We start from the raw sequence: 57,671 nt of genomic DNA on the forward strand, positions 1-57,671 counted from the left end.
ATCGTTCCGGGTGGTGAGCATGCGCCTTCGGTCGTGCAGACACGTAACGGACTACCGCAGGCCGATATCAATCGACCGTCTGGCGCTGGCGTGTCGATGAATACCTACAGCCAGTTCGATGTGCAGAAGCCTGGCGTCATTCTGAATAACTCGCCGGCGATCGTGCAGACGCAGCAGGCGGGGATGGTCAACGGGAATCCCAATCTTGCCGCCGGCCAGTCGGCGCGAGTGATCGTTAATCAGGTGAACAGCGCCGCGGCGAGTCAGATTAAAGGTCGTGTCGAAGTCGCGGGGCAACGTGCCGAGGTCGTCATTGCGAACGGCTCGGGTATCAGCGTGAATGGCGGCGGTTTCATCAACACGTCGCGCGCGATTCTGACCACGGGTACGCCGAATCTCGCCGCCGATGGTTCTTTGGCCGGCTTCAACGTCAAGGGCGGGCTCATCACCATCGAAGGCTCGGGGCTCGATGTTCGCGATGTCGATCAGGTCGACCTGCTTTCACGCGCGATCAAGGCGAATGCGGCCATTTTTTTGGGGAAAATGACCCGCAGAATCGAGGCGCCCATTTTAACGATCCAGCGGGAAACCACTATGACTACTGAGATAACTGTTGGCGTGGCCGAAGATGCATTCGCAAAAAATAATCTCGTCAGACTGGAACGTTCAACATACGAGCAGACGGCCGCATTATCAGCCGCCGATTGGATCGCAAGGAGACGGCCGCACGATGCGGCGCTCATCGAGATTCTGCATTTTGTATATAGCGCGATATGCGACCGTATGAGCGGATATCACCTTTGGCTCCTACTCGGGGATACGCGTTGGCAGGATGACACGCGTATCATACGGCACAAGAAACTCTTTAAATCTTTAAAGGTTCCGGGTATAGATTTCGATGCTTTGCAAGATAGAAGAGAATTCATAGTTGAGCAAAGCGGAAAGCTGAAGTTATTTGGTGCCGTTCGCCTTGAAGAGGATACCTTGGTATCTATTCCGGAGACAATGCAGCCGGGATCGTGTACTTACCTACTTGCTCTACCCGGCATCGCGCCGGCTTTGTCAGAGTCTAGCGGATGGTCGGGGCGGTTGTGCGAGGATTTCCAATTAATCCAGTCTAACGTTAATAACGACGGCATCATTTTTCAACGTGTTGGCTATTTTGATGATCTTGAAGTCGGCTTGGTTGCGCTCGGCAAACCGGACGTCGTTGCAAGGCTCATTGGAGGTAACCAATGAGAATCAACTCTGCAATGAGAGGTCTGCACTTGATCCGACGATAAAACTGGGAGCGTTGGTAACGCCGGTTGGCGCCCCACGCCTGATCGAGCAGATTTTCACGCCGGTTGGGGGCGCGGTGAAGGCACTGGTCGATCATGTCGTCACAGTGGTGGGGCAGCTATGTATGGGGCCGGTAATGCAACATTCAACAGCGGTAGCGACCAACAATCCGCGAGGATGTTAGGCGAGAACGACCGTCAGATTGCAAGCAAGACTATTTGGAAGGGAGACAGCAGCGAACGCATTGATGTAGAAAATCCGAACCCAAGTCAACGTCCGGGGCAGATCCACTATCAGGATAATCGAGGAAACAAATACTCGTATGATCCAACCACCAACTCGTTTTCAGATGCGCCAAATTCGGTGAACAAGTTGTTGAACGATCCGAGTTTTTGATGCGGCGATCCAGAAGGACTCAACAAGTACCTCGGAGGTCAATGATGAAGGCGAATACAGCAATGGTCACGTTATTGAAGTCTGTCGATCTCAAAGCTCATCTCACTCCAACGCTGATGGAAATCGCGCAAAAGGGATTTGAATTTCGGGACGAGTGTTACGTACTTCGCGCTTTCGTCGCCAAAAGTCTTAACATATTGAGATCGAGCTTTCCTGATCGCACAGGTTACGAGTGTTTCGTGAACTCGCTGCATATTGAGGACTATGCCGCTAAGACGCCTTTGGCTCAGGCCATACTGCTGCTAAGGGGTTTATTTGATACTTGGCGGACAATTATGCCTACCGATGTATTGGTGGGTATTGTTAGTGCAGACGAGTTTAGTGTGGTCGTAAAGGTTCATCTTCGCCGTCCGGCGGAAGCATGGCTTGGCGCGAACTTGGACGCTTATGAAAATGCGATTATGAGTTTCGAATCGTCAGATGACGTTTTCTGCGAGATTGCCGGAAATCTTGCTGCTTCTTGAAATCGAGCAATTCGGGGTATTTGCCGGGTAATGCGAAGCTGAACAGCGGGAATGGTGATGGCCGGCCATCCGCGAACAACGGCAACGTTAGCGATCTTGAAGGCTCGACAAAACAACCATTCAAAGACGGGCAAGCGAAAAACACCAACCGGTCAACGTTATACCGGAGACGACTGGAAAATCAGAACAAGAGAAGTCCAAAAAACAAAGGTAGCTTTCATCAGCAAAACCCAACGCGACCCATCATCCACCGCCCCACCCCAACGCCACCCCCCTCCCACCTATGCAATAATCCCGCAGTTTGCCCAAACCGCAGCTCAAGAGGTTGTTCGCACGGGCGTCCCAGGGCCCCAAAACACGTGGCCTGCATCCTTTCTGCGATCTTTCTTCAAAGCTACAGCCACCACCATGCCCACATACCGTTCCAAAACCTCCACCGCCGGCCGCAACATGGCGGGGGCGCGCTCCCTGTGGCGCGCCACCGGCATGAAAGACGAAGACTTCTCGAAGCCCATCATCGCGGTGGTCAACTCGTTCACGCAGTTCGTGCCCGGGCACGTGCACCTGAAAGACCTCGGCCAGCTCGTCGCGCGTGAAATCGAAGCCGCCGGCGGTGTCGCCAAGGAATTCAACACGATCGCCGTGGACGACGGCATCGCCATGGGCCACGACGGCATGCTGTACTCGCTGCCCAGCCGCGACATCATCGCGGACTCGGTCGAGTACATGGTCAATGCCCACTGCGCCGACGCCATGGTGTGCATCTCCAATTGCGACAAGATCACCCCCGGCATGCTGATGGCAGCCATGCGCCTGAACATCCCCGTCATCTTCGTCTCCGGCGGTCCGATGGAAGCGGGCAAGACGCGCCTCGCGAACCCCGTCACGAAGACCATGGAGTTCAAGAAGCTCGACCTGGTCGACGCCATGGTGATCGCTGCCGACGAGTCCTACTCCGACGCCGACGTCGCCGAAGTGGAACGCTCCGCGTGCCCGACCTGCGGTTCGTGCTCGGGCATGTTCACGGCCAACTCGATGAACTGCCTGACCGAAGCGCTCGGTCTCTCGTTGCCCGGCAACGGTACGGTCGTGGCCACTCACGCGGACCGCGAACAGCTCTTCAAGCGCGCCGGCCGTCGCGTCGTGGAACTGGCCCGCCAGTACTACGAGCAGGACGACGAACGCGTGCTGCCGCGCTCGGTAGGCTTCAAGGCTTTCGAAAACGCGATGACGCTCGACATCGCAATGGGCGGCTCGACCAACACGATCCTGCACTTGCTGGCCATCGCCCGCGAAGCGGAAATCGACTTCACGATGACGGACATCGACCGTCTGTCGCGCAGCGTGCCGCAGTTGTGCAAGGTCGCGCCGAACACGAACAAGTATCACATCGAAGACGTGCATCGCGCGGGCGGCATCATGGCGATCCTCGGCGAACTGGACCGCGCGGGCAAACTGCATACCGAACTGCCCACCGTGCACTCGGCGACGCTGAAAGAAGCGCTGGATCAATGGGACATCGTTCGCACCCAGGACGAAGCGGTCCGTCATTTCTATATGGCCGGTCCCGCGGGCATTCCGACGCAGGTGGCGTTCAGCCAGAACTCGCGCTGGCCGAGTCTCGATCTCGACCGCGCCGAAGGCTGCATCCGCTCGTATGAACACGCGTTCTCGAAGGAAGGCGGCCTCGCGGTGCTGACGGGCAATATCGCGCTCGACGGTTGCGTGGTGAAGACCGCGGGCGTCGACGAAAGCATTCTGGTGTTCGAAGGCTCCGCTCACGTCACCGAGTCGCAGGACGAAGCGGTCGAAAATATTCTGGCGGGCAAGGTCAAGGCGGGCGACGTGGTGATCGTGCGCTACGAAGGCCCGAAGGGCGGCCCCGGCATGCAGGAAATGCTGTACCCGACGAGCTATATCAAGTCGAAAGGTCTGGGCAAAGCCTGCGCGTTGTTGACCGATGGCCGCTTCTCGGGTGGCACGTCGGGTCTGTCGATTGGCCACTGCTCGCCGGAAGCGGCAGCGGGCGGCGCGATCGGACTCGTGCGCGACGGCGACAAGATCCGCATCGACATTCCGAACCGGACCATCGACGTGCTGCTCTCCGACGAGGAACTGGCACGCCGTCGCGAAGAACAGAATGCGAAGGGTTGGAAGCCGGCCAAGCCGCGTCCGCGCAAGGTGTCGGCTGCGCTCAAGGCATATGCGAAGCTGGTGATGTCGGCCGACAAGGGCGCAGTGCGCGACCTGTCGTTGCTCGACGACTAGTACGGCAGAAGCCCTGCAGAAGCCGCAAAAACCGCTCCACGGAGCGGTTTTTTTACGCCCGCCCGGCGCCGAGACCCGCCCATCGCCGATAAGCATCCTCCCGGTTCAACCCTAACTGATCCAGCACCCGCTGCACCGTGTAATCGACCATCGCCTCGATACTCTCGGGCTTCGCATAGAACGCGGGCAACGGCGGCATCACCACCGCGCCCATCTCCGTCACCAGCGTCATATTGCGCAGATGCGCGAGCGTCAACGGCGTCTCGCGCGCGAGCATGACGAGCTTGCGGCGCTCCTTCAATGTGACATCGGCGGCGCGCGAAATCAGGTTGTCGTCCAGACCGTGCGCGACGGCGGCCAGTGTCTTCATCGAACACGGGGCGATCACCATGCCGTCGTGCCGGAACGAGCCGCTCGCGATACTCGCGCCGACTTCGTTCTGATCGTGATACACGTCCGCTGCATCGCGCAGCGCGGCGCGGTCCATGCCCATCTCGTCGTGCAAGGTCAGCCAGCCGGCGCGCGAGACCACGAGGTGGGTGCGTGCGCCGCCGGCCCGCAGCGCGGCCAGCAAACGCACGCCGTAGATCGCACCGGTCGCGCCGGTAATGGCAACGACGATGGACGGCCCTCGCGTGCTGTCGGCGTTCATCATGACAAGGCCGGCTTGTTGAATTGCGGCAGATAATCGCCGAGCACGATGCTGTCCACGCCCGGAATCTTCTTGCGTTCGAACTCGGCTTCGCGACCCCAGGGCTTGGTCGCGTCGATCGCGAGACGGCCCCAATGGTCCTTGTGCGCGTCGCGGTAGAAGCCGGGAACGTCGTGCAGCACCATCGTGCGGGTATCGGCGCGGCCTCGGGTCAGGAACGCCCAGATCACTTCGTCGAGGTTGTAGATGTCGACGTCCTTGTCGACCACGATGACCAGCTTGTTGTAGTCCAGATGCGATCCAAGCGCGGCGAGCAACGCGTGCTGCGCATGACCGTCGTACTGCTTGTCGATCTTGATGATGGTGTTCATCACGGTCGGCTGGCAGCTCACGTCGAGCACGCCGCGCACCTGGCTCGAAATGGCCTTGTAGATGCGCGCCGCGGTCGCGGCTTCCAGCGGGCGCAGATCTTCGTCGGATCCGCAAATCAGGCCCTGAAACACGGCGCCTTCGCGCCAGCCGACATGCGTGACCTCGAACACGTGGTTGTCGCCCACTTCGACGTAGTAACCCATGAACTCGCCGAACGGACCTTCGGGGCGGCGCACGTTCGGCAAAATGCGGCCTTCGATCACGATCTCCGCGGACACCGGCACGTCGAGATCGACGGTCAGCGCACGGCGCATCGCAATCGGACCGCCGCGCATGGTGGCGGCGAGCGACATCTCGTCGCCGTCCGGCGGCAGCGACACGCACGCGCTCATGAAAATCTCCGGCGCCGCACCAATCAGAATGACGGCTTCGAGCGCCTCGCCACGCGCTTCGGCGCGCGCCTGGAACTGCGCGAGATCGTGACTGCTGCCCAGGCGAATGCGCAGTTCGTCGTCGGAGACGAACATCGAGCGATGAAACGACAGGTTGTTGCGCCCGCTATCCGGATCCTTCGCGAGAAATACGCCGGCGGTGATATACGGTGCGCCATCGCGCTCGTGATAGGTGGGAATCGGCAGATCCGACAGCTTGCCGGTCATCCAGTCGGCCGGCAGCGCGACGTTTTCGGTCGGCGTATCGAGCGTCGTCGCCAGCGAGATTTCGCGGTCGAGGCGCGCGCAGAAGGTTTCGTCCGCGTTGCAGCGAATGATCTCGCGCAGGCGGTCGTGGTCGGTGTAGACGTTCAGCAGAACCGGCATGGTGCTCCCGCGAACGTTTTCGAACAGCACGGGTTTGGTGGTTTCCTGCTGCAGGCGTCGTGCGACCGCGGCCAGTTCATGGCGCGGATCGACTTCACGCGTGACGCTCAGTAGTTCACCGCGTGCGCGCAGCCGGGAAAGGTAATGTCTCATCGTGCAAGGTCTCGTGTGCAGAAGTCGGGTTCCCGGCATTTATAACCGGCCGATTCTTCCACCGGTTTCGGCGATCGGTGCGCCGTTCTAGGCAAAACGGTTTTTATGCCGCGCGCGCCGATTCGTATCGATTCCACCACGGGCCAGCTTTTTGACCGGCCGATAATGCGTCTTTGGCGTGCATCTGCGCCGCGCATCTGGAGCGTTAGACATGACTAGTCCCGCCGGCCTCTTCCGTACCTCGCTTGCGGGCCCGCAAGCCCGCCTGACCGAAGCCTTCGACCAGTTGCGCACGCGGCCCGACTGCGTGAGCCTGCCCGAGTTCGGTCTGTACGGCGCGGTCGTGCCGGTGCCGGGCGATGCGGAAGAAGGCTCGTGGAAAATGGCGAGCATTCGCGACGAGATCTTCCTCGTGGTGTCCGACTGCAACTACGCGCATAGCCGTTCCGAGAGCGTATTGCCCGAAGCGCTGGTCGAATTCCACTTCTCGCTGTCGGGACCGGCGAGTGTCGATTTTTCCGATACCGGGCATCTGCATGTGAATGCGCCCAATCTGCTGGTGTGCAGTCAGGGCAGCGACGTGCGCTATCAGGTGACGTGCGGGCCCGGCCCGTGGCAGTCGGTCGGGATGTACGTCACGCAGCGCTATTTCGACCGGCTGGTGCGCTCGCTGGGCGGCGAGGCGGACCGGATTCGCGCCGAACTGGCCGCGGTCGAGCACGACCAGATCTATAACCGGCAGATGCCGTTCAGCGTGGAAGCGCTGCAGATTGCCGAACAGTTGCTGGCTTCGCCCTATAAAGGCGCGCGGCAGATGCTGTATCTGGAAGGCAAGTGCACGGAGATTCTGTGCGCGTGCATCGAGATGTGGCTCGCGCATCTGAACGTGGATAAGCCGAACGAGACGCTGTCCGCCCGCGACCTGCGTCTGATCGAAGCGGCGCGCGAAATGATCGTCTCCGACCTGCGGCTCGCGCCGACCATTCCGGAACTGGCGCGCGCGGTCGGCACGAATGCGTCGAAGCTCAAGCGCGGCTTCAAATTCCTCTATGGGATGACGATCTTCGAATATGGGCACCGCTGCCGGATGAATCACGCGTTGCATCTGCTGGTCGACGAACGTTTGCCGGTCGGGCAGGTTGCGCTTGCCGCGGGCTATCAGCATCAAACCAGTTTTACCGCTGCGTTCAGGGAGTATTTCGGATTCGCGCCGAAAGACGCGCGTCGTCTGGCGAGTCCCGTCACGCAACTTCCCGGCAATGCACCGACCAGTGTCGCGCCTTCGGGCGTGCCGAAGCGCGCAGCGATCCAGGACGAAAACCCTGCTTCGACGGACGCGGCAGCCGCCGACAAAGCCAGGGCATTGGAGCGACGCTCTTTGATTTAGGAAATCGGCAGCATTGCCTATAGGTGCATGTCATTCGCTTTTTTCCGTTGTTAGCATCGTTGCATCGTCGGATGAATTGCTGGCTACGCCGCGTTCACGATGCATGACACGGCCCGTCGACGCACGGGCGACTAACACGGAAAAGGAAATACGATGACGTCGATCGCAGTACGCAACCCTCGCACCGGCGAGACCGATTATCAGATCGAATCCGCCGACGCCGCGCAGATCGGCGCGGTCATCGCCGAGGCGCGCGTCGCGCAGCGCGCGTGGGCCGCAGGTGGCCTGGAACACCGCAACGCCGCGCTGTCGGCGTGGGCCGGGCAACTCGAAGTATTCGGCGAGGAGATCGTCGCGGCGCTGTCGGTCGACACCGCGCGCCATCGCATCTCCGCCGAAGAACTCGGCGCGGTGATCCACTTCATTCACGGCTTCTGCGAAGCGGCGCCCGAAGTGCTGGCCACGCCGTTCCGCAAACTCGATGCGCATCCGGACATCGTCTTCAAGGTCACGTACTCGCCGTATCCGGTCGTCGGCGTGATCAGCCCGTGGAATTTCCCGCTGGTGCTGTCGTTCATCGACGCGATTCCCGCGCTGGTCGCGGGCGCGGCCGTCGTCATCAAACCGAGCGAAGTCACGCCGCGTTTCGTCGAGCCGCTGCGTCGCTCGATCGAAGCCGTGCCGGCGCTGAAGGGCATCATCAATCTGGTGACGGGTGGCGCGGAAACCGGCGCGGCGATCGTCACGCAGTCCGATGCGGTGGTGTTCACCGGCAGCGTGCCGACCGGCCAGAAAATTGCCACAGCTGCTGCGCAGGCGTTCGTGCCGGCGTTTCTGGAACTGGGCGGCAAGGATGCGGCGGTGGTGCTCGCAGGCTCGGACGTCGAGCGCGCGGCCACCAGTATTCTGCGCAGTGCGCTGTATAACTCGGGGCAGGTCTGCTATGCGATCGAGCGCGTGTATGCGCACGAGTCGCTGTACGACGCACTGGTCGCGGAACTGTCGCGTCAGGCGGCCGGCATGCGCCGCAGTCATGCGGCCGGCGACGGCGGCCACTACGGTCCGATGATTTTCGGGCGGCAGGCAGCGATCATCGACGCGCAACTGGAAGACGCCGTGTCGAAGGGCGCGAAGATCGTGATGGGCGGTCACAGCAAGTCCGTCGACGGCGCGGTGTGGGTCGATCCGACCATCGTCACCGATGTCGATCACACGATGACCGTCATGACCGAAGAAACGTTCGGCCCGGTGGTGCCGGTCATGCGCTTCACCGACGAAGCACAAGCCGAATTCCTGATGAACGATTCGATCTTCGGTTTGAGCGGCGCGGTGTTCGGTCCGGACACGCACACGGCCGGCGACTTCGCGACGAAGATGGAAGCGGGCGGGGTGAGCATCAACGACACGGAACTGCCGCGCGTGATGATGTTCGTGGGCGAGAAGACCGCCTTCAAGAAGTCGGGGATGGGCGGTTCGCGTTACGGCGCGACCAGCATCATGCGCTACGTCAGAAAGCGTGCGCTGCTGGCGAACGAAGGCGCGGTGCCGTCGCTGGACAAGCTGGCGGAATCGGCGGGCTGATCGAATCTGGTTGGAACTGCGCGCCGCGATCGTCGCGGCGCGCAGGACGTTTTACTTCGGCTGCACTACGGCTGCTTCACTCGCGGTATTCACCGCAGCGCTCAGCGGATGCCGCGCATCGTGCAGATCGTTGGCACTCCATCCACCGCCCAGATCGCCGTACAGATTCGCGGCATCCACGAGACGGTTTTCCTGCACCGTCAATGCCGTCTGCTGGCTGCTCAGCGCCGTCGCCTGAGCGGTCGCCACCGTGGTGTAGTCGACGGTACCCGCCTGATATTCGTTGAACGCGATCTCCGCACCCTGCTTGGCATCGGCCACTGCCGAGTCCAGCACGACCGACTGCTCCGCGAGAATGCGCAAGCCGGAGAGGTCGTCTTCGATATCCTTGAAGGCGGTCAGCACCGTCCCGCGATAATTCGCCAGCGCGGCATCGTAAGCGGCCTTTGCCGCATCGACATCGGCACTACGCAAGCCGCCGTCGAACAGCGTTTCCGTCGCGCTGCCGCCGAGCGACCACACGTAGTTCGCAATGTGCAGCAGGCCGGACACCGGCGACTGTGTAAAGCCGTCCAGCGCCGATAGCGACACATCCGGGTAATAAGCGGACACGGCCACGCCGATCGCGGCGTTCTGCGCCGCCATATCGCGTTCCGCCACGGCGATATCGGGGCGCCGCTCAAGCAAGGTCGACGGCACGCCGACAGGAATGCCCGGCAGCGTCGGCATCGAGGTGCTCGGCGGAATCGTCAATTCTTCGGGGTTCTTGCCGACCAGCACGGCGATCGCATGCGTGTATTCGGCGCGCGACACACCGAGCGCGATCAGACTGGACTGCGCGTTTTCCAGCTGCGTGCGCGCGGTAATCAGATCGGACGGCGCGATCGTGCCCGCCTGCGACTGCTGGGAGATCACGTCCAGATAACGCTGATACGCCGCCACCGTTTGCCGCAGCAGGTCGGCATTCGCATCGCTCACCCGCAAGTCGATAATCGCGGTGGCGAGCGCCACCTGCTCGGAGAGCGTGGCGTTGGCGAGCGTTGCCTCGCTGGCTTGCGCGGTCGCCGCATTCTGCTCGATCGTGCGGCGCACCTGGCCCCACAGATCGGGCGCCCAGCTCACGTTGCCTTCCAGCGATCCGGAGTTGACCACGCGCGCGGTCGTGCCGCTCGCGGCGCGCTGGCGCGTCGTCGAACCGGTTGCGCCGACGGTCGGGAACAGACCCGCGCGCGCGACCCGCACGTCGGCCAGTGCTTCCTGATAGTTCGCGTAGTCCTGACGCACCGTCTGATTGGAGACGGACACCAGCGGCTCCAGCTCGTTCATCAACGGGTCGTCGAACGCGGTCCACCAGTCGCCTTTGGGCGCAGCGGCGTTCGGTTCGGCCTGAGTCCAGCCCGGCAGCTCGGAGTAGGTCGCCGGCACGTTGACCTGCGGACGATGGTAGTCGGGGCCGACCATGCAGCCGCTCATCAGCAGGGCGAGCGTGAGGGCGGCTAGCGGACGCAAAGGCGAGGCCAGACGCATGAGCGAATCGGATTGCTTCGGCGTGCCGGACGGCCTCGCGCGGGCGGGGAAAGTTTTCATCGTCATGCCTTCGTTTCCGGTTGTCCGGGTTCTGCCGAGTCCCGATTCCACGGGAGGCCTGCGGACCACTTGACCAGCTTGAAGCGCAAGCGGTCGAGGTAGAGATAGATCACGGGCGTGGTGTAGAGCGTGAAGACCTGGCTTAGAATCAGCCCGCCCATCACGGTGATACCGAGCGGCTGACGCAGCGACGCGCCCTGGCCGATGCCGATGGCGAGCGGCACCGCGCCGAGCACGGCGGCGAACGTGGTCATCATGATGGGTCGCAAGCGGACCACGGCGGCGGCGTGAATCGCCTCCTTGGCGGGCATGTTCTCGCTGCGCTGCAAGTGGATCGCCACGTCGACCATCATGATGCCGTTCTTCTTCACGATACCGATCAGCAGGATCATGCCGATCAGCGCGATCACCGAGAACGGCGTGCCGAAAATCAGCAGCGCCAGCGTCGCGCCGATGCCCGCGGAGGGCAGCGTCGACAGAATCGTCAACGGGTGGATCGAGCTTTCGTACAACACGCCGAGCACGATATACACGACGGCCAGCGCGGCGAAGATCAATAGCGGAATCGTGCTGGTCGATTGCGAGAAGGCCGCCGCCGCGCCGGCAAACGAACCGTGCACGCTCGCCGGCATGCCGATCTCGCGGATCGTGTCCTGTATGGTGCCGCCCACTTCGCTGAGCGAGCCGCCGGCCGGCAGATTGAACGAGATCGTCGCAGCCACGAGACCGCTCTGGTGGTTCACCTGAGTGGCCGTATGGCTGTTCGCGAACGTAGCCATGGCCGAGAGCGGCACCATCGTCTCGGCCGAGGTGCTGTCCGCGCTGCCGGTCGAACTGCCGCCCTTGCTGTTGGAGATGCTGTTGGTAGTCGCGTTCGCCTGCGCGTCCGAATTCAGCGAACTGGTGGACGAGGTGCTCGTCGTGGAGGTGGTAGTCGACGTCGTGGTCGGGGCCGACACCGTGTTGCCCGGCATTTGCGTCCCCGCCGTGCCGGTTGCATTGCCGGCCGCCGTGCTCAGGTAAATCTGGTTGAGCATCTGCGGATACTGCCAGTAGTCCGGCGCCACTTCCATCACCACGAAATACTGGTTGAGCGCGTTGTAGATGGTCGACACGCTGCGCTGACCGAACGCGTCGTACAGCACGCTGTCGATCTGGTTCGGCGCGAAACCATAGCGCGCGGCCGTCGCGCGATTCACGGTCACGTAGGTCTGCAAGCCGTTCTGCTGCAGGTCGGAGTTCACGTCGGTCAACTGGCCGCGCTTCTTGTTGAGCGCGGCGACCAGCAAGGGCGTCCACTTGAACAGCGCGGCGGAGTCGTCGCTGGTGAGCGTGTACTGGTACTCGGCGGCCGACTGCCGCCCGCCGATGCGCAAATCCTGCTGTGCCTGCAGGAACAGTCGCGCGCCCGCGACCTGATCGAGCTTGGGCCGCAAACGGTCGACCACCTGCGTGGCGGTGACGTGGCGCTGCGCGAGCGGCTTCAATTCGATGAACACGTTAGCCGTATTCAACGCCCGGCCGCCCGTGAAGCCTGCCACCGATTGCACCGCCGGGTCCTTCTGCACGATCTCCTGAAGCTGCTCCAGCTTCTTCTGCATCGAGGGGAAGGAGATACTCTGGTCGGCGATGATCTGGCCCATCAGGATGCCGGTGTCCTGCTCCGGAAAGAACGTGGCCGGCAGTGCCTTGAGCAGAAAGACGTTGCCCACCAGCAGGCCGATCAGCAGCAGAATGACCAGCAGCGAATGGTCGAGCACGGCGGTCAGCGTGTTCGAATAGCCTTCCTTGAAGCGCTCGAACTGCCGCTCGACCCATTGCGCCCAGCGCGCTTTCGACTGGCTCGCGTTGTCGCGGCTCAGCACGTACGCGCACATGGCCGGCGTCACCGTGAGCGAGATCAGCAGCGAGATCATGATGGCGATCGACAGCGTGACCGCGAATTCATGGAATAGCAGGCCGACCACGCCCGGCATCAGCATGATGGGCAGGAACACGGCGACCAGCGAGATGCTCATCGAGATCACGGTGAAGCCGACCTCGCCGCTGCCCTTGATGGCGGCTTCTTTCGGACTGAGCCCTTCCTCCATGTGGCGCACGATGTTCTCCAGCACCACTACCGCGTCGTCCACCACGAAGCCAGTGCCGATGGTCAGCGCCATCAGCGAGAGATTGTCGATGCTATAGCCGAGCAGATACATCGGCGCAAACGTGCCGACGATCGACAGCGGCAACGCCACCGCCGGCACCAGCGTGGCGCGCGGCGATTGCAGGAAGATGAACACCACGCCCACCACCAGCAGCACCGCGATGAACAGCGTGCGTTCGGTGTCGGAGACGGACGAGCGCACCGACTCCGAGCGGTCCACCGCGACGTTCACATGGACGTTGCTCGGCAGGGTCGCTTCGATGGACGGCAGCACGTTCCTGATCTGCGCGACGGTGCTCACGATATTGCTGCCGGGCGTCGGATAGACGATCACCAGCACGGCCGATTTGCCGTTGTAGAGACCCGCGTTGCGGATGTTCTCGTTGGAGTCGCGCACCTGGGCGACGTCGCGCAGGAAGACCGGCGCATTGTTGCGGTACGCCACGATCAGATCGCGGTAGGGCGCAGCCGACGTGATCTGGTCGTTGGACGTGACGACGTAGCGTTGCTTGCCTTCGTCGAGATGCCCCTTCGCGCTGTCGGCGTTGGCCGCGGCAATCGACGCGCGCACGTCTTCGAGGCCGAGACCGTAGCTGTTCAGCTTGCCGGGCTGCAGTTCGACCCGCACCGACGGCAAGGCGCCGCCGCCGAGCGTGATCTGCCCGACGCCTTTGATCTGCGAAAGCTGCTGCTGGATGACGGAGTCGGCGGAGTCGTACAACTGCGCCTTGGTGAGCGTGTCCGAGGTCAGCGCGAGCACCATGATCGGCGAATCCGCCGGGTTGTACTGGCGGTAGGTCGGGTTGCTGCGCAGGGTGGTCGGCAGGTCGGCGCGCGCGGCCTGAATGGCCGCTTCGACATCGCGCGCCGCGCCGTTGATGTCGCGCGTCAGGCCGAACTCGACCACGATCATCGAGGTACCCACCGAGTTCATCGAGGTCAGCTCCTGCACGTCGGCGATCGTGCCGAGCCGTCGTTCGAGCGGCTCGGCCACGGTGGACGCCATGATGTCCGGGCTCGCGCCGGCCATGGTCGCCTGCACCACGATCACCGGGAAGGCGATGTTGGGCAGCGGCGCGACCGGCAAGCGGAAATAGGCGAGGGCGCCGGCAATCAGGATCGCGACCGCCAGAAGCGTGGTCGCGACCGGGCGCCGGATGAAGAGCGCCGAAATGTTCACGGCGTGTCCTCCGCGGCTTCGCCCGGCGTCGCCGTGCGGTCATGACGATGGCGCCAGCGGTTCACGCGTTCGGCGGTGCGGTCGAAGAACAGATAGATGACCGGCGTCGTGAACAGCGTCAGCAACTGGCTGAGGGTCAGCCCACCGATGATCGCGAGCCCGAGCGGACGGCGCAGTTCCGAACCGGTGCCGGTGCCGAGCAGCATCGGCAGCGCGCCGAGCATGGCGGCGAGCGTGGTCATCAGGATCGGGCGGAAACGCAGCAGCGACGCCTGGAAAATCGCCTCGCGCGACGGCTTGCCGTGATTGCGCTCGGCGTCGAGGGCGAAGTCCACGATCATGATCGCGTTCTTCTTGACGATGCCGATCAGCAGCACGATGCCGATAATGCCGATCACGTCGAGATCGCTGCCGGCGATCATCAGCGCGAGCAGTGCGCCGATGCCGGCCGAGGGCAGGGTGGAGAGAATCGTCACCGGATGGATGAAGCTCTCGTACAGCACGCCGAGCACGATATACACGGCCACCAGCGCTGCGATCAGCAGATAGACCTCGCTGGAGAGCGAATCCTCGAACGCCTGCGCCGCGCCTTGCAGCGACGAGGTGATCGACGGTGGCAGGTTCACGGCCTGTTCGGCTGCGTGCACGTCCTTCACCGCGGTGCTGAGCGACGCGCCTTGCGCCAGGTTGAACGAAATCGTCACCGACGGGAATTGCGCCAGGTGGCTGATGGTCAGCGGCGACTTCGTGATCTCGATCTTCGCGATGGCCGACAGCGGCACCTGGCCGGTGCTGCTGGTCTGGCTCGGCAAATACAGATCGCCGAGCGACTGCACGGTCGGAATCGACTCCGGCTTGGCCACCAGAATCACGCGGTATTGCGCGGACTGTTCGAAGATGGTCGAGACGATCCGTTGGCCGAGCGCGTCGTACAACGCGTTGTCGATGGTCGCGGGCGTGATGCCGAAGCGTGCGGCCAGTTGCCGGTTCACCTGCACGTTCACGCTCAGACCGTCGCTATTCATGTTGCTCTGCACGTCGGTCAGCGACGGAATTTTCTTCATCCGCGCGACGAGGTCGGGCACGTACTTCTGGAACGCCTGCTGGTTCGGGCCGCGCAGCACGAAGCTGTACTGGTTCGGCGACACGGTCGTATCGAGCGTCAGATCCTGCACCGGTTGCATATACAGCCTGACGCCGGGCACGTCCGCCACTTCCTGCTGAAGACGCCGCGCGATTTCGGCGGCGGTGTCGGAGCGCTTGCCATGCTCGCGCAGGTTGATCAGGAAGCGGCCGTTGTTCAGCGTCGGATTCGTGCCGTCGATGCCGACATACGACGTGAGCGACGTCACGTCGGGGTCTTTGAGAATCGCTTCGGCGAGCGCGCTCTGCCGGTCCACCATCGCCGTGTACGAGACGGAGTTGTCGGCGACGCTGATGCCCTGGATTACGCCGACGTCCTGCGTCGGAAAGAGTCCCTTCGGAATCACGACGTACAGCAAGCCGGTGAGTACCACGGTGCCGATCGCCACTACCAGCGTCAGCACCTGGTGATCGAGCACCCAGGTCAAGCCGCGTTCGTAGGCCGCGAGCGTCTTGTCGAACAGACCTTCGCTGATGCGCTCGAAACGGCTCGGCTTGCGGTTCACCTGAGCGCGCAGCATCCGCGCGCAGAGCATCGGCACGACGGTGAGCGAGACCACCGCGGAGATCACGATGGTCACCGCCAGCGTCACCGCGAATTCGCTGAAGAGCCGGCCGATCACGCCGCCCATGAACAGCAGCGGAATCAGCACCGCGATCAGCGAAATGGTCAGCGAAAGAATCGTGAAGCCGATCTGCCCCGCGCCTTCGAGCGCGGCCTCGAGCGGCGTCTTGCCCTCCTCCAGATAGCGCACGATGTTCTCGATCATCACGATCGAGTCGTCCACCACGAAGCCGGTGGCGATGATGAGCGCCATCAGCGAGAGATTGTCGATCGAATAGCCGAGCTGATACATCACGGCCAGCGTGCCGATGAGCGAGACCGGCACCGAGACGCTTGGAATCAGCGTGGCCGGCACGTTACGCAGGAACACGAAAATCACCATCACGACCAGCGCGATGGCCAGCACCAGTTCGAGCGCGGCGTCGTCCACCGACGAACGGATCACGCCAGTGCTGTCCGAGACCACCGTGACTTTCATGCCGGCCGGCAGCGTCGATTCGAGCTGCGGCAACTGTTTCATGATCTGGTTGACGGTGGCGATCACGTTTGCGCCCGGCTGACGCTGCACGTTCAGCACGATGGCGGGCGCGCCGTTGTACCACGCGCCGCGCTCGACGTCCTGAGCGGCCGAGGTCACCCGCGCGACATCGGAGAGCAGAACCGGCGCGCCGTTCTGATAGGCGATGACCGTGCTCAGATAATCTTTCGGATCGCTGATCTGGTCGTTGCCGTTGATCGTGTAGTCGAGCTTCGGGCCGTCGAAGTTGCCCTTCGGCTGACTCACGTTGACATAGCTGAGCAGCGTGCGCAGATCGTCGATATTCAGGCCGTAGGCGGCCAGTTTGTGCGGGTCGGCTTCCACACGCACGGCGGGCACGTTGCCGCCGCTGGTGGTCACCACGCCCACGCCCGAGACTTCGGAAATCTTGGTGCCGAGGCGGTTGTTGGCGGCGTCCTCGAGTTGCGTGAGCGACATCGACTTCGAGGTGACCGCGAGCGTCAGGATCGGCTGGTCGGCCGGGTTCACCTTCGCGTAGGTCGGCGGTCCGGGCAGGCCGGTCGGCAGATAGCTGTTGGCCGCGTTGATCGCCTGCTGCACGTTCTGCTGCGCGATGTCGAGGTTCAGAGACAGGTCGAACTGCAGCGTGATGACCGACGCGCCGTCCGAGCTGTACGAGGTCATCTGCTGCAAACCGGGAATCTCGCCGAGTTGCACTTCGAGCGGTGCGGTGACGGTGGTCGCCATCACGTCCGGGCTCGCGCCGGGATAGAAGGTCTGCACCTGGATGGTCGGATAGTCGACCGTGGGCAGGGACGAGACCGGCAACATGCGCATGGCGACGAGGCCCACCATCACGAGGGCGATCATCAGCAGCAGCGTCGCCACCGGTCGAAGAATGAACAGACGGGAAATATTCATCGGCGCGTGGGTCCGCTACTACGAAGCCGCAACGGCAGAGGCGGCGCTCGACGCCGCCGACGCGGGTGCCGCAGCTGACGCGCCCGAGGCACCCGATGCGGTCGCTGGCGCTGCCGGCGCCGATGCGCCACTGGCTGGCGTGGCTGGCGTGGCTGGTGCGGCGGCTTCCGTGCGCGGTTTGATCTTCGCGCCGTCGTTCAGCCGGTCGGTGCCGTCGGTCACCACCACGTTGCCGGCCGCGAGACCGGACGTGATGACCGTGTTCTTGCCGTCGCTCGGTCCCAGCGTGACCTTGTGCACGGAGACCGCATTGTTCGCGTCGACCAGATACACGTAGTTGCCCGGCGCGCCGGTTTGCACGGCGGGGGTCGGCACGAGCACGACGTTCTGCAGCGTATCCACCAGCAGCTTCACGTTGACGAATTCGTTGGGGAATAGCGCTTCGTCGTCGTTGGGGAACGAGGCGCGCAGGCTGACGGTGCCGGTGGCGGTGGCCATCTGGTTGCTCACGGCGTACAGCTTGCCGGTCGCGATTTCATGCGAGTTGTCGCTGCTATAGGCGGTGACGGTAAGCGCCGCACCGGTATTGAGTCGTTGCACGACGCTCGCGAGCGAGTCCTGCGGCACGGTGAATTGCACGGTAGTCGGCTTCACCGTAGTGATGACGACGATACCCGTGCTGGACGAGGCCGTGACGTAATTGCCCGGATCAACCAGACGCAGCCCGACCTTGCCGGACACCGGCGCGGTGATGCGGCAATAGGCCAGATCGAGGTCGTATTGCGCGATGTTCGCGAGGTCCACCTTGACCGCGGCTTCGTCCTGCTGCACGAGGAACTGCTGATCCGCGAAGGTCTGTTCGGCGATCGACTTGTGTTCGTTCAACTGGGTGTAGCGGGCGAGATCGGCGCGGGCCTGGGCCAGCGCGGCGCGGTCTTTGGCGAGCGTCGCCTCGGCTTGCTGCTTGTCGATCTCGTACTGACGCGGATCGATCTGCGCGAGGAACTGGCCTTTCTTGACCTCTTCGCCTTCGTGATAGCCGACCTGCGTGAGGTAGCCGCTCAACTGCGGCAGCACGGTGACCGTGGCGGTCGGCGTGACCGTGCCCAGTTCGCTGAGGGTGACCGGCATCGAGCCGAGCGTCGCGCTCGCCACGGTCACTACGGTAGGTGCGGCGGCACGCACCGGCTTCCTGCGCGTCAGCAGATGGAAGGCGACAAACGCGATCAGCGCCAGCACGATGACAATCAGCAGAATGAGCCCGCGTCGGGGGCGTTTCGGTTGCCTGGACACGGCTTCGCTCATAGAGGTCTCCAAAAACAGGTACTGGCGGTGATGGTTGAAATGGGATTGATTTTCTTTGAACCCGGAGAAACGCTTTGTTACGTTTCTATCGGGTCTTTATGAAAGTTATCTGTAATCCGGGTAACTCGAATCCTGTGTTGCGTCGGAATTAATTGTTCTTTGAAGCCATTGCACAATAGCGTCGCCGATTGCCCGGGCGCGGCCGGAAAGGCGCGTCCATCAGGGTGAAGAGCGGGATTTGCACCGCACACGCAGCGCCGCGGCTTAACGAAAAAGCCGGTCGATCGACTATACCGAGGTATCCCCGCATTAGATATTTTCGATTATTACTGTTCGTGAGCAAGCCGGTCGCAACAGCAATGCGTATGCCTGGATTTCTTTCGTTATGAAAGATATCCGCTTTAACGCGTTTTAATTCGGGGTGTGCGAGGGAGAGGACCGGACGCTATCCGGTCGCTCGAATAGCGGGCAGTTACTTCGCCGCTGAATGGGTGTTCGCGATGTCCACGACCGCCTGCTTCACGTCGATGGCGTGCGGAATCAGCTTGCTGTGGAACGCGAGATCGGCGGAATGCTGTTGGGCCTCGACGACTTTGGCATTGATCGGATAAGTGACACCCCATTCGAGCCGCGGCAAGGCCGTTTGCCATACCTCGTGCGGAACGCCGGTGTTCTTGCTGAGCAGATCGATCGTCTCTTCGGGATGGGCGAGGCTGTACTTCGTTTGCTGCGCGAGTTGATCGAAGAGCAGTCGCAATGCCGCCGGGTAAGTCGTGGCGAAACTGCGCGTCGAAATGTAGAAGCCATACTGCGGTTGCGACAGGTCGCCAATCTTGACGATCGTGCGCGCACCCGTGGCGCGTTCGGTGTCCGCGTAGCGCGGGTCCGGTACGGCCCACGCATCGATGTCGCCGCGCTCGAAGGCGGCGCGCGCGTCGCTATAGGCGAGATACGTGAAGTGCGTGGAGGCGGGATCGATACCGGCGTCGGCAAGTGCCTGCAACACGAACAGATGCCCTTGCGAGCCCTTCGCAAAGGCGATCTTTTTTCCCACCAGATCGCGCACGTTTCTAATCGGCGAATTCTTCGCGACGATGATGCCGTAACTCGTGCGCATGACCGGCAGATTGGCCACGTACACCAATGCTGGCGCGCTGCCGGCCTGCGCGAGAATGGGCGGCGTGGAACCCACGGTGCCGACGTCGACATCGCCGCTATTGATTGCTTCGATTAAAGGCGCGCCATAGACGAATTCAATCCACTTCACTTTCACGTGATAAGGCGCGAAGGCTTTCTCCAGATTGCCCGACAGACGGAGCGCGACGAGTCCGTCGCCCTTCTGGATACCGATGCGGATTTCCTGCGGGTACGCATCGGCCGGGTAAGCCGGAGTCGTGGCATCGAAGCTGAACAGCAGTGCGGCGAGTGGGGCGATGAGGCGCCTCAGGGAGATTCTTGCGGTGGCATTCAAGAGGGAAGTCCCGTGCGGTAGGTCAGGAAGGAAAATAGCGATTGGCGGGACGCGGCAAACCGTAATGGCCGCGCAGCGTGTCGGCTTCGTATTCGCGACGGAATAGCCCGCGCTTCTGCAAGAGCGGCACGACCTGATCGACGAACACGTCGAGTTGCGCGGGCAGAACCGGCGGCATCACATTGAAGCCGTCGGCCGCGCCGTTCTCCGTCCATTCGGCGATGACGTCCGCGATATGCTCCGGCGTGCCCGCCAGCGCAAAGTGTCCGCGTGCGCCCGCGAGCCGGTGCAACAGACCGCGCAACGTCAGCCGTTCGCGTGCGACGAGGTTCGTGATGACGGCGGCGCGGCTTTGCGCGGCCTGCACGGTGGACGGGTCGGGAAAGTCGTCGACGGACAGCGGGTGGTCGAGTCGCAGCGACGAAAAATCGTAGCCGCCGAAACGGTCCGAGAGACGCGCGAGTCCCACGCTGACCTCGGTGAGCGCGTTCAACTCTTCGTGCAAGGCCTGCGCTTGTGCTTCAGTCGCGCCGATGGTCGCGCTCAAGCCCGGCAGTATCACGATGTGGTCCGCCGCGCGTCCGCGTGCGAGCGCGGCCGCTTTCAGATCGCGATAGAAGTCGATGGCCGATGCCTGAGTCAGATGTGCGGTGAAGACCGCTTCCGCGTATTGCGCGGCGAACTGCTTGCCCGCCGTGGACGAGCCGGCCTGCACGAGCACCGGCCAGCCTTGCGGCGGCCGCGGCAGATTCAACGGGCCGGCGACCTGGTAGAACCTGCCCTTGTGCTCGATCGGCCGCACGCGCGACGGGTCCACATAACGGCCAGCGGCGATGTCGTCGAGCACGGCGTCGTCGGCCCAACTGTCCCACAGCCCGGTGACGACTTCGAGAAACTCATGCGCTCGTGCATAACGCTCGGCGTGTTCTATCTGCTGCTCGTAGCCGAAGTTCGGCCCTGCACCCCCGACCCAGGAAGTCACGATGTTCCAGCCGACCCGTCCACGCGTGATGTGATCGAGCGAAGCAAACTGACGCGCCAGATTGAACGGTTCGGTGTACGTGGTGGAGGCGGTGGCGATCAGTCCGATGCGCTGCGTGACGTGCGCGAGCGCCGCAAGCAGGGTGAGGGGTTCGAGCCCGCCGGTGGCGACGAACTGCGCGCCATCGTTGAGCGCTAACGCATCCGCGAAAAAGATCGAATCGAAGCGGCCCTTCTCGGCCTGGGTGGCGAGTCCCGCGTAATAGTCGATGTCGGTAAGCGCGTGCCGCGATGCGCCGGGGTGACGCCAGCCGGCCTCATGGTGGCCGCGGCCGTGAACGAACAGATTGAGATGGATTTGTCTGGGCATGACGTGAGCACCACGCTGACCGGCACCAGGCCATCCTGGCGCAACGCGCGAACGATTTTAGGTGCCCGTCGCGCTCGCGCTAACCATCAACGTGTCATATCGATATGGCTTAAGACGGGAAGCAATGTGCGGCGCGCAGCGTGTGTTCAAGGTTTCCTCATATCAATCGAAGCATGGTTTTTTGCGCGGGAATGTCGGGAAATTTTTCCTTCGATCGACCTGCTCGCCAAGGCGTCGTGCGCGTGATCGGGAAGATTGTCGAAATTATTCCTTATCGACCGCGCTTCAATTTCGGTGCACGAACGAAGCGTTTATACTTCGCTTTCCAAAAAGTTCAATGCTTTAAAAGCCTTGGCCAATTCAAAGCGTCTGCTTCGTCAGCTACGAACGTGAATTCGACGTTCACCGGTTTTCCCTCGCTATACATAACGCTAGAAAGCGGGACGTCGTCGTGCGATCTCGCCGCATCCTCGGGGATAACCTGCTCCTGGCAACACATCCGCACATGACGCGAAATCTGAAATTAGTGGGCGTTGCTGCGGCAACGATATTGGCATGGTCTGGCGCAGATAACGCGCAAGCGCAAGCGAGCACGGTCACCGTTTCGGGCGTGCAATACCGATTGTGCGGACAGGAAAACGGCAACTGTTCATTCCTGGGCACGGGCGCGGTGGTGTTCGGCGCCGTGCCGCCCGATGCACCGTCGGTCATGTTGAGCGCGCCGCGCACCTTCAGCAATGGCGTCGGTTGTTATGTCGGCGCGGTCGCGCAGAGCGATCCTGCGTTTGGATATGGCAAGGCTTGCTGGGTCAGCGCCGTGGCGGCGAATGTGGTGTCGGCTACGCCTGCGCCGACTCCGGCACCCATACCAACGCCGACGCCGACGCCGACGCCGACGCCGACGCCGACGCCCACACCGACTCCTACGCCCGCACCGGCTCCTACACCCGCACCGAGTCCTACACCGACTCCCACCGCCACGCCGGCTTCCTCTTCCACGTCGACGCCCACGCCGTTCAACGCGTCGATGTCATGCGGCGCGCCGTCACAAACCGCGGGCGGCACGCCCAACGGTTCGATCAGCGCCGACACGCCGACCACCGACGGTCTGCGCATCTTCCAGAACAACGCAGCGTTCACGCTGTCCATCGCGACGAACACCTCGCGCGCCGACACGGTGATCTGGTCCGTCGCGGATTCGACGGGCATCATCCGCAATCAGGGCAGCTTCGCGGTGAGTTCGGGCGTGCAGACCAGCAAGATTACCTGCAAGTCCACCTGGTCCGGCTATGCCGCCTTGACCGCGACGCTGCGCTCGAGCGGCGGCACCTTGCCGCAAAGCGGCACACGTCCGGTCGGTATCGCCACCTTCGGCATTCTGCCGAATCTCAGTTCGGTGATCGGCACCGTCACCTACGCGCACCAGGACCAGCATCGCTTCGGCATGCAGGGCTTCAACGGCAATATCGCGGCGCTGCATGCGCTCGGCGTTTCATGGACGATCGACGACCGTCAGCAATCCGCGATGGAACCCAACGGTCCCGACACGTACACGCCGAGCGTGAGCGACCTCGATCCGTTCTATAAGGCCAATCCCGACCAGATGCGTATCGTGCGTCTCGACGGACTGCCCGCGTGGGACTCGAAGACGGGGCAATTCAACGACAGCTATTACGCGCCGTCGAATCTCGCCGAATACCAGCGCTTCATGAGCAAGGTCGGCACGGATACGAGCCTGATCCGCGCGGCGAATTACCCGAACCAGCAGAGCAACTACTATCAGGTGACATGGGAGCCGAGCCTCGGCTGGGCCGATAGCGACGCGAACTTCGTCGCGCTGTACAAGGCTGCCTACCAGGGCATCCACTCGACCGATCCGAATGCGGTCGTGATGGGCACCGGCAACCCGTTCCCCGCGAATTGCGATACCTGTACCACGGGTTATCTGCAGAAGTACGGCGCGCTCGGCCTGTGGAATTACATCGACGCCGTGGCGACGCATGGCTACTGGAATGCGGGCACGTACCCGTCGCATCCGCCGGAATTGCAGGACTCGGATCCGAGCGCGGCGAACCAGGCCAATGCACTCGACAATCAGATGACGCAACTGCGTTCGGTCATGCAGGCCGGCAAGCCCAACATGAAGCTGTTCTTCACCGAAGCAGGCGTGAGCTACGACCCGGGGCTGAATTACGGGCCGACCGTGCCGTCGCAGAACCAGTTGTTCGCTCACGCGGCGGTCGGTGTGCGCGCGCATATCATCGTGCTGGGCGGCGGCGCGCAGACCACCACGTTCTTCTACGGGCCGGATTATCCGGGCGAAGTCGGATACGGTGCGTTCTTCGACCTGAACGATGCGCAAGGCGCGTACGGCGCGACCAACCTGTCGCCGAAACCGGAGGCCATGGCCTTTGCCGCGATGACGCGTGTACTGGACGGCACGAATACATTGGGACGCGTCAACGGCGCGCCGGCCGGCAGCTATGTCTACGCGTTCCAGCAACTCGGCAACGGCAAGGTAATTACGGCTGCGTGGACCCACAGCAATGCGCAATGGCCGACGAGTAGCGGCACCTACAGCCCGACGTATTCGACGGCTTACTCGCTGCAGGTCGACAACGCGGGCACCTCCGGTACGGTCACGAGAATCGACGGCGACGGCAACGCCAGCACGCTGCCTTATAGCAATGGCAAGGTCGCGTTGACCCTGACCGAAGTGCCGCAATACATCGTGTCGACCAACGCGACGGTGGCGAGGAGTAATGCGACCGTGCCGCTGGGTTACACGGGGCAATAAGCAGTTAGATCAACGACCGTGCATCGACTCTATCCCGCGAAGAATCAGATCGATTCCCGCGAGAAAGTCGGCACGGTCGTCATGCGCGCTCAACTTCGCGGCGATGCTGCGCGTGAAGGGATAGTCGTTCGCATCGAGTTGCGACCATGCCGTCGCCACGTCTTCCAGAAAATCGGTTCGATCCGTGCCCTGTGTGAGGGCGATATGCGTGTTCGCGGCGTTCTGCCCGCCCACGCCGAGGATGTAATGCAGTAATGCCGATACCGTGGCCCACTGCGCCTTCGCAGGCACGCGAAGCGCGCGGACCTGCTGGCCAAGGCATTCGAGTACGCGCACCATCGGCAATTCCCACGGCGCACGGGTCAGCGCCGCGCCGACCCAGGGATGCGCATCGATAGCGTCGAACATGCCGAGCGCGAATGTGCGGATCGTGGCTGCCGGTTTGGCGCCAGCCGGCGGCAGGCTCACCGTCCCGGCGATGATGGTGTCGCACGCGGCGGTAAGCAGGGCGCTGCGATTGTCGATGTGCCAGTAAATGGCGCCCGGACCCGTCTCGAGACGCTGCGATAGTGCGCGAAAAGTCAGACCGCTCTCGCCGCTTTCATCGAGGATTTCGATCGACACTTCGATAATCCGCTCGCGAGAGAGCGAATCTTTTTGCCGTTGCGTGCCGTGTGTTTTCTTGACCATGGGCGCCATCTTGACACAAATGGAATGCTGTTCCAAGATCCCGCTGGAATGACGTTCCATTAACCACGGTGGCCGCATGGCGGCCTTCGGTTCGAGAGGCAATCGCATGACACATCCGGTCGCAGTCATCGGCGCGGGGCTCGGCGGTCTGACGCTCGCTCGCGTGCTGCACGTTCACGGCATCGCGGCGACGGTCTATGAAGCGGAGCCATCGGCAGACGCCCGCGCGCAGGGCGGCATGCTGGACATTCACGAGCACAACGGGCAGCTTGCGCTGAAAGACGCGGGGTTATTCGACGCGTTCGTGCAACTCATTCACGCCGGAGGACAGGCGTCGCGAATCATGGATCGAGCGGGCAACGTGCTGCTGGACGAGCCGGACGAAGGCACGCTTCATCGTCCCGAAGTCAGCCGTGGTGCGCTGCGGCGCATGCTTCTCGATTCGTTGCCTGAGGGCACGGTTCGCTGGGGACATAAGCTGGCGAGCGCAGCGCCGCTCGGCGCTGGGCACTACGGGTTGACCTTCACGAACGGCTCGACTGCGACCACGGGTCTTCTGGTGGGTGCGGACGGTGCGTGGTCGAAGGTTCGTCCGTTGCTGTCCAGTGCGAAGCCGGTTTATGTCGGCACGTCGTACGTCGAGACCTATCTATACGACAGCGATCGCCGTCATGCCGCGAGCGCACAGGCCGTCGGCGGCGGCGCGCTGTTCGCGCTTGCGCCGGCAAAGGGTATTCAGGCGCATCGTGAGCCGGACGGCGTTTTGCACACCTATGTCGCGTTGAGCAAGCCCGAGGCTTGGTTTGCCGATATCGACTTCGCCGATCCCGCAACTGCACGCGCGCGTATTGCTGCGGAATTTACCGGTTGGGCGCCCGCGCTCACTGCGCTCATCACCGATGGCGAGACCGCTCCCGTGCTTCGCTCGCTACACACGCTTCCTGCCGATCACCGGTGGGAGCGCGTGCCCGGTGTCACCTTGCTGGGCGATGCGGCGCATTTGATGGTGCCGTCAGGCGAGGGCGCGAATCTCGCGATGTTCGACGGCGCGGAACTCGGCAAGGCCATTGCAGCGAACCCTGCCGATATTGAAGCCGCGTTGAGCGCGTATGAGAAAGACCTCTTTCCGCGCAGTGCAGCCGAAGCAGCGGACGCGCTGGAACTCCTCACGGTGTGCTTCGGTGAAGCCGCGCCGAAGAGTCTCGTCGAATTCTTCATGCACGCGGCCAGGTAATCGTCAGCGTTTTTCGACCATCACGAACTGGCCTGACCGTGCTGGCGCGGGCAAAGCCAGCGCCGCAGCACTGGTGTTTCCGGTGCGCTTTCCGGCACCTCGCGCCACCATTTCTCGCCGCGATGCGGCGCGCTCAGGTCGAGCCGTTCGCCCATACGCGGCGTCGAGATCGGAATGCCGCGCACCGCCGCGAGGCCAATGGCGCGTTCATATGGTTCCTGCCAGCGATGCATGGCGAGATCGAACGTGCCGTTATGCACCGGCACGAGCCAGCGGCCACCCAGATCGACATGGGCTTGCACGGTCTCTTCGGGCTGCATGTGAACGTAGGGCCATTGCGCGTCGTAAGCGCCGGTTTCGAGCAGCGTCACGTCGAACGGACCCAGGCGTTCGCCGATCGTCCTGAAGCCGTCGAAATAACCCGTATCGCCGCTGAAGAACACGCGCAACGTGTCGTCGACGATCACCCACGAAGCCCACAAGGTACTGTTGCCATCGAACAGACTGCGCCCGGAAAAATGCTGCGCCGGCGTAGCAGTGAACGAGAGCCCGTCGATCTCGATGTTTTCCCACCAGTCGAACTGCCGAACCTTGGCCGCATCGACTCCCCATTCGATCAGGCGGTCGCCGACCCCGAGCGGCGTGAGAAACACCTGCGTGGTGGCCGCCAGCGCAAGCACGGTCTCGCGGTCCAGATGATCGTAATGATCGTGCGACAGAATCACGCCGCGCAGCGCAGGAAGATCGGCGAGTGCAATAGGAGGCGCGTGAAAACGTTTCGGTCCCATGCGTTTGAATGGCGAGGCGCGCTCGCCGAAAACCGGATCGGTCAACCAGAGTTGCCCGCGCAACTTGAGCAGCATCGTGGAATGGCCGAGGCGATACAGACTGCGATCGGGCGCGGCGTGAATCTGCGCGGCGCTGAGCGAGGCAATGGGTAAGGGCTGCGCCGGCACTGTACCGCCTGGTTTCCTGAACAGCAGGTTCCACATGATGCTCAGCATCTTGCCCAAGCCTTCGACGGGACGCGGTGCGACATTGCGGAAACGCTCGCCGTCGTGCTGAGCCGACGTGTCGAACGAGTCGCGGCCACGCTGCGCTGCCGTGAAGCCCAGCGTGCGGCGAATAGAGCCGAGGGAAAAAGTCATGTCGGACGTCCCGAGCGAAAAGTAGACTGGCCAGTGTAATTTATTTTCGAGAAAAGTAAACTGCCCAGTGTAAAATTCGGCCGATGAACAGCACTGCTCCTTCTCTCCGTCTGACCGACCGCAAGCGGGCCGCCGTGATCGCCGCGGCCATCGAAGAATTTCTTGCGGCAGGTTTCGAGGCGACCAGCATGGACCGCGTTGCGGCGCGCGCGAGCGTGTCGAAGCGCACGGTCTATAACCATTTCCCGAGCAAGGAAGCGTTATTCGCAGCGATTCTGCGGCAGTTGTGGGATTCGAGCGATGCCGCGGCGGCGCCTGCTTACTGCTCGACGCAACCGTTGCGCGCGCAATTACTCCACATGCTGGTGAAGAAACTGGCTTTGCTGAACGACGAGGCGTTTGTGTCGCTAGCGCGAGTGGCCATTGCAGCGGGGATTCATTCGCCCGAACGCGCGCGCGACATGGTGGCGCGCATGGGCGAGCGCGAGGAAGACCTGACTGTGTGGATTCGGGCGGCAGCGGCCGATGGACGACTCAGGACCGCGGACCCGGTGTTCGCCTCGCTGCAATTGCAGGGACTGGTGAAAGCATTCGCCTTCTGGCCGCAGGTAACGATGGGCCAGGCGCCGCTCGACGCGCAGGAACAGCAGCGGGTTGCGGAGTCGGCTGCCGATATGTTCCTGGCGCGTTATGCGTGAAGCGGCTTGAGAAAGTTCTAACCGGTTGCGTTATCGGCAGTGGTTAGAACAGCAGATTCAACGTGCCGACGGCGGACCCGAATAACGCCATTTGCTGGCATTGGAATCGATGCGTGAGTCTTCGATTCGGCGCTGTTCGGCGCGTGCGTTATCGGCTTGTTGAAGGGCGAGTGCCTGTGCCTGACGTGACAGAGCGTATTCGCTCACGGTGCTGGAAGTACGCGGTGCTGCTGCTTTGACTGGCGTTGCCATGATCATCCCGAAACGAGGGACGCCGGATGCGCCCGTGCACCGACTGTATACCCATCGATCACTATAAGCACGCTTTCATTTGCCGAAGTACTGCCGTGCCCGACGTTATTTCAAGTTGTTGAGCTCGGCACGCGCCAATGTCTCGACTGATTCCCACGCAGCGGCTTCGCACTCGAACAGCGTATCGAGGCCAACGCCTTCGCCGTTCTTCGGCGTGCCTTTCGGTACCACGCATACACTCGCCATCCAGCCATCGGCCACGTGATCGCTGACGGTCATATACGCGTCGTAGGACGCGCTCGAGATCATTCTGTCGGTCATGGCATACCCGTGCGGTTGAACGACGGCTGGACAGGCCGGAAAGCCGTCGTCGTGGCGATGCTCAAGCATCCGGATCGAGATCGAAACCGGTCGATTTCAGCTTTCTGTTGTCGAGACGGAAAAAGCCCATCGGATAGCGCTTTCTGAACGACTTGCCAATGGCGAAATCCTTCAGGACGTCGAATAGCAAAGGCAGATGCACCCCCGGTTTCAGACCCGAGCGCCGGTAGAAGTCGCTATACGTGAGCGAGTTGGTGTCGGCAATATTGAAGGCCTCGACGCCTTTTCGATAAGCATTATCCGATGAGGTGCGCAGCAGATGCGCAATCGCGCGCGCGGCATTGCCGGTCGAAATATAGTGGCTGTTACGATAAAGCACGAAGAAGCGCTTCTTGCGACTCCAGCTTAGCGATTGTTCCAGATAACCCGACTTCTGCGCGAGAGCGATCCGGTACAGGTCGATATGCATCCGGTCGGCGTATTTCGTCAGAATGGTTTCGCCCTGCCGTTTGCTGTGCGCGTAATCGCGCATCGGCGAGGCGGCGAAGTACTGTCTTTCCAGCGGCAGATTGACATCGATCAGCGGCGTACTTTCACCTACGAGTCGCGAAGCCGGCGAGCCATACACGACCATCGAACTTGCCTGGCCAAAGTATTTCACACCGTTGCGCACGCAGGCTTGTGCGAGCCGTTCCAGCGTCACCACGTTGGTGATGTGCATGTTCGGCATGCCCGGCAGGCTCGCCGCCAGATGAACGACCGCGGTCACACCGGTGACCAGCTGGTCCAGCACGGATTCGGGCAGGTGTTCGTCGGCGAAGTCGGCGCTGACCCACTCGACACGCGCATCGCCTGGAATCTTGCGGTGAAAATGCCCGCGTACCCGATAGCCGCGCGCCAGCAAAGTCTCGACGATCTCCGTACCGAGGTTGCCGGTGGCGCCGGTCACGAGTACCAGCGGACTGTCCGCGTTCTGCGGGACGGGCTTCGGCAATGCGGCCAGACGCCTCGCCATCAGACGCGCTTTCAGGTGGTCGCCCAGACGCATGGCGAGCGCCATGATCACCATGGTCGGATTAGCATGACCGGCCGTTGGAAACACCGACGCGCCCGCCACGTAAAGCCCGGTAACGCCATGCACCTGGCAGGTTTCATCCACCACGCTGGTCGCCGGATCGGTGCCCATACGTGTGGTGCCGGCCGTGTGCGCCATGTCGTACAGCACGATCTTCGACGTGTCGCCGGCGGCGACTTCCGGCCATAGCTGAAAGCCGTCGATGCCCGCCGTACGCAGATCGTCGTCGAGCATATGCGACAGCGTCACGACATCGCGGCGCAAGCCTTCGCCCGCATTCCAGTCGACGTGCGCCAGCGGCAGTCCGAGGCGGTCGCGGCGATCCGAAAGCGTCACGCGATTTTCCGGCAGAGGCGGTTGTTCGCACATCACGTTCAGCGTGACCTGAGAAATCTTCCGGCCTTTGCCTTTCGATGCATAATCGCGCGCCACGAAGTTGGCGCTGAACAGTACCGTGACATCGGCGATCAGACGGCGCACCCGCTGCGGCAATTTCTGCGAGCCCAATACCTTGCGTCCCGCGGCGCTCACCACCAGACCGAGGCTCTTCACCACGCGGACGATATCCGCCGCGCGTTGCGTGCTCTCCCCCGACGTCAACCGCTTGAACGCCAGCAGCGGATCGTCCTGCGCGAAGTGAATGTTCGTGTAGAACGACATGTTGGGGAGCGACTTGTCTTTCTGTACTTCAGGCCGCAAGGCGAGTCCATGCGAATACATGAAGACACGATAGTTCTCCTGCAGCGCGAAAAAGCCCAGCAACGCAGCGGCGCGTCCCTGCGTTGCGGCGCTGAACGTGCCCACCGACATGCTCGGGTGATCCATCAGATAACGGCCGACCACATCGTGACGATTGCCCAGCGCCTGACCGGTCTCGTCTTTCGACATCAGCAGCAGCCGCGCATTCTCAATCGCGCCGGCAGCCAGAACGACATGCGCGGATTTGATGCGATAGCGGTGTCTTCCGGATAGCGTCGAAACGAGTTCGACGCCGGTCGTCTTGCCGCCTTCGGTTTTCACTGCGCTGACGGTCGCGTTGAGCAAGACCGTCACTCCTTCGAAATCGTCTTTCGTGAAATCTGGTCCGAAGCGCATGACGTCCGTCATATCGTGACGCGAACGCGCGAATTGCCAGAAAAACGACGACAGGTACTTCATCCGCGTGAATTCGGGCGGCTCCTTCTCTTTAGCCGCGGCCCAGAAGCGATTGTCATTAATAAGCGGACCGAGATCGAGCCGGCGTGCGGCTCGCTCGATGAAAGGCGCCAGCGTGACGGAATCGATTGGCCAACCGGAGCCCGGCATCCAGTCGCGTGCTGCGAAGTCGATCGTGTCGAACGGCGCCACCTTGCCTGCCCACGCATTCGTCGAACCGCCGAGCACGCGGCAGCGAACGCCGAATTTCTGGGTCTGCGATCCCCAGAATTTCAATTGATAAGCGTGGGCATTCTGTCGTGCGTCCTGCAAGCCGTCACCAACCGGGGCATCGGGCGTTTCTACGGTATTCAGGGCTTCGTGATCGGCCGTTTCTTCCAGTGCGCCGCTTTCCAGCAGCGCGATCTGCAGGCCCTGGCCGGACAACTCACGAACCAGCGTCAGGCCGGCTGCGCCGCCGCCCACGATCACGAGGTCGAAAGAATCGTCGCCGAAAGAGTCATGAGACGTGGAGGCTTCGAGGTCGATATATCGTGTCATTGCTCAAGCGCCTGTCTGGGATGAAATGAATGGGGCAGGGCCCACGCGGCGCGTTTGCGTCATGTTCATGACTGAGCGTGATCGGCAGCCCAAAGGCAGGCGGCCGCGCGATCGGGCTGCGTGGTATGACTGGTGCAGGTCTGAATTGATGTGCCAGGCGTCGAAGCCGGCTGACCGGTTGCCCGCGATGCGACGACAGAAAGGGAAGCAACCGCGTCGGCACGCCGGCTACGGAGCACGACTTGCGTGCACCGTTATGGTGTTGCGTGTAAGGATAGCCGCCGGAAGGTCGACGACATCATGCGCGGCACAAATTCGTGAGGTATTGGCGCGATAGACGGTGGCGGCCCAAGCCTGGCAGCCGGCGGCGCGATGCAGCAAAAGGCCGCCCCATGGGCGACGCGCGTGCTCACGCGCATTACGCTCGTTTACAACGAGCTTGCCATCGAGGACGAACTGTCGATACAGCGAAATGCGGTTGCGACGATCTGATCGACCTCGTCGTCCGCTTTCAGTTGTGTGGGCATCAACAGGCGTTTGCGAAAAAATCCGCTGAGCGCGGCGTGAATAAAATTCGCGGCCTGACGCGTGTCGAGGTGTGCGGAGAGTTGTCCGCGCGACACGGCGCATTGCAACGCCGCTTCGATTTGCGCTTCCGCGCGCAGCCCGGCCATCTGGATGCGCTCGCAGAAATGCGCCATTTCCGGTGCGCTTTCGCATTTGGTGAAGGCAATGCTATAGAGCCGCCGCGCCCGCGTGCTCTGCAAACCGTCGCGCAGGCGCCGGTGCAGATCGGCGCGCAAGCGGCTCAACGGGTCGTCGTCGCTGCTGCACGGCGCGACCGCGAACGGATCGAGCGGCAGATCGGAGCACTCGAACATCGCGTGAAAGACGGCCTCCTTGTTCTTGAAGTGACCGTACACCGCACCGCGCGTCACCCCCGCTTCTTTCGCGATGTCGTCGAGCGACGTGCGGGTTGCGCCGCGCAGAAAAAACGCACGCTCGGCAGCGTCGATAATTTTTGCGCGCGTATCGAGCGCCTGCAGCCTGGTCCTTCTCATTCTTCCGTCCGCCTTTCAACGCAACGCAGGCGCGAGACGCGCCCATGACCGCGTCGATCTGATCACCGGGGCATCTTAAGTCGGTCCTCTGTGCGCTTGATTAGCGAATCTTACTGACTCTTTGGCTTCGTAACCAACGTTGTGGCGACATCCACTATCGTCGGCGTCCTGTTGCGTCGGTGCGCGTGAATGAATCCATTCGCGCGCGCGACGGCATTGGTCCAACTTCTCTCAGGTCGCTCATGCCACAGCCTTTGAACCCGCTTTCCTACCGCCTGATCGCGGCGCTCGCCGCCGTCTCGTTCGTCGCCGCGTGCGGCGAAAAACCCGCGGCGCAAGCGCCGCAAACGCCCGAAGTCGGGATCGTGACGGTCCAGCCGACCTCGGTACCGGTGGTGGTCGAATTGCCGGGTCGCGTGAATGCTTTCCTCGTGGCGCAGATCATCGCTCGCGTGGACGGCATCGTGCTCAAGCGCGAGTTCGTGGAAGGCAGCCAGGTCACCGCCGGGCAACGTCTTTATCAGATTGATCCGGCGCCGTACATCGCGTCGTTGAACAGCGCGAAGGCCACGCTCGCGAAGGCGCAGGCGACGCTGGTTTCCGCGCATGCCGAAACGCAGCGTTACAAAGTGCTGGTCGCGGCGAATGCCGTTAGTAAACAGGATTACGACAACGCCGTGGCCGCCGAAGGCCAGGACGCCGCCGATGTCGCCGCGGGGAAAGCCGCCGTCGATACCGCGCAGATCAACCTCGGCTACACCAACGTGACCTCGCCGATCACCGGGCAGATCGGCAAGTCCTCGGTCACGCCCGGCGCCTATGTGCAGGCCAGCGCCGCCACGCTGCTCTCGACCGTGCAGCAACTCGAACCGGTCTACGTCGACCTCACGCAATCGAGTCTCGAAGGCCTGAAGCTGCGCCGCGATATCGAAGAAGGGCGTCTCTCGGCAGGCGGTCCGAACGCGGCCAAGGTCAAGCTGATCCTCGAAGACGGACGTGCTTACGACCAGGCCGGCAAGCTCGAATTCTCCGACGTCACCGTCGATCAGACGACCGGCTCCGTGACGGTGCGCGCGCTGTTCCAGAACCCGAAGCACGTGCTGCTGCCCGGCATGTTCGTGCGCGCGCAAATCGACGAAGGCATGAACGACAAGGCGATCGTCGTGCCGCAGGTCGGCGTGACGCACGACCAGAAGGGCAACCCGACGGCGCTCGTGGTGGGCGCGGACAACAAAGTCGCGTTGCGGCAACTGGTGACGTCCGGCACGCACGGTTCCGACTGGATCGTGGAAAGCGGACTGAACGCAGGCGACCGCGTGATCGTGCAAGGCACCGCGAAGGTCCAGCCGGGCACGACGGTCAAACCAGTAGAAGCGCAGATGCCGGCCACGCCCGCATCCAGCGCGCAATAATCGGGGCGCCTGATGGCAAAATTCTTTATCGACCGCCCGATCTTTGCGTGGGTGATCGCAATCATCCTGATGCTCGCGGGCACGGCTTCCATTTTCAATCTGCCGATCGCGCAATATCCGACCATTGCGCCGCCGTCGGTGCAGATTAGCGCGACGTATCCGGGCGCTTCGGCGAAGACGGTGGAGAACACCGTCACCCAGGTGATCGAGCAGCAGATGAGCGGTCTCGATCACCTGCTGTACCTGTCGTCGACCTCGGACGACTCCGGTACCGCGACGATCACGCTGACTTTCGCCGCCGGTACCAATCCCGACATCGCGCAGGTGCAGGTGCAGAACAAGCTGCAACTCGCGACGCCGCTGTTGCCCGAAGCCGTGCAGCAGCAGGGGACGAAAGTCACGAAATCGAGCGCGAGCTTCCTGATGGTGATGGCCTTCGTGTCTACCGACGGCAGCATGGACCGCTACGATCTCTCGAACTACGTCGCGTCGAATATTGAAGATCCGTTGAGTCGCGTGGACGGCGTCGGTACCGTGCAGCTGTTCGGTACGCAATTCGCCATGCGTGTGTGGCTCGATGCGAACAAGCTGAACAAGTACAGCCTCACGCCGGTCGACGTACAAACCGCATTGACCGCGCAGAACGTGCAGGTGGCGGGCGGCTCGCTGGGCGGCACGCCTTCCGTGCCGGGCCAGACGCTGCAGGCCACCATTACCGAGGCCACCTTGCTGCAGACCCCGGAGCAGTTCGGCAACGTGCTGCTGAAGGTGAATCAGGACGGCTCGACCGTGCGCATCAAGGACGTGGGCCGAGTGGATCTCGGCGGCGAAAACTATAACTTCGACACCAAGTTCAACGGCCAGCCGACGGCGGGCTTCGGCATTCAACTGGCGACCGGCGCGAACGCGTTGCAAACCGCCACGGCCGTCCGCGCCAAGCTTACCGAACTGTCGAAGAATTTCCCGCACGGCTTCAAGGTGTATTACCCGTACGACACGACGCCGTTCGTCAAGCAGTCCATCGAGGAAGTGGTCAAGACACTGCTCGAAGGCATCGTGCTGGTGTTCCTCGTGATGTACCTGTTCCTGCAGAATCTGCGCGCCACGCTGATCCCGACCATCGCCGTGCCGGTCGTGCTGCTGGGCACGTTCGCGATCATGAACGTGGCGGGTTTCTCGATCAACACGCTGTCGATGTTCGGCCTCGTGCTGGCGATCGGGCTACTGGTCGACGATGCGATCGTGGTGGTGGAGAACGTCGAGCGGGTGATGGCGGAAGAGGGGCTGTCGCCTCGCGAAGCCACCCGAAAAGCGATGGGTCAGATCACCGGCGCGCTCGTCGGGGTGGCGCTGGTGCTGTCGGCCGTGTTCGTGCCGGTGGCGTTTTCCGGCGGCTCGGTAGGCGCGATCTACCGGCAGTTCTCGCTGACGATCGTCGCGGCGATGGTGCTGTCCGTGCTGGTCGCGTTGATTCTGACGCCGGCATTGTGCGCGACGATTCTCAAGCCGATTCCGCAAGGACATCACGACGAGAAGAAGGGCTTCTTCGGCTGGTTCAACCGGACCTTCGACAAGGGCCGCGACAAATATCACGGCGGTGTGCAGCACGTGATCAAGCGCTCGGGACGCTGGCTGATCATCTACCTCGCGGTTATCGGCGTCGTCGCGTTCCTGTTCGTGAAGCTGCCGAAGTCCTTCCTGCCTGACGAAGACCAGGGCTTGATGTTCGTGATCGTGCAGACGCCGCCGGGCTCGACGCAGGAGACCACGGCCAGGACGTTGAAGAACGTGTCCGACTATCTGCTCACGCAGGAGAAAGGCATTATCGATTCGGTCTTCACGGTGAACGGTTTCAGTTTTGCCGGACGCGGCCAGAACTCCGGTCTCGTGTTCGCGCGGCTGAAGGATTACTCGCAGCGCACGAGAGCGGATCAGAAAGTGCAGGCGCTGGTGGGCCGGACCTTCGCTCACTATGGCTCGTATAAGGACGCCACGGTGATCGCGGTGAACCCCCCGTCGATTCCCGAACTCGGAACGGCATCGGGCTTCGACTTCGAACTGACGGACAACGCGGCCGTCGGCCACGAAGCGTTGATGAACGCGCGCAACCAGTTGCTCGGCATGGCCGCGAAGGACCCGGCGCTCGCGCTGGTGCGCCCGAACGGCTTGAGCGACACGCCGCAATTCCAGGTGAACATCGACCGTGAGAAGGCGCAGGCGCTCGGCGTCACGGTGTCGGACGTCAACCAGACTTTCTCGATAGCGTGGGCGTCGGCGTACATCAATAACTTCCTCGACACGGACGGCCGGATCAAGAAAGTCTACGTGCAGAGCGAGCCGCAATTCCGCATGAACCCGGAAGATCTGAGCAAGTGGTACGTGCGCGGCAGTTCGGGAACGATGGTGCCGTTCTCGGCGGTCGCCTCGACGCAGTGGATCTACGGTTCGCCGAAGCTCGAACGCTACAACGGTATTTCGGCGATCGAAATTCAGGGCGCTGCCGGTCCCGGCAAGAGTACCGGCCAGGCGATGGACGAAATGCAGAAGCTCGCGGCCAGGCTGCCCTCGGGTGTCGGTTATGCATGGACTGGTCTGTCGTTCCAGGAGCGTCAGTCGGGCTCGCAGGCGCCGGTTCTGTATGGCATCTCGATCCTCGTCGTGTTCCTGTGTCTGGCCGCGTTGTACGAGAGCTGGTCGATTCCGTTCGCCGTGATCATGGTCGTGCCGCTCGGCGTGGTGGGCGCGTTGGCCGCCGTGACGATTCGCGGTCTCGAGAACGACGTGTTCTTCCAGGTCGGCTTGTTGACCACGGTGGGACTGTCCGCGAAAAACGCGATCCTGATCGTCGAGTTCGCGCGCGAGTTGCAGATGGAGCAGGGTCTCACGCCGATGGCCGCGGCCATCGAAGCGGCTCGTTTGCGGCTGCGTCCAATCCTGATGACGTCGCTCGCCTTCATTCTCGGCGTGTTCCCGCTCGCTATCAGCAATGGTGCGGGGTCGTCCAGCCAGCACGCGATCGGTACCGGCGTGATTGGCGGGATGGTGACCGCCACGTTCCTGGCCATTTTCATGATCCCGATGTTCTACGTCGTGATCCGCTCGAAATTCTCCAGCAGCGACGCGCCGGCACATGACGACGCGCCGCAGGAAGGACATTGATATGCAGAAACATGCACTGATCGTGCTCGCGGTGGCGGCACTGGCGAGCGGTTGCACGCTGGCACCGAAGTACCAGCGGCCGGATGCGCCGGTGTCCGCGAGCTTTCCGCAGGGTGGCATCTACGCGACGCAACCCGGCGCGAGCGACCCGTCGCGTAGCGCGCAAGGCCGCGCGGCGCCGGACATTGGCTGGAGCGAGTTCTTCGCGGACCCGCGGTTGAAGCGGATCATTCAGCTCGCGCTGCATAACAACCGCGACTTGCGGGTCTCGGTGCTGCAGGTCGAGGAAGCGCGTGCGCAATACCGGATCGAACGCGCCAACCTGTTGCCGACTTTGAGCGCGACGGGCACCGGTACCCGCGCCCGCACGCCGGCGAATCTCTCGTATGTCGGCTATCCGACCGTGACGGGCGACTATCAGGTCGCCGGCAGCGCGTCGTGGGAACTGGACTTCTTCGGCAAGATTCGCAGTCTTTCGCAGCAGGCACTCGACACCTATCTCTCGACCGCGCAGGCGCGCAAGGCCGCGGAGATCGCGCTGGTGTCGAGCGTCGCGGATCAGTATCTGACGATGATCGCGTACGACGAGATGCTGAAGGTCACCAAGGGCACGCTCGATGTCGCGACCAACTCGTATAGGCTGACCAAACTGCAATTCGACACGGGCACCGGGTCGGAACTCGATCTGCGTGAAGCGGCCGGGGTGATGCAGCAGGCGCAGGCGAATTACGAAAGCGAGGAACGCTCGCGCGCGCAGGCGGAAAACGCGCTGGTGGTGCTGGTCGGTGAGCCGTTGCCCGCCGATTTGCCGGCGGGTTTGCCGCTGAACGACCAGAACCTGCTGACGGATATCCCGGCTGGCCTGCCGTCCGATCTGCTGGCGCGGCGCCCCGACATCATCGAAGCGGAAGCGACGTTGAAGGGCTACAACGCCAACATCGGCGCGGCGCGCGCGGCGTTTTTCCCGAGCATTTCGCTGACGGGCGAAGCGGGCGCGGCCAGCGTGAGTCTGGGCACGCTGTTCAAACCGGGACAGGCGGCGTGGAGTTTCGGGCCGACGATATCGGTGCCGATTTTCCAGGGCGGCGCGAATCGCGCGAATCTCGATCTCGCTCACCTGGAGAAGAACGTCGCGATCGCGCAGTACGAGAAAGCGATTCAGACGGCGTTCCGCGAGGTGTCGGATGGCCTTGCTGCACGCGGGACGTACGACCGGCAAATCGCCGATTTGCAGGCCTATACGCAGTCGCAGCAGCGGCGGTTCGATCTGTCGGACTTGCGGTACAAGAACGGCGTGGATAGTTATCTGACGGTGTTGACTGCGCAAACCGACTTGTATTCGGCGCAGCAGTCGTTGATTACGGCCTCGCTGTCGCGGCTCACCAATCTCGTGGATCTGTATCAGTACCTCGGTGGCGGGTGGATCGAACACGCAGGCGATCAACCGCGCGACGCGGATGCGCCGCTCTATGGTTCTGCTTCTAACGTGAAATAGGGTAAGGGCAGTCGTTGCTTACCCGGCAGGGCGGTGCGTGTTGTTTTTTTGCGCCGCCCTGTCAGTTCCTCCTTTCCGGCACGCGGACGTAAAAAGTTCGTTGCCGCGACCTTCCCGCCGACCACGCTGGGCATTGAAAATCCCATAAGACGTGCGGCTCCGGGCTTCCGGCGGCAACCTGTACCCCTCCAAATATCTCTGCGGTCGTCACGACACCCGCCGAATGCGCGCCGACGCCAGCAAGGGTTTGTCCGAATTTGTACGATCTAGTTAGTTTTCTAATATGCGCAGGTCGATGGCAACCCGTGACTTGTCGCCAGGAAGGGCGGGTCCGGCCCATTCATATAAAAATTGTCTGCAGGAGACGAGTATGAGAAAAGCAGGTGGCAACTTGAGCAAGGCCGTGGTCACGACGTCGATTGCGCTGGCGGCGAGTTCCGCGCTGGCGCAAAGCAGCATTACGCTTTACGGCGCCGTGGACGATGCGCTGACTTACGTGAACAACCAGAAAGGCCACTCCAACGTTTACCTGCGGCAAGGCAATCTGTACGCATCGAAGTGGGGTTTTCGAGGCGTCGAAGACCTGGGCGGCGGCACCAGCGCCGTGTTCGATGTGCAGAATGGTTTCGATCCCAATACCGGCGCGATGTCCTCATCCGGCGTGCTGTTCAACCGGCAGGCTTATGTCGGGCTGCAAAACAAAACCTACGGCACGTTGACGATGGGCCGGCAATACACGCCCTATTACATGTTCGTCGGACCGCTGACGGGTAGCGGCTGGCTGACTGGAGCAACGGGCGCGCATCCCGGCGATATCGACGGGCTCGACACGACGGTTCGTATCAACAACTCGTTCGTGTATACGTCGCCTGTCTGGTATGGCGTTCAGGCGAGTGCAATGTACGCGTTGGGCGGCATTGCGGGAAGTACCGGGAAAGGCGAGACCTACAGTGCCGCGCTCAGATACGGCGCCGGCCCGCTGAGCCTCGGCGCGGGCTATCTGCGGATGGACAATGCGCAGCAAACCACGGGTTTCGATCCGGCTTCGACAGGAAGTTTTGGGACGTCGGCACTGAACACGGGATATGTTTCGGCGAAGGCGATTCAGCATATAGCCGCGGCTGGTAACTACAACTTCGGCAATCTGATGGTGGGTGCTTCGTATAGCAACGTTCAGTACATCGCCGGGAACCAGTCCATTTTCCGTAATACGGCGGTCTTCAATACGTATGCGGCGTTGGCGACCTATCGTTTCACGACCGCATTCGACGTGGCGGGTGGATTCGCGTACACGATGGCGTCGAAGGCCAATGGTATTTCAGACTCGGCAAAGTATCAGCAGTACTCGCTGAAAGAGTCTTATCACCTGTCGAAGCGGACTACGTTGTATGCGGTGCAGGCTTATCAGCGAGCTAATGGGCAGACGCTGGGGGCGAAGGGCGCCGGGAATATCGTCGACGCGGCGCCCGCTGTGGGGGATTCGCAGAACTCGACGCCGTCGTCGACGAATAATCAGTTCGTGGGGATGGTGGGGATTGCGTTGCTGTTTTGAGGGGGCTCACCATACTGCTGGTTGAAGCCTTCGGGTGGGACGCGGAAAAACGGGTAGAAGTCACGCGCCAATGCGATGATTTCGGTCGGTCCCGCCAAGACTCCCGTTTCCCACTTCCTGTCCGCATAGATGCACCAGCTTCCGGGGAGAGGCAGGACCGCATATCGCTCGGAGTTCGCCCAAAGGCAATCCGCGGGACTGTCGCCTGGATCCGTCAGCCAGGCTTCGAAGAAATCGTCGTCGGATTGATCCGCACGATGCACGAAGCCTGGGTACTTGTGAAAGTGGAAGTTGAAATAGCTGAAGGGGTCCGGCTTCAGCACCAGACTCGCGAAATTACTGGCGCCTTCGGCGGCTAGCAATGCGCGGATGAGATCCAGGAATTTTTGCGTCGAGATATCGACCGAATCGAAATAGAGCAGGCCGCTTGATGGAGTTTGAGCCATCGTTTTTACATTGGCGGTTGCGCGCTCAGATAGCGGGAGGAAGATGGTCCTGTTGGAATCCTGCACACCGCAGAGAGTCTCTTTCACGACCATCAACCGGCAAACGCGGTCGGCCTCGCTTCGTGCTGGATTTATCGCCGTCATGCGAAAGAAGGGTTCGGCGCAACGATGGACCCGGGCCAACAACCGAAGGTCGACTTCCGCTTCGATAGCATGGCCGATCTGGTGAAGGCGCATCAAGCGGCGCTGCTACGAAAATAGCGAACGTTTAAAGCAATTATTGCGGCGTAGGTTTCGCAGAACCAGCTTGCCCATCGGTCTGCTTCAGGCAGTCCGAGGTAATCGCCATGCTGGCCTGATCCGGCGTCAGTTTCGGCGCACCGGGCTGGTAGATCCTGTCGATAATCGCATCGACGGCCTGCCGGTCCGCCTGGTTCCCGTAATATTTGTCCGCCTGAGCCAGCGCCTGAGCTTTGGTCTTCTTGTGCGCGCGCCAGCCGGTGACCTGCCCGGCGATATCGCCGAGTGCGAAGCATTGTTTGCTGACGGTCTGTGCGACGGCGTCGAGAGCGGGTTGCGCAAGGCACACCGTGAGCATGGCGGATACGACGACGCGTTTCATGACCTGAATCCTGTGACGGGAGGCTGCGAGGCAGCGGGTGAAGAACCGCGTATTTTATCGGGAAGCGGCGCGCGGTGCTTCGGCGCGCTCCCTGCGACAAGCCGCCACGCCGAAAACCGTCGATAATCGACACCTCGAACGCGTACAAAACAGGAGTTCCGATCATGCTGGACGACAGCGTTTTATCGGCGATACAAAAGAGCGTGTTGTGCTGGCTGGCGACCGTGGATAGCGACGGTTGCCCCAACGTCTCACCGAAGGAGATCTTCTGCGTGCACGACCGCGCCACGCTTCTGATCGCCAATATCGCGTCACCCGGCAGCGCGCGCAACGTCGCGACCCATCACGCGGTATGCGCCAGTTTTCTCGATGTGTTCGTGCAGAAGGGCGTCAAACTGAAAGGCCGCGCACGACTGCTCGATAAAACCCACGATCGTTTCGATGTATTCGCCAAACCGCTAGCCGATCTCGCAGGCCCGCGGTTTCCCTTCGCGTCGCTATTTGCCATCGATGTGACAGCCGTCGAGCCGATCGTCGCGCCCAGCTACCGGCTTTATCCCGATACCGTGGAAGCCCGGCAGATCGAATCGGCCATGCGCGCTTATGGCGTACGTCCCGCTGAATCCTGAAACGATCGACTGTCGCCCCGCCGGCGCATCACGCTGCCGAAGTAAAAGCCCCTTCGTCGAGCGCCGGCAAAACCCGCGGCTTGCGTTGCGCGTCCGTGGCGACGAAGGTCAGCACGGCCTCCGTCACCTTGACGACGTCCGCCGCCATGCCCATGCGTTGAGCGAACACTTCAACGTTGACGGTAATCGAGGTACGTCCCTCGCGGACGATATTGGCGTAAAAGCTCAGCAAATCGCCGATAAACACCGGCTGCCGGAAGGTGAACGAATTCACCGCAATAGTCACGACGCGGCCATTCGCACGCCGGCTGGCGGGAATCGATCCGGCGATATCGACATGCGACATGATCCAGCCGCCGAAAACATCGCCATGTACGTTGGCGCTCGACGGTTGGGGAACGACGCGCAGAACGGGCATGGCATCGACGGGCAGGCTCTCGGGATTCGAAACGGTGGACATAGGCAGTCTGGTTGTTCGTTGTGCCGCGGCCGTTGTTAAGCGGGTGCGGCTATAAAAATTGAAGTACTAAACGCGCGTCAGCCAGTGTACGTAACGGTCCGACTTACCTGTGACAGCATCGAAAAACGTCTGCTGCAACGCTGCGGTAATCGGCCCGCGTTCGCCTGCGCCAATAACACGGTCGTCCAGTTCGCGAATCGGCGTGACCTCCGCCGCCGTGCCGGTAAAGAAAGCTTCGTCCGCGCAGTACATTTCATCTCGGGTAATCCGCTTCTCGACGACCTCGATACCTTGATCTTTCGCGATCTGCATAACCGACGCACGCGTAATGCCGTCGAGGCAGGAAGCAAGATCCGGCGTGTACAGCACACCGTTGCGCACGATAAACACATTTTCGCCGGCACCTTCGGAAACATAACCTTCGGTGTCGAGCAGCAAGGCTTCGTCGTAACCGTTTCGCGTCACTTCGCGATTCGCGAGAATCGAGTTGATGTAATAGCCGCTCGCCTTGGCTCGCACCAGCGACACGTTGACATGATGACGCGACAGTGACGACGTCTTCACGCGAATGCCGCGAGTCAGTCCTTCTTCGCCCAGATAACTCCCCCACGGCCACGCGGCAATACCCACGTGCACGGTGTTGCCGCGGGCGCCCAGGCCCATCTGTTCACTGCCGAGCCAGACCAGTGGACGCAGGTAGCAGGCGCTCAGCTTGTTGCGACGCACGACTTCCAGTTGCGCATCGCGAATCGTGTCGACGCTGAACGGTACGGCCATTTCGAAGATCTTCGCTGAATTGAACAGCCTTTTCGTATGCTCGTCGAGACGGAAAATCGCGGTCCCCGCAGCGGTCTCGTAGGCTCTCACGCCTTCGAATACGGCCATCCCGTAGTGCAGCGAATGAGTCAGAAAGTGGAGTTGCGCGTCGCGCCATTCGATCAGTTCACCATCGAGCCAGATGACGCCGTCACGGTCGTGCATTGTCGTGTTCATATCGCTTTCGCAGAGGGGTTGGAAGAGTGAAACGGCTGGATCGGGGGCGAGTATAGGAAGCGGAATTTGCATCGTAAAATCACGAATAGCGAAACCTGCTATGCGAAAAACACATGCAGTGCGCCTCGAATCAGGTGCGCATTGCCGTGTAACCCACGTCGGTCAAAGCGCGAGGCTGGCGAGGCTCTATAATCCCGGTCGATGCATCGATTCATCACCAGTCGACCGACCACTCATTTTTCGCCGTCACCATCGCCCGTCTTCGCCATGCCCAAAGAGAAAAGCAGCCAGTCCGTTCCGTCCGCGTTGCGCAGTCGCAAGGCCCCGCAGGGTTCGCCTACCGTGCAGGATGTCGCGCGACTGGCGAAGGTGTCGGTCGGTTCGGTGTCGCGCGTGTTGAATGGCCGCGAGAACGTGGCGCCAGCCATTCAGGAGGCCGTGCGGGCGGCCGTCGCGGAGTTGAATTTCGTGCCGAACGTGGTGGCGCGAAGCATGCGCAAAGGCAGTTCGAGCGCGATCGGCTGCCTGATTTCGGACATTACGCAGCACACCGCTGCGCAGATGGTCAGCGCCGCCGAAGAACGGTTGCGCGCGCGGGGTTTCGAGATTCTGATCGCCAACTCGCACTACGATCTCGAACGCGAACGTGCGATTCTGTCGAGTCTCAAGCAACGGCGCATCGACGGGTTTATCGGCGCGATTTCGGACGACGAGACGCCCGCCTATTTCAACTTCCTGCACACGCTGAACATGCCGGTCGTGCTGTGGGAGCGCGATGCGCAGGGCGAATTCAATTCCGTGCTGACTGACCACGCGGATGGCTGCCGTCAGGCGGTGCGCTATCTGGCTTCTCTCGGGCATCGCGCCATCGCGCTGGTGGCCGGTCACGAAAACACCTGGGTCGGCCGCGAGATGGTGCGCGGCTACCAGGCCGCCTGCGAAGCGGCGGGTATCCCGCTCGATCCCGCGCTCGTGCTGCGTACCAGCGCCTTCAGCAAGGACGTCTGCCGCGCGTTGCTGACCGGACCCGGCCGGCCGTCGGCCATCATCGCAACGCTGAACGACGTCGCGATCGTGCTCGAGGTCGTGCGTGAAACCGGGTTGTCGATTCCGGCGGATCTCTCGGTGTTGTCCATCGGCGAGCACGAGTATTCCAGTATCGCGTCGCCGGCCTTGACGGTCGTCACGCAAAGTCCGCGCGACGTGGGCCGCGAAGCCGCGGACATGATGCTGCAGCTCATCGACGGTTCCGCGCCGTCCGGGATCCGTCGCTCGAAGCATCCGATGCGGATGACCGTCCGCGAGTCGTGTGGTGCGCCCGCCAGCACGAGCACGGCACGACGCAAGAAGCGCTGACTCGCACCCAATCTCATCGTCCAGGGTTTGCCCCGAGAACATCTTGCTTGACAGCGGATTTTTCGCCGCCGACATTGCGTACCTCAGCCAAATGAATCGATTCACCACGATTGGGATGAAATATGAGCGACGGCAAAAACGGGTTAAAGTCGGGTCGGCGTAACGAACAGGAGGGCGGCCCGGTGGGTCGTCGGCGGTTTATGCAAACGGCGGGCGTACTGGCCGGCGCGATAGCGACGGGTTTGAGTTTGAGCGGCTGCGGCGATGGCGGCATCAGTGCCGCGTCGGCGCAAAGCGTCGCGGCGCAGATTCCCGCGCTCGTGCCGGCGCAGACCGCGCTGATCGTGATGCACTATCAAACCGACATTCTGGGTCTGTTTCCTTCGGTCGCGCCGACACTGCTCGCCAATACCCGCAAGCTGTGCGACGCGGCGCGTGCCAAAGGCTTGAGCGTCTATTTCGCCAAAATCCAGTTCAGCCCCGGCTACCCGGAAGTCAGCCCGCTGAACAAGAACGGCGAAGGCCTCAAGGCAACTGGCCTGTTCATTAACGACACGATCGCGCCGGAACTCGGTCAGCAGGCGAACGAACCGCTCATCGTCGGCCATCGCGTCAGCGTGTTTTTCGGCACCGATCTGCAGGATCGACTATCCGCGCAGGGTGTCGATACGCTCATCATGGTCGGCATTGCGTCGACCGGCGTGGTGCTCTCGTCGGTCGCGTATGCGAGCGACTCGGACTACCGTCTCTACACGGTCAAGGACTGCTGCTACGACCCAGATACTGTCGTGCACGATCATCTGTTCGCCACCGCGTTCGATACGCGCACCACGGTGCTGTCGCTCGCCGACGCCTCGCTGCTGCTCGCCTGAGTCCTGCTTGAGTCGCGCCAACCGGGGCGTCGACGGACTCGCCAGGGTTTCCGATATTTTTGAAACATTGACTCTCCCCGGCAACCTCTTTATCGTTTGTGAATCGATTCACTGAACCGTGCCGGGCAACGCCCTAAACGGTGCGGCTTCAAAGAAACCAGAGGAATTCATGACCTTCAACATCAGGCGGCGACAAATGCTCCGCGCGGGCGCCGCGGGGCTCGCCGGACTTTCGTTGCCGTTCGCTTTCGAGGGCCGCGTGCTCGCCGCCGAGGCAGGCAGCCTGTCGGTCGCTATCCCGAGCAATCCGCAGACGCTCGACCCGGTCAACCAGCCGAATCACGACGTGATGGCGATCAACCAGTTGATCTTCGAAAACCTGGTCGGCGTGGACGCGCAAGGTCAGCGCGTACCGCAACTGGCGCGCGCGTGGACGATTTCGCCGGACAAGCTCACCTACACATTCGACTTGCGGCGCGGCGTGACTTTTCACAATGGCCAGCCGTTCACGTCGGCCGACGTGAAGTACAGCTTCGACTACGTGCTGAACCCGGCAAACAAGGCATTTCGCCGGCCCTTCTGGACGGTGATCGATTCGGTGTCCGCGCCGGACGAGCACACGGCGGTAATCCGTCTCAAGCGTCCGTACCGGCCCTTGCTCGATTACATGTCGAAGTACATGGGCATCTTTCCTGCCGGTAGCCGCGAGCAGCATCCGGGCGACTACTTCAAGCTGACACCCATCGGCGTCGGCACCGGGCCGGCCATCTTCGTGCAGTCGAAGCCGAACGATTTCGTCGAACTGAAGCGCAACCCCGCGTACTGGAATAAAAGCGAGCCGCATTGGGACAAGGTGGTGTTCCGCATCATCCCGGAAGAGTCGTCGAGGCTCGCCTCGCTGATGTCGAGCCAGACGCAGATCATCAGCGCGCCGCCGGCCCAGACGTTCGCGCAGATTCGCCGCTCGGCGGGACTCGCGGGCGACAGCCGTGCGTCGCCGACGAGCCCGTTGATGATGTGCCTGAACAACCGTAAGGCGCCGTTCGACGATCCGGCATTTCGCCGCGCGGTCTCGCTGATACTGGACCGTGACAAGATTTGCCGCGACCTGTGCTACGGCGCGGTGAACGCGAGCAGCATGCCGTTTTCGAAAGAGTCGTCCTGGTACGACGCTGCGTCGGGCGGGAGTCTCGCGTTCGACGTCGCCCAGGCGCGGGCCGCGCTGAAGGCGTCGAAGTATGCGAGCGGCGCGTCCTTCGATCTGTTGTACGTGCAACCTGCCTATCTCATCGATACGTCGTCGACCGCGCTGTTCATTCAGGCGCAACTCGCGTCGCTCGGCGTTCGGGTGAATCTGCGTCCGCTCGATTTCGGCCAGATGATTTCGCAAGTGCTGGTCGGCAATCACGCCGCGGCGTTGACGGGTTTCATCGCGCCGCCGGAGCCGTCGTATCTGCTCAACGCGCTGTTCCGGCCGACCGAGAGCTTGTGGAAGGCAAGCGGCTATGAGAACCCCGGCTTGCTCGAGCTGATCGACGCGAGTTATCGGGTCGACGATCCCGCTGCGCTAAAACCAATCCTCGCGCAGATCCAGCAGCTTCTCGCGCGCGACTGTCCGGCAGTCTGGATCGGCGCGCTCGAAGTACAGAACCTGTGGCGCAGTAACGTAAAAGACTTTCAGGTGAACACGGGCTTCTCGATGAAGCTCGACAACGTAGCACTCGTCAAAACATGAGGTCGACATGAAAGCCGTTTCGAGGCTGTTTTCTTCGGCGCTCGTGCTGATCGTGGTGAGCGCGCTGCTGTTCGCGATGTGTCGCGCGACGCCCGTGTCGCCCGCGCGTCTCACGCTCGGCAGCGACGCGAGCGTCGAACAGATTGCCGCGTTCAATCATCAATATGGACTCGACCGGCCGGTCGCCGCGCAATATGGCGCGTGGCTGAACGGCGCGCTCGCGCTGGACTTCGGCAAGTCGTATGTCACCGGCGAGTCGATCGGCCCGCAAATCGCCGATACCTTGCCCAATACCGTCGAACTCGTCACGTTCTCGTTCGTCTTCACGGTGCTCGTGTCGATCGTGCTGGGCACCGTGGCGGCGTTGCGGGAGAACAGCGGCACGGACCATCTGCTGCGCGCGGTGGCGATCGTCGGACTGTCGGTGCCTTCGTTCTGGCTCGGGCTGCTGCTCATCCGCTACGTGGCGCTGAAAACCGGCTGGTTCCCGGTGGGCGGACTCACGCCGTGGTCCGACGGTGCGGCCACGCATCTGCTGGCGTTGCTGCTGCCCGTGCTGACCATGTCGGTCTATTACATCTCGGTGCTGAGCCGGCTGGTGCGGGCGAACATGGTCGACGCGCTCTCGCAGGACTATGTGCGCACGGCTCGGGCGCTGGGTTTATCGCCGTCGCGTATCCGCTTGTATGCGCTGAAAAACGCGTTGCCCTCGCTCGTGAGTACGGCTGCGATGAGCTACGGCTACATGTTCGGCTGGGCGTTGATCGTCGAACAGATTTTCAATCTGCCGGGCGTTTCGCGCGCCTTGCTCACGGCGATTTTTCAACGTGACTATCCGACGGTGCAGGCCATCGTTCTGGTGATCACGACGATTTTCATCGCGTCGAATACGTGTGCCGACGTGCTGCATGGCTATCTCGACCCGAAGGCGAACAGGAAATGATGGCGGACTCTTCCCTGACTCATCCCACCCGCAAGCCGCGCGCGATCGGCGCATGGCTGGCTTCGACCGGGCGCTTGCTGCGCGCGCTGCTCCATGACCCGGCCGGCGCAATCGGCCTCGCGATGATCGCGCTGCTGGGCGTGATCGCCCTGTGCGCGCCATGGCTGCCGCTGAAGGACCCGTTGCAGTTGTATATCGACCACCGTCTCGAAGCCCCCAGCGCAGCGTTCTGGTTCGGCACCGACCAGGTGGGCCGCGATCTGCTGAGCCGCACGATCTGGGGGGCGCGCGCGTCGCTGTCGATCGGAATGTGCGCGGTGGCGATCGGTCTCGTGCTCGGCACCGGCATCGGTCTGGTGGCGGGCTACCGGGCCGGTTCGTGGCTCGACGAAACGCTGATGAAAATAATGGAAGTGCTCGCGTCCATTCCGTTGCTGATCTGGGCAATTGCACTGGTCGGCATTACGGGTACGGACACGCTGCATCTCGGCTTCCTCGTCATCTCGAACGAAACCAAACTGGTGCTGCTGATCGGCGTGCTGTACGCACCGGGACTGGCGCGGCTCACGCATAGTCTAGCGAAGGCCGAGGCGCAGGCCGAGTACGTCGCCGCCCGCATTCTGCAGGGCGCAAGCGGCACGCGCATCATGCTGTCCGACATCCTGCCGAATATCGTGTCGCCGGTGTTGATTCAGGCGTCGCTGCTGCTCGGCGTGACGATCATCGTCGAGGCGTCGCTCAGTTTTATTGGACTGGGCGTGCAACCGCCGACACCCAGCTGGGGCGCGATGCTCTCCGACGCGCGTGCGCTGATCTTCACCGACAACTGGTGGGTGTCGGTCTTCCCGGGCGCAGCCGTGTTCGTCAGCGTGCTGGCCTTCAATCTGTTCGGCGACTCGATGCGCACGATACTCGACCCGCGGCGCCGCAATGCGCGTGCTACCCAGCTCCCGGGAGGCACGTTATGAGCGACATCCAGAACGTCCCATTGCTTTTAATCGACAACCTGCGCGTGACATTCGGCTCGGGCAATACGCAAACCGAAGTGCTGCACGGTCTGAACCTGCAGGTGTGTCGCGGCGAAGCGGTGGGCCTCGTCGGCGAATCCGGTTCGGGCAAGAGTGTCGCGTCGCTGGCGGTGCTCGGTCTGCTCGGCAACGCCGGCCGCATTAGCGGCGGGCGCATCGTATTCGACGGCGAAGACCTGAGCCTCGCTAGCGAGGCCCGCCTGCGCGCGTTGCGCGGGCGGCGCGTGTCGATGATCTTCCAGGACCCGGCCACGGCGTTGAACCCCGCCTTCACGATCGGCACGCAACTCGCCGACGTGATCCGCGCGCACCGTCCGTTGCGGGGCCGCGCGATAGGCGAGGAAGTGCGGGCGGCGCTGGAGAGAGTCGGCTTCAGGGACCCGCGCGCGACCGAACGGGCCTATCCGCATGAACTGAGCGGCGGCATGAAGCAACGCGCGATGATCGCCGCGGCGATCGTCTGCGAACCGGCGCTGCTGCTCGCGGACGAACCCACCACCGCGCTCGATGTGACGGTGCAGGCGCAGATCGTCGAACTGCTCGGCAAGCTGGTGAAAGAGATGGACCTCGGCCTCGTGTTCATCACGCACAACCTGGACTTGATGGCCGAGCTATGCACGCGCGCCGTGGTCCTCAAGCAGGGCAACGTGGTGGAGGCAGGCACCGTGCGGGATATCTTCCTGCAACCATCGCACGATTACACCAAGCATCTGATCGCCAGCATTCCGCGTTTGCCGGCGATGCCCGCTGCGCGTTCGATCCACGCAAAGGAAGCGCACGATGTCCGCTAGTCCATCGAACCCGGCCGGCGCCACGACGCCGATCTTCACGCTGAGCAACGTGGGCAAGTCGTATCCGCTCGCCCGCTCGCCGCTCGAGCGTCTGTTCAGGCGCGGCTCCTTTCACGCGGTCTCGGGCGTGAACCTCGATGTCGCGAAAGGCGATGCGCTCGCTATCGTCGGCGAAAGCGGCAGCGGCAAGTCGACCGTCGCGCGCATGATGGTCGGTCTCACGCAGCCGACCACCGGCGCGATCTGCTTCAAGGGCGACGCGCTGGGTGGCATGACGCGCGCACAGAACGCCACGTTCCGCCAAGGTGTGCAGATGGTCTTTCAAAGCACGAGCAATTCGCTGAACCCGCGCAAGACGATCGCCACGTCGCTCGCCGAAGCGATCGGCTTCGACGGCGTGCCGGTCCGCCAACTGCTCGAGATGGTGCGTCTGCCGGAGTTCGTGCTGACGCGTTATCCACATCAGCTTTCGGGCGGCCAGCGTCAGCGCGTGGGCATTGCAAGGGCGCTGGCGCGTCGTCCTGAACTGGTGGTGGCGGACGAGCCGACCTCCGCGCTCGACGTGTCGATTCAGGCCGAGATCATCCGTTTGCTGCAGGATTTGCACCGCAGCGCAGGCGTTTCGCTGGTAGTGATCAGCCACGATCTGGCGCTGGTGGGCGAGTTGTGTCGGCGGGTGGTCGTGATGCGCGAGGGACGCGTGGTCGAGGCGGGCGCAGTCGAGCAGGTGCTGTTCGAGCCGCGCGAGCGCTACACGGCGGAGTTGCTGGCGGCCATTCCGAAAGGCATCGAGCGGCTACGGGCATTCGGGTAGACACGCTGAAATAAAACGGATCCGGGTTCAGCAGTGAGCCGACCCGCCTCGGCTAATGATGTTGGTTTTTTTTAGCCGGAGTGGTGAATCGATTCATTTGTTATTATCAATCGATCGCAAACCGTCCGGGGTGTCGCGATTCCATGTTTGGAGAAGAGCGGTGAAGAAACAGTTATTCATCATGGCGGCTTTGCTGGGCGGGAGCGGTCTCGTTCATGCGCAGAGTTCGGTCACGTTGTACGGGATCATCAACGAGGCGATCACCTATTCGAGCAACCAGGGCGGCCATAGCGCCGTCCAGTTGACCGGCAACGGCGAGTACGGCAGCCGTTGGGGTCTGCGCGGCAGCGAGGAGCTGGGCGGCGGCACCAGGGCGATCTTCACGCTCGAGAACGGTTTCAGTCCGACGAGCGGCGCGCTGGGGCAGAACAACCGGATGTTCGGCCGGCAGGCATTCGTCGGCTTTTCCAACGCGGACTACGGCACGTTGACGTTCGGCCGCCAGTACGACGCGATCGTCGGCACCTTGCAGACGATGACCTCGAACGGCGCGTGGGGCGGCGTGATGTTTTCGCACCCGTACGACAACGACAACACCGACGACTATCTGCGCGTCAACAATTCCATCAAGTACGTATCGCCGAACATGAAGGGCTTCACCGGCACGGCCATGTATGCGTTGAGCAACGCGCCCGGTGCGTTCGCCAACAACCGCATGTGGTCGCTCGGCGGCATCTACACGCAAGGGGCGTTCTCGATTGCCGCGGCTTACTCGCTCTACGACGAGCCGGGCGTCAACACGACCGCGACCGTGAACACCAACGGCGCGATTACCTGTTGCGATGCGCCGATCACGTCAAAACGCGAGCAGATCGCCGGACTCGGCGCGTCGTATGTGGTCGGGCCCGCCAAGCTTAGCCTGATGTACAGCAACGCCATCTATAACAACGTCGGCACCACGCTCACGAGCGGCGTCAACTATCGCTTCAACAATTACGAAGCGAATGCGCGCTTCACGCTGAACCCGTCGCTGTTCTTCGGCATGGCCTACACGTACACGAGCGACGACATCACCGGCGGTCCGAACGGGCCGGCGCAGGTGCACTGGCATCAGGTCAACCTGCTGGTCGACAAATTCATCTCCAAGCGCACGTCGTTCTATACCGAGCTGATTTTCCTGCGCGCGGCGGGCGGCGGTTTCGCGCGGCCCACCGGCGCACCGCTGCCGGCCACGTCGGGCGGACTGCTCGCTTCGCAGATCCAGACCATGACGGCGTCTTCCGGACAGAACCAGGCGGTTTTCAGCGTCGGCCTCGTGCACAAGTTCTAGCCATACCGTTTTTCACGGCGCGGACCGCATAAACGGCCGCGCCGCTTCGACTACCAAGCAAGGTGTGTAATGACAGCAAGGACTGAAAGACTTTACCGGGCCGGCGTGGATATCGGCGGCACGTTCACCGATATCGTCGTGATCGGCGACGACGGCGTGATTCATACGAAGAAGGTGTCGTCCACCCCGCAGGACTATGGCCTCGCGATCGTCGGCGGTCTGCAGGCTTTGCTCGGCTCGCTCGACGCGCACCCGCAACAGGTGACCGAACTGGTTCACGCGACCACCATCGCGACGAATACCGTGCTCGAAGGCAAGGGCGCACGCACCGCGCTGGTCACCACACGCGGCTTTCGCGACGTGGTGGAGATCGGCCGGTTGCGCGTGCCGATGCTGTACAACCTCGCGTATCAGAAGCCGGAACCGCTGGCGAAGCGCCGGCACCGCTACGAGGTCGACGAACGTCTGCTGGCCGACGGTTCCGTGGATACACCGCTCGACGATGCCCAGGTGCTCGATATCGCGCGCCGGATCGCCGACGAGAAGATCGAAGCGGTCGCCATTAGCCTGATTCACGCGTACGCCAACCCGGAACACGAAATCCGTATTCGCGACCTGTTGCGCGGCGCACTGGGCGACACGGTCTATCTGACCTGCTCGCACGAAATCCTGCCGGAGATTCGCGAGTACGAACGCACCAGCACGACTGTCGTGAACGCTTATCTCGGACCGGTCGTGGTCAGCTACCTGCATTCGCTGATCGACAAGCTGCGCGCGATCGGCATGAGCGGCCCGGTGCAGATCATGCACTCGAACGGCGGCGTGATGAGCGCCGCGATGGTCATGCAGAAGCCCGCCACGATCATCGAGTCGGGGCCTGCCGCGGGGGTGATCGCGGGCGCGTCGGTCGCCGCCGCGTCGGGTTACGCCGACTGCATTACGGTCGACATGGGCGGGACGACCGCGAAGGCCGCGATCATCGAGAAAGGCGAGCCCGCACGGACCACGGAGTACGAAGTCGGCGCGGGCATCAACGTCAGCAGCAAACTCGTGAAGGGCGGCGGCCATGCGGTGAAGCTGCCGTTTATCGACGTCTCCGAAATCGGCGCGGGCGGCGGCAGTCTGGTGCGCATCGACGCGGGCGGCCTCGTCAAGGTGGGGCCGGATTCGGCCGGTTCGGTGCCGGGCCCGGTCTGCTACGACGCGGGCGGCACCATCCCCACGCTTACGGATGCGGTGCTCGCGCTCGGCTATCTGAACCCGGCGTATCTGGCAGGCGGCGAGTTGAAGATCAACCAGCAGAAGTCGCTCGAAGCCATGCGTTCGCAGATTGCCGAGCCCACGCATACCGAATTGCACGAAGCCGCGTACGGCGTATTCGCAATCGCGGCGTCCACGATGACCCGCGCGGTGAAAGCGGTGTCGACTTATCGCGGACGCGATCCGCGTGAATTCGCGTTGTTCGCGTTCGGCGGCAACGGGCCGATCATCGTTCATGCGATCGCCGAACTGCTGGACATGAAGACCGTGATCGTGCCGCCGAGCCCGGGTGTGTTCAGCGCGCTCGGTTTGCTGTTTTCGTCGACACAGCACGAGTTCATGCAGACCATGTTCTGCCGTCTGGACGAAGCGGCGGCAAAGACCTTGGGCAATGCGCTCGACGACCTCGTCGCGCGCGCCACGGCCGACATGACCGCCGAAGGCAACCTGTTCGACGATATCGCGTTGCAGTGCGCACTGGACCTGCGCTATACGGGCCAGGCTTACGAACTGACCGTGCCGATCGTCTGGCAGGCCGGCGAGCCGCTCGATATCGGGCCGGTCGCGGCGGCCTTTCACGCTGAACACGAGCGGACTTACGGCCATGCCTCCGCGGACGAGGTTATCGAACTGGTCAATCTGCGCGCGGTCGGCTCGCTGCGCTCGCAAAACGGCCGCGCGTACGACGCGCGCCGTGCCGGCGGAAGCCGGGCAAGTGACGGGAGTAACGCGCTCGCCACCGGGCGCGCGGGCTCGTACCGCCGCGCTTATTTCGGCAAGACACATGGCTTCGTCGATACGCCCGTCATCTCCCGCGCCGATCTGCGCGCCGCGCCGATGACCGGCCCGCTGATCGTCGAAGAGTACGACTCGACCTGCGTCGTGCCGCCGAACGCCGGCGCGCGCGTCGATGCTCACGAAAACATCGTCATCACGTTCCTGGAGCAATCCGCATGACTACCCAGCAGGCCGCTTCGGCGGGCACCGACGCCATCACGCTCGAGATCGTCAAGAACGCGCTCGGCTCCATTGCCGATGAAATGGCGCTCGTCGTGCTGCGCACCGCGTATTCGCCGATCGTGCGCGATTCGATGGATTTCTCCACCGCGGTATTCGACCGCGCCGGGCGCGTCATCGCGCAGGGCTTGACCTTGCCGATTCATCTCGGCGCGTTTCCGGCCGCGATGAACAACGTGATCGAGCGCTTCGGCGCAAGCGGCAAACCGGGCGACATCTACATCATGAACGACCCGTACACGTCGGGCGGCATGCATCTGCCGGACGTGTATCTGATCCAGCCGGTGTTCTACGCGTCGCGTATCGAAGGCTATGTCGCGACCATCGTCCACCATGCCGACGTCGGCGGCATGGCGCCGGGCAGCATGGCGATCGGCGCGACCGAGATCTATCAGGAAGGCTTGCGCATTCCGTTGATGAAGCTATTCGATGCCGGCGAGGTCAACGCCGCACTCGTGCTGCTGCTGGAAACGAACTCGCGCATGCCCGGCCAGTTGCGCGGCGATCTGCGTGCGCAGGTGGCGTCGTGCAAAGCGGGCGAGCGCGGCCTCGTGCAGTTGCTCGTCAAGTACGGCGCCGAGGGTTTCGGGCGCCTCGTCGATGCGTTGCATGACTACGCCGAGCGCGTCACGCGTCAGGCAATCGCCGCAATGCCGAACGGCGAATACCGTTACGAAGATTTCATCGACGGTCTGGGCGACACGCCCGTGCCGATCGCGTTTCGCGTCACGGTGACCGTCGCGGACGACGTCGTGCGGATCGACTGGACCGGCACCGATGCGCAGGTACAGGGCGCGATCAACGGACCGTTTGCGACCACGCAATCGGTCGCGTATGCGGCGGTGCGTTGTGCGATCGGCGTCGACGTGCCGAATTGCGAGGGCTTTTCGCGTCCCGTGGAAGTGTTTGCCGAAAGCGGTTCGATCGTGAACCCGGTCGAGCCGGCCGCGTGCGCGGCGCGCGGGATCATCGCGTATCGCATGTTCGACGTGTTGCAGGGCGCGTTCGCGCAGATCGTGCCCGACACGATTCCCGCACTCGGCGAGGGCGGCCCTTCGGTGGTGTCGATTTCCGGGCGCCGGCTCGCGAGCGAAGGCGGCGGCAACTGGCTGATTACCGACGGCGTGCTCGGCAGTTGGGGCGGCGGGCGCAACGACGGTTGCGAGGGCATTGCGAATCCGCTCGGCAATCTGTCGAACCAGCCGGTCGAACTGATCGAAGCCCGTTTGCCCCTGAAGATCACGGAGTACGGTTTCGTCGCCGATTCGGGCGGCGCCGGCCAGCATCGCGGCGGTCTCGCGATGCGGCGCGCGTATGAGTTGCTGGGCGAGGAGGCGTTGCTCGGCCTGCGCTCCGACCGCCGCGTGCATCGACCGTCGGGTTCGCATGGTGGCCTGAGCGGCTCGCCTTCGCTGAATCTGCTGTCACGCCATGGTGGGAGCCGGTTGTTGCCGACCATGCCGAGCCAGGTGAGCGCGTTGCAGAAGGGCGACCGCTTCTGTCATATCGCCGCGGGCGGTGCCGGTCACGGCGACCCGTTGAGTCGCGCGCCCGACGCGGTGCGGGAAGACGTGCTGGACGAACGGATTTCCGAGCGGATGGCGCGCGAAGTGTACGGCGTCGTGTTCGATGGCGCGTCGCGGGCGGTGGACGAGGCACGCACGGTTGAAATGCGCCGTGTTCTGCAGACGTCGAGTACCGCAGAACGCGTCGCGAAACAGGAAGCGTTGTTCCTGCAATCGACCGGTGTCGATGCTGCGATCGCGGGCGAATTCCAACGGTGATGAAACGGAGAGGGATGACTATGTCTACATCGGATTCCGGTTCACTGCCGCTAACCGACAGGCAGCGCGTGCGTTTGTTGCGCCCTAGCTGGGCCGAACTCGACTATGGCGCGATCGCCGCGAATCTGGCGGTCGCACGCGAGCAGGTCGGGCAGGCCACGAAAATCTACTTCGTCTGCAAGGGCGATGGGTTCGGCTTCGGCGCGGCGAATGTTGCGCGGCTGGCGGCGCAGGCGGGTGTCGATGGATTTTGTGTGGGCAGCCCCGAGGAGGGGCTGGCGATTCGCGAGACGGGTATCGATCGGGAGATACTGCTGTTCGCCTCGACCTTGCCGGAGGACGCGGCGCAGGTGGCCGCCTTGGGGCTGACGGTGACCATCCAGAGTCTGGACAGCCTGTATGGGTTCATCGAGGCAGGCGTCGCGGTCGACGCGTTTCTGGAGATCGATCCCGGCTTTGGCCGTTTCGGGTTTTTACCGGCGCAGTGGCCGCTTGCGTTCGAGGCGCTGCGCAAGCAGTCGGCAGTGCGGTTGAAGGGCGTCTACACGCACTTGAGTTCGCCGGAGAGCAACACGGTGACGCGCGATCAGGCCGGCGTGTTCGACGCCGCGCTGGCCGATGCGCGGGCCGCGGGATTCGTCGATCTGATCGCGATGCTGGCCAGCTCGCGGGTCATGCTCGCGCATCCGCATCTGGCCTATCAGGCGGTGGACCCAGGCCGCTTTTTATATGGCGCGCTCGATGGCGACTGGATGGCGCGCGCGCCATTGCGGCCGATGTTGCGCGCGGTGCGTGGACGGATCATTCACGTGCAGGAACATGCGGCGGGGTCGACGCTGGGGATCGGCTATGCCGAGCCGATCCGCCTCGACCGTGCGGTGCGGATCGGCGTGGTGCCGATCGGTTTCTGGGACGGGCTGAACCATGTGCCGCCGCTCGGCCGCGTGCTGGTGCAGGGTCGGGCGGCGCCGATTCTCGGACGCCGCTCGTTCCAGCACACGGTGGTGGATATCAGCGCGATTGCGCAGGCGGGGATCGGCAGTGTGGTGACGTTGCTGGGCGAGGATGGCGGGCAGACGATCAGCATCGACGAGATGGCGCAGACGATGCGATTGCCGGTGATGGAGTTGATTCCGAGGCTGGTGCGGAGTTTGCCGCATGTGGGGGTGCCCATGTAAGGTGGACGGATTGACGAAATTCGGAATTGGGTTGCTAAATCAATTGATAGACTTGACAATAGCGTCAGTAAATTTGACGCCTAATCCAGTTCAACTGACGCTCAACCATGCTCTCGTCTACGTCCGACCTCATTGCGTTTGCCGAGGCAGCGATGTCTGCCGACTACGATCGCATCCGCCACGTCGGCCAGCGGCTGTGTAAGGAACTGGCGACGCAGGAC

40 protein-coding genes and 2 pseudogenes (2 of these 42 cut by a window edge) are annotated in these 57,671 nt (G+C 62.5%); 26 read left to right on the forward strand and 16 right to left on the reverse strand.

The genetic code is table 11. The annotated features are described in order from the left end of the window. The 3 genes and pseudogenes from FQ746_RS35365 to ilvD form a co-directional block, all read left to right on the forward strand. Window positions 1-535, forward strand: a pseudogene (locus FQ746_RS35365) (filamentous hemagglutinin N-terminal domain-containing protein) (its annotated part extends 63 nt beyond the left edge of the window); the annotation flags it as partial. Between the two features lie 1,183 nt (window positions 536-1,718). Further along, window positions 1,719-2,201 (forward strand): hypothetical protein, encoded by a 483-nt coding sequence (locus FQ746_RS28835; RefSeq protein WP_144113203.1) that lies wholly within the window; start codon window positions 1,719-1,721, stop codon window positions 2,199-2,201. Window positions 2,202-2,609: 408 nt separating this feature from the next. Beyond that, a complete protein-coding gene (ilvD, locus tag FQ746_RS28840; RefSeq protein WP_144113204.1) occupies window positions 2,610-4,469 on the forward strand; it encodes a dihydroxy-acid dehydratase in 1,860 nt (619 codons plus the stop codon). 52 nt (window positions 4,470-4,521) lie between these two features. Here ilvD and FQ746_RS28845 read toward each other — a convergent pair whose 3' ends face one another. After that, complete coding sequence (locus FQ746_RS28845) at window positions 4,522-5,121, reverse strand: UbiX family flavin prenyltransferase (RefSeq protein WP_144113481.1); 600 nt, start codon at window positions 5,119-5,121, stop codon at window positions 4,522-4,524. Continuing rightward, window positions 5,121-6,464, reverse strand: coding sequence for a UbiD family decarboxylase (locus tag FQ746_RS28850; protein WP_144113205.1), 1,344 nt, complete (start codon window positions 6,462-6,464; stop codon window positions 5,121-5,123). The genes FQ746_RS28845 and FQ746_RS28850 overlap by 1 nt, the downstream gene beginning before the upstream one ends. Before the next feature lie 211 nt (window positions 6,465-6,675). Between FQ746_RS28850 and FQ746_RS28855 the strand changes: the two genes are divergently transcribed. Together FQ746_RS28855 and FQ746_RS28860 are read left to right on the forward strand one after the other, a co-directional pair. Then, window positions 6,676-7,851, forward strand: coding sequence for a helix-turn-helix transcriptional regulator (locus FQ746_RS28855; RefSeq protein ID WP_260854196.1), 1,176 nt, complete (start codon window positions 6,676-6,678; stop codon window positions 7,849-7,851). Between the two features lie 153 nt (window positions 7,852-8,004). Next, complete coding sequence (locus FQ746_RS28860; protein ID WP_144113206.1) at window positions 8,005-9,432, forward strand: aldehyde dehydrogenase family protein; 1,428 nt, start codon at window positions 8,005-8,007, stop codon at window positions 9,430-9,432. A gap of 51 nt (window positions 9,433-9,483) precedes the next feature. On the opposite strand, the gene FQ746_RS28865 is transcribed toward FQ746_RS28860, so the two are convergent. The 6 genes from FQ746_RS28865 to FQ746_RS28890 all read right to left on the reverse strand — a co-directional run bounded on the left by FQ746_RS28865 (window position 9,484) and on the right by FQ746_RS28890 (window position 21,603). Then, window positions 9,484-10,959 carry an efflux transporter outer membrane subunit gene (locus tag FQ746_RS28865; RefSeq protein ID WP_144113482.1) on the reverse strand — a complete coding sequence of 492 codons (1,476 nt, stop codon included), beginning with the start codon at window positions 10,957-10,959 and terminating at the stop codon, window positions 9,484-9,486. 62 nt (window positions 10,960-11,021) lie between these two features. Further along, window positions 11,022-14,348 (reverse strand): efflux RND transporter permease subunit, encoded by a 3,327-nt coding sequence (locus FQ746_RS28870; RefSeq protein WP_144113207.1) that lies wholly within the window; start codon window positions 14,346-14,348, stop codon window positions 11,022-11,024. Next, on the reverse strand, window positions 14,345-17,476 hold the full coding sequence (locus FQ746_RS28875) for an efflux RND transporter permease subunit (RefSeq protein WP_144113208.1): 3,132 nt from the start codon (window positions 17,474-17,476) through the stop codon (window positions 14,345-14,347). The genes FQ746_RS28870 and FQ746_RS28875 overlap by 4 nt, the downstream gene beginning before the upstream one ends. Window positions 17,477-17,494: 18 nt before the next feature. Continuing rightward, window positions 17,495-18,781 carry an efflux RND transporter periplasmic adaptor subunit gene (locus tag FQ746_RS28880; protein ID WP_144113209.1) on the reverse strand — a complete coding sequence of 429 codons (1,287 nt, stop codon included), beginning with the start codon at window positions 18,779-18,781 and terminating at the stop codon, window positions 17,495-17,497. A 472-nt stretch (window positions 18,782-19,253) separates the two neighbouring features. Continuing rightward, window positions 19,254-20,252: an aliphatic sulfonate ABC transporter substrate-binding protein gene (locus tag FQ746_RS28885; RefSeq protein ID WP_260854197.1), complete on the reverse strand. Its 999-nt coding sequence runs from the start codon at window positions 20,250-20,252 to the stop codon at window positions 19,254-19,256. Window positions 20,253-20,274: 22 nt separating this feature from the next. Beyond that, window positions 20,275-21,603, reverse strand: coding sequence for an LLM class flavin-dependent oxidoreductase (locus FQ746_RS28890; RefSeq protein WP_144113210.1), 1,329 nt, complete (start codon window positions 21,601-21,603; stop codon window positions 20,275-20,277). A gap of 505 nt (window positions 21,604-22,108) precedes the next feature. On the opposite strand from FQ746_RS28890, the gene FQ746_RS28895 reads away from it, so the two are divergent. Then, complete coding sequence (locus FQ746_RS28895; RefSeq protein WP_144113211.1) at window positions 22,109-24,400, forward strand: hypothetical protein; 2,292 nt, start codon at window positions 22,109-22,111, stop codon at window positions 24,398-24,400. A 9-nt stretch (window positions 24,401-24,409) separates the two neighbouring features. On the opposite strand, the gene FQ746_RS28900 is transcribed toward FQ746_RS28895, so the two are convergent. Then, on the reverse strand, window positions 24,410-25,090 hold the full coding sequence (locus FQ746_RS28900; RefSeq protein ID WP_144113212.1) for a TetR/AcrR family transcriptional regulator: 681 nt from the start codon (window positions 25,088-25,090) through the stop codon (window positions 24,410-24,412). 106 nt (window positions 25,091-25,196) lie between these two features. On the opposite strand from FQ746_RS28900, the gene FQ746_RS28905 reads away from it, so the two are divergent. After that, on the forward strand, window positions 25,197-26,324 hold the full coding sequence (locus FQ746_RS28905) for an FAD-dependent oxidoreductase (RefSeq protein WP_144113213.1): 1,128 nt from the start codon (window positions 25,197-25,199) through the stop codon (window positions 26,322-26,324). 20 nt (window positions 26,325-26,344) lie between these two features. On the opposite strand, the gene FQ746_RS28910 is transcribed toward FQ746_RS28905, so the two are convergent. Beyond that, window positions 26,345-27,472 carry an MBL fold metallo-hydrolase gene (locus tag FQ746_RS28910; protein WP_144113214.1) on the reverse strand — a complete coding sequence of 376 codons (1,128 nt, stop codon included), beginning with the start codon at window positions 27,470-27,472 and terminating at the stop codon, window positions 26,345-26,347. Window positions 27,473-27,555: 83 nt separating this feature from the next. On the opposite strand from FQ746_RS28910, the gene FQ746_RS28915 reads away from it, so the two are divergent. Next, window positions 27,556-28,170, forward strand: coding sequence for a TetR/AcrR family transcriptional regulator (locus tag FQ746_RS28915; protein ID WP_144113215.1), 615 nt, complete (start codon window positions 27,556-27,558; stop codon window positions 28,168-28,170). A 357-nt stretch (window positions 28,171-28,527) separates the two neighbouring features. Here FQ746_RS28915 and FQ746_RS28925 read toward each other — a convergent pair whose 3' ends face one another. From FQ746_RS28925 to FQ746_RS28935, 3 genes are all read right to left on the reverse strand, one after another. Further along, window positions 28,528-28,743 carry a hypothetical protein gene (locus FQ746_RS28925; protein WP_144113217.1) on the reverse strand — a complete coding sequence of 72 codons (216 nt, stop codon included), beginning with the start codon at window positions 28,741-28,743 and terminating at the stop codon, window positions 28,528-28,530. 61 nt (window positions 28,744-28,804) lie between these two features. Next, window positions 28,805-31,513, reverse strand: a complete 2,709-nt coding sequence (locus FQ746_RS28930) for a GMC oxidoreductase (RefSeq protein ID WP_144113218.1) — start codon at window positions 31,511-31,513, stop codon at window positions 28,805-28,807. Window positions 31,514-31,941: 428 nt separating this feature from the next. Beyond that, window positions 31,942-32,574: a TetR family transcriptional regulator gene (locus FQ746_RS28935; RefSeq protein WP_144113219.1), complete on the reverse strand. Its 633-nt coding sequence runs from the start codon at window positions 32,572-32,574 to the stop codon at window positions 31,942-31,944. Window positions 32,575-32,816: 242 nt separating this feature from the next. On the opposite strand from FQ746_RS28935, the gene FQ746_RS28940 reads away from it, so the two are divergent. The 5 genes and pseudogenes from FQ746_RS28940 to FQ746_RS35370 all read left to right on the forward strand — a co-directional run. Continuing rightward, the gene (locus tag FQ746_RS28940; protein ID WP_144113220.1) at window positions 32,817-33,986 is read left to right on the forward strand and encodes an efflux RND transporter periplasmic adaptor subunit; all 1,170 of its coding nucleotides are present in this window, start codon (window positions 32,817-32,819) and stop codon (window positions 33,984-33,986) included. A gap of 12 nt (window positions 33,987-33,998) precedes the next feature. Further along, entirely contained in the window at window positions 33,999-37,145 is a 3,147-nt protein-coding gene (locus FQ746_RS28945; RefSeq protein ID WP_144113221.1) for an efflux RND transporter permease subunit, read from the forward strand. A 1-nt stretch (window position 37,146) separates the two neighbouring features. Continuing rightward, window positions 37,147-38,640, forward strand: a complete 1,494-nt coding sequence (locus FQ746_RS28950; RefSeq protein ID WP_144113222.1) for an efflux transporter outer membrane subunit — start codon at window positions 37,147-37,149, stop codon at window positions 38,638-38,640. 370 nt (window positions 38,641-39,010) lie between these two features. Then, window positions 39,011-40,192: a porin gene (locus FQ746_RS28955; protein ID WP_144113223.1), complete on the forward strand. Its 1,182-nt coding sequence runs from the start codon at window positions 39,011-39,013 to the stop codon at window positions 40,190-40,192. Between the two features lie 503 nt (window positions 40,193-40,695). Continuing rightward, window positions 40,696-40,899: pseudogene (locus FQ746_RS35370) on the forward strand (haloacid dehalogenase); the annotation flags it as partial. A gap of 16 nt (window positions 40,900-40,915) precedes the next feature. Here the strand turns inward: FQ746_RS35370 and FQ746_RS28970 are convergent. Next, entirely contained in the window at window positions 40,916-41,260 is a 345-nt protein-coding gene (locus FQ746_RS28970; protein WP_144113224.1) for a hypothetical protein, read from the reverse strand. A 164-nt stretch (window positions 41,261-41,424) separates the two neighbouring features. On the opposite strand from FQ746_RS28970, the gene FQ746_RS28975 reads away from it, so the two are divergent. Next, entirely contained in the window at window positions 41,425-41,889 is a 465-nt protein-coding gene (locus FQ746_RS28975) for a pyridoxamine 5'-phosphate oxidase family protein (protein WP_144113225.1), read from the forward strand. 28 nt (window positions 41,890-41,917) lie between these two features. Here the strand turns inward: FQ746_RS28975 and FQ746_RS28980 are convergent, their stop codons facing one another. Next, a complete protein-coding gene (locus tag FQ746_RS28980) occupies window positions 41,918-42,349 on the reverse strand; it encodes an acyl-CoA thioesterase (RefSeq protein ID WP_186310867.1) in 432 nt (143 codons plus the stop codon). Between the two features lie 66 nt (window positions 42,350-42,415). Beyond that, window positions 42,416-43,342, reverse strand: coding sequence for a branched-chain amino acid transaminase (locus tag FQ746_RS28985; protein ID WP_144113226.1), 927 nt, complete (start codon window positions 43,340-43,342; stop codon window positions 42,416-42,418). A 267-nt stretch (window positions 43,343-43,609) separates the two neighbouring features. Here FQ746_RS28985 and FQ746_RS28990 point away from each other — a divergent pair, with 267 nt between their 5' ends. From FQ746_RS28990 to FQ746_RS29045, 12 genes are all read left to right on the forward strand, one after another. Then, window positions 43,610-44,698: a LacI family DNA-binding transcriptional regulator gene (locus FQ746_RS28990; protein WP_144113227.1), complete on the forward strand. Its 1,089-nt coding sequence runs from the start codon at window positions 43,610-43,612 to the stop codon at window positions 44,696-44,698. A gap of 122 nt (window positions 44,699-44,820) precedes the next feature. Next, a complete protein-coding gene (locus tag FQ746_RS28995; protein WP_260854198.1) occupies window positions 44,821-45,570 on the forward strand; it encodes an isochorismatase family cysteine hydrolase in 750 nt (249 codons plus the stop codon). Between the two features lie 196 nt (window positions 45,571-45,766). Beyond that, window positions 45,767-47,305: an ABC transporter substrate-binding protein gene (locus tag FQ746_RS29000; protein WP_260854199.1), complete on the forward strand. Its 1,539-nt coding sequence runs from the start codon at window positions 45,767-45,769 to the stop codon at window positions 47,303-47,305. Between the two features lie 7 nt (window positions 47,306-47,312). Next, complete coding sequence (locus FQ746_RS29005; RefSeq protein WP_144113229.1) at window positions 47,313-48,248, forward strand: ABC transporter permease; 936 nt, start codon at window positions 47,313-47,315, stop codon at window positions 48,246-48,248. Beyond that, window positions 48,248-49,216 carry an ABC transporter permease gene (locus FQ746_RS29010; RefSeq protein ID WP_260854200.1) on the forward strand — a complete coding sequence of 323 codons (969 nt, stop codon included), beginning with the start codon at window positions 48,248-48,250 and terminating at the stop codon, window positions 49,214-49,216. The genes FQ746_RS29005 and FQ746_RS29010 overlap by 1 nt, the downstream gene beginning before the upstream one ends. Beyond that, window positions 49,213-50,067, forward strand: coding sequence for an ATP-binding cassette domain-containing protein (locus tag FQ746_RS29015; protein ID WP_144113231.1), 855 nt, complete (start codon window positions 49,213-49,215; stop codon window positions 50,065-50,067). Before FQ746_RS29010 ends, FQ746_RS29015 begins: the two co-directional genes overlap by 4 nt. Continuing rightward, a complete protein-coding gene (locus FQ746_RS29020) occupies window positions 50,057-50,881 on the forward strand; it encodes an ABC transporter ATP-binding protein (protein WP_144113232.1) in 825 nt (274 codons plus the stop codon). The genes FQ746_RS29015 and FQ746_RS29020 overlap by 11 nt, the downstream gene beginning before the upstream one ends. Before the next feature lie 160 nt (window positions 50,882-51,041). Then, a complete protein-coding gene (locus FQ746_RS29025) occupies window positions 51,042-52,211 on the forward strand; it encodes a porin (RefSeq protein WP_144113233.1) in 1,170 nt (389 codons plus the stop codon). A gap of 69 nt (window positions 52,212-52,280) precedes the next feature. After that, on the forward strand, window positions 52,281-54,428 hold the full coding sequence (locus FQ746_RS29030) for a hydantoinase/oxoprolinase family protein (RefSeq protein ID WP_144113234.1): 2,148 nt from the start codon (window positions 52,281-52,283) through the stop codon (window positions 54,426-54,428). After that, on the forward strand, window positions 54,425-56,272 hold the full coding sequence (locus FQ746_RS29035; RefSeq protein WP_144113235.1) for a hydantoinase B/oxoprolinase family protein: 1,848 nt from the start codon (window positions 54,425-54,427) through the stop codon (window positions 56,270-56,272). Before FQ746_RS29030 ends, FQ746_RS29035 begins: the two co-directional genes overlap by 4 nt. A 20-nt stretch (window positions 56,273-56,292) precedes the next feature. Next, window positions 56,293-57,450, forward strand: a complete 1,158-nt coding sequence (alr, locus tag FQ746_RS29040) for an alanine racemase (protein WP_260854201.1) — start codon at window positions 56,293-56,295, stop codon at window positions 57,448-57,450. 152 nt (window positions 57,451-57,602) lie between these two features. Next, window positions 57,603-57,671 carry the beginning of an AAA family ATPase gene (locus FQ746_RS29045; RefSeq protein ID WP_144113237.1) on the forward strand. 999 nt of this gene lie beyond the right edge of the window, so the window shows 69 of its 1,068 coding nt (coding positions 1-69); the start codon lies at window positions 57,603-57,605; its stop codon lies off the right edge, out of view.

The organism is Paraburkholderia sp. BCC1886 (genome assembly GCF_900996245.1).
Taxonomy (GTDB): domain Bacteria; phylum Pseudomonadota; class Gammaproteobacteria; order Burkholderiales; family Burkholderiaceae; genus Paraburkholderia.

Coding starts and splice junctions, on each gene's coding strand:
- FQ746_RS28835 (WP_144113203.1), top strand. CDS start 1,719: ATGATGAAGGCGAATACAGCAATGGTCACGTTATTGAAGTCTGTCGAT.
- ilvD (WP_144113204.1), top strand. CDS start 2,610: ATGCCCACATACCGTTCCAAAACCTCCACCGCCGGCCGCAACATGGCG.
- FQ746_RS28845 (WP_144113481.1), bottom strand. CDS start 5,121: ATGAACGCCGACAGCACGCGAGGGCCGTCCATCGTCGTTGCCATTACC.
- FQ746_RS28850 (WP_144113205.1), bottom strand. CDS start 6,464: ATGAGACATTACCTTTCCCGGCTGCGCGCACGCGGTGAACTACTGAGC.
- FQ746_RS28855 (WP_260854196.1), top strand. CDS start 6,676: ATGACTAGTCCCGCCGGCCTCTTCCGTACCTCGCTTGCGGGCCCGCAA.
- FQ746_RS28860 (WP_144113206.1), top strand. CDS start 8,005: ATGACGTCGATCGCAGTACGCAACCCTCGCACCGGCGAGACCGATTAT.
- FQ746_RS28865 (WP_144113482.1), bottom strand. CDS start 10,959: ATGCGTCTGGCCTCGCCTTTGCGTCCGCTAGCCGCCCTCACGCTCGCC.
- FQ746_RS28875 (WP_144113208.1), bottom strand. CDS start 17,476: ATGAATATTTCCCGTCTGTTCATTCTTCGACCGGTGGCGACGCTGCTG.
- FQ746_RS28880 (WP_144113209.1), bottom strand. CDS start 18,781: ATGAGCGAAGCCGTGTCCAGGCAACCGAAACGCCCCCGACGCGGGCTC.
- FQ746_RS28890 (WP_144113210.1), bottom strand. CDS start 21,603: ATGCCCAGACAAATCCATCTCAATCTGTTCGTTCACGGCCGCGGCCAC.
- FQ746_RS28895 (WP_144113211.1), top strand. CDS start 22,109: ATGACGCGAAATCTGAAATTAGTGGGCGTTGCTGCGGCAACGATATTG.
- FQ746_RS28900 (WP_144113212.1), bottom strand. CDS start 25,090: ATGGTCAAGAAAACACACGGCACGCAACGGCAAAAAGATTCGCTCTCT.
- FQ746_RS28905 (WP_144113213.1), top strand. CDS start 25,197: ATGACACATCCGGTCGCAGTCATCGGCGCGGGGCTCGGCGGTCTGACG.
- FQ746_RS28910 (WP_144113214.1), bottom strand. CDS start 27,472: ATGACTTTTTCCCTCGGCTCTATTCGCCGCACGCTGGGCTTCACGGCA.
- FQ746_RS28915 (WP_144113215.1), top strand. CDS start 27,556: ATGAACAGCACTGCTCCTTCTCTCCGTCTGACCGACCGCAAGCGGGCC.
- FQ746_RS28925 (WP_144113217.1), bottom strand. CDS start 28,743: ATGACCGACAGAATGATCTCGAGCGCGTCCTACGACGCGTATATGACC.
- FQ746_RS28930 (WP_144113218.1), bottom strand. CDS start 31,513: ATGACACGATATATCGACCTCGAAGCCTCCACGTCTCATGACTCTTTC.
- FQ746_RS28935 (WP_144113219.1), bottom strand. CDS start 32,574: ATGAGAAGGACCAGGCTGCAGGCGCTCGATACGCGCGCAAAAATTATC.
- FQ746_RS28940 (WP_144113220.1), top strand. CDS start 32,817: ATGCCACAGCCTTTGAACCCGCTTTCCTACCGCCTGATCGCGGCGCTC.
- FQ746_RS28945 (WP_144113221.1), top strand. CDS start 33,999: ATGGCAAAATTCTTTATCGACCGCCCGATCTTTGCGTGGGTGATCGCA.
- FQ746_RS28950 (WP_144113222.1), top strand. CDS start 37,147: ATGCAGAAACATGCACTGATCGTGCTCGCGGTGGCGGCACTGGCGAGC.
- FQ746_RS28955 (WP_144113223.1), top strand. CDS start 39,011: ATGAGAAAAGCAGGTGGCAACTTGAGCAAGGCCGTGGTCACGACGTCG.
- FQ746_RS28970 (WP_144113224.1), bottom strand. CDS start 41,260: ATGAAACGCGTCGTCGTATCCGCCATGCTCACGGTGTGCCTTGCGCAA.
- FQ746_RS28975 (WP_144113225.1), top strand. CDS start 41,425: ATGCTGGACGACAGCGTTTTATCGGCGATACAAAAGAGCGTGTTGTGC.
- FQ746_RS28980 (WP_186310867.1), bottom strand. CDS start 42,349: ATGTCCACCGTTTCGAATCCCGAGAGCCTGCCCGTCGATGCCATGCCC.
- FQ746_RS28985 (WP_144113226.1), bottom strand. CDS start 43,342: ATGAACACGACAATGCACGACCGTGACGGCGTCATCTGGCTCGATGGT.
- FQ746_RS28990 (WP_144113227.1), top strand. CDS start 43,610: ATGCCCAAAGAGAAAAGCAGCCAGTCCGTTCCGTCCGCGTTGCGCAGT.
- FQ746_RS28995 (WP_260854198.1), top strand. CDS start 44,821: ATGAGCGACGGCAAAAACGGGTTAAAGTCGGGTCGGCGTAACGAACAG.
- FQ746_RS29000 (WP_260854199.1), top strand. CDS start 45,767: ATGCTCCGCGCGGGCGCCGCGGGGCTCGCCGGACTTTCGTTGCCGTTC.
- FQ746_RS29005 (WP_144113229.1), top strand. CDS start 47,313: ATGAAAGCCGTTTCGAGGCTGTTTTCTTCGGCGCTCGTGCTGATCGTG.
- FQ746_RS29010 (WP_260854200.1), top strand. CDS start 48,248: ATGGCGGACTCTTCCCTGACTCATCCCACCCGCAAGCCGCGCGCGATC.
- FQ746_RS29015 (WP_144113231.1), top strand. CDS start 49,213: ATGAGCGACATCCAGAACGTCCCATTGCTTTTAATCGACAACCTGCGC.
- FQ746_RS29020 (WP_144113232.1), top strand. CDS start 50,057: ATGTCCGCTAGTCCATCGAACCCGGCCGGCGCCACGACGCCGATCTTC.
- FQ746_RS29030 (WP_144113234.1), top strand. CDS start 52,281: ATGACAGCAAGGACTGAAAGACTTTACCGGGCCGGCGTGGATATCGGC.
- FQ746_RS29035 (WP_144113235.1), top strand. CDS start 54,425: ATGACTACCCAGCAGGCCGCTTCGGCGGGCACCGACGCCATCACGCTC.
- alr (WP_260854201.1), top strand. CDS start 56,293: ATGTCTACATCGGATTCCGGTTCACTGCCGCTAACCGACAGGCAGCGC.